Source organism: Synergistaceae bacterium, from assembly GCA_017443945.1.
In the GTDB taxonomy this organism is placed as follows: Bacteria; Synergistota; Synergistia; order Synergistales; family Aminobacteriaceae; genus JAFUXM01.
This window is the reverse complement of record JAFSXS010000001.1, coordinates 1-40,979: the sequence shown is the minus strand read 5'-3', so window position 1 is coordinate 40,979 and position 40,979 is coordinate 1. Positions and strand designations below refer to the sequence as shown.

37 protein-coding genes are annotated in these 40,979 nt (G+C 41.3%); 6 read left to right on the top strand and 31 right to left on the bottom strand.

Features of this window, described 5'->3' with window-relative positions:
- Positions 1-118: 118 nt before the first annotated feature.
- The 7 genes from IJT21_00185 to IJT21_00155 form a co-directional block, all read right to left on the bottom strand.
- Positions 119-937 (bottom strand): bifunctional 5,10-methylenetetrahydrofolate dehydrogenase/5,10-methenyltetrahydrofolate cyclohydrolase, encoded by an 819-nt coding sequence (locus IJT21_00185; protein ID MBQ7576666.1) that lies wholly within the window; start codon positions 935-937, stop codon positions 119-121.
- Complete coding sequence (locus tag IJT21_00180; GenBank protein MBQ7576665.1) at positions 925-1,515, bottom strand: cyclodeaminase/cyclohydrolase family protein; 591 nt, start codon at positions 1,513-1,515, stop codon at positions 925-927. Before IJT21_00180 ends, IJT21_00185 begins: the two co-directional genes overlap by 13 nt.
- Positions 1,516-3,183 (bottom strand): formate--tetrahydrofolate ligase, encoded by a 1,668-nt coding sequence (locus IJT21_00175; GenBank protein ID MBQ7576664.1) that lies wholly within the window; start codon positions 3,181-3,183, stop codon positions 1,516-1,518.
- A 75-nt stretch (positions 3,184-3,258) separates the two neighbouring features.
- Positions 3,259-4,191, bottom strand: coding sequence for a cobalamin biosynthesis protein CobD (cobD, locus tag IJT21_00170; GenBank protein MBQ7576663.1), 933 nt, complete (start codon positions 4,189-4,191; stop codon positions 3,259-3,261).
- Positions 4,192-4,194: 3 nt separating this feature from the next.
- A complete protein-coding gene (locus tag IJT21_00165) occupies positions 4,195-4,809 on the bottom strand; it encodes a hypothetical protein (protein ID MBQ7576662.1) in 615 nt (204 codons plus the stop codon).
- Between the two features lie 355 nt (positions 4,810-5,164).
- Positions 5,165-5,785 carry a hypothetical protein gene (locus tag IJT21_00160; protein MBQ7576661.1) on the bottom strand — a complete coding sequence of 207 codons (621 nt, stop codon included), beginning with the start codon at positions 5,783-5,785 and terminating at the stop codon, positions 5,165-5,167.
- A 21-nt stretch (positions 5,786-5,806) separates the two neighbouring features.
- Positions 5,807-6,247, bottom strand: a complete 441-nt coding sequence (locus tag IJT21_00155; protein MBQ7576660.1) for a DUF488 domain-containing protein — start codon at positions 6,245-6,247, stop codon at positions 5,807-5,809.
- Between the two features lie 469 nt (positions 6,248-6,716).
- Between IJT21_00155 and IJT21_00150 the strand changes: the two genes are divergently transcribed.
- Both IJT21_00150 and IJT21_00145 read left to right on the top strand, forming a co-directional pair.
- Positions 6,717-8,441: a tagaturonate reductase gene (locus IJT21_00150; GenBank protein MBQ7576659.1), complete on the top strand. Its 1,725-nt coding sequence runs from the start codon at positions 6,717-6,719 to the stop codon at positions 8,439-8,441.
- A gap of 51 nt (positions 8,442-8,492) precedes the next feature.
- Positions 8,493-9,638: a serpin family protein gene (locus IJT21_00145; GenBank protein ID MBQ7576658.1), complete on the top strand. Its 1,146-nt coding sequence runs from the start codon at positions 8,493-8,495 to the stop codon at positions 9,636-9,638.
- Positions 9,639-9,889: 251 nt separating this feature from the next.
- Here IJT21_00145 and IJT21_00140 read toward each other — a convergent pair whose 3' ends face one another.
- The 6 genes from IJT21_00140 to IJT21_00115 all read right to left on the bottom strand — a co-directional run bounded on the left by IJT21_00140 (position 9,890) and on the right by IJT21_00115 (position 16,401).
- Entirely contained in the window at positions 9,890-10,861 is a 972-nt protein-coding gene (locus IJT21_00140) for a class I SAM-dependent methyltransferase (GenBank protein MBQ7576657.1), read from the bottom strand.
- Between the two features lie 44 nt (positions 10,862-10,905).
- Positions 10,906-11,349 carry a hypothetical protein gene (locus tag IJT21_00135; GenBank protein ID MBQ7576656.1) on the bottom strand — a complete coding sequence of 148 codons (444 nt, stop codon included), beginning with the start codon at positions 11,347-11,349 and terminating at the stop codon, positions 10,906-10,908.
- 100 nt (positions 11,350-11,449) lie between these two features.
- Positions 11,450-13,690, bottom strand: a complete 2,241-nt coding sequence (locus IJT21_00130; GenBank protein ID MBQ7576655.1) for a copper-translocating P-type ATPase — start codon at positions 13,688-13,690, stop codon at positions 11,450-11,452.
- A 98-nt stretch (positions 13,691-13,788) separates the two neighbouring features.
- Positions 13,789-14,964 (bottom strand): amidohydrolase, encoded by a 1,176-nt coding sequence (locus IJT21_00125; protein MBQ7576654.1) that lies wholly within the window; start codon positions 14,962-14,964, stop codon positions 13,789-13,791.
- Between the two features lie 15 nt (positions 14,965-14,979).
- Positions 14,980-15,645, bottom strand: a complete 666-nt coding sequence (locus IJT21_00120) for a hypothetical protein (GenBank protein MBQ7576653.1) — start codon at positions 15,643-15,645, stop codon at positions 14,980-14,982.
- Positions 15,646-15,681: 36 nt separating this feature from the next.
- A complete protein-coding gene (locus IJT21_00115; protein ID MBQ7576652.1) occupies positions 15,682-16,401 on the bottom strand; it encodes a DUF5058 family protein in 720 nt (239 codons plus the stop codon).
- 182 nt (positions 16,402-16,583) lie between these two features.
- Here IJT21_00115 and mtnA point away from each other — a divergent pair, with 182 nt between their 5' ends.
- Entirely contained in the window at positions 16,584-17,651 is a 1,068-nt protein-coding gene (mtnA, locus tag IJT21_00110) for an S-methyl-5-thioribose-1-phosphate isomerase (protein ID MBQ7576651.1), read from the top strand.
- Positions 17,652-17,730: 79 nt separating this feature from the next.
- On the opposite strand, the gene IJT21_00105 is transcribed toward mtnA, so the two are convergent.
- From IJT21_00105 to IJT21_00095, 3 genes are all read right to left on the bottom strand, one after another.
- Positions 17,731-19,107, bottom strand: coding sequence for a TrpB-like pyridoxal phosphate-dependent enzyme (locus IJT21_00105; GenBank protein MBQ7576650.1), 1,377 nt, complete (start codon positions 19,105-19,107; stop codon positions 17,731-17,733).
- Positions 19,108-19,249: 142 nt separating this feature from the next.
- A complete protein-coding gene (locus IJT21_00100) occupies positions 19,250-19,570 on the bottom strand; it encodes a DUF1311 domain-containing protein (protein ID MBQ7576649.1) in 321 nt (106 codons plus the stop codon).
- A 6-nt stretch (positions 19,571-19,576) separates the two neighbouring features.
- Positions 19,577-20,743, bottom strand: coding sequence for a TMEM43 family protein (locus IJT21_00095; protein MBQ7576648.1), 1,167 nt, complete (start codon positions 20,741-20,743; stop codon positions 19,577-19,579).
- A gap of 94 nt (positions 20,744-20,837) precedes the next feature.
- On the opposite strand from IJT21_00095, the gene IJT21_00090 reads away from it, so the two are divergent.
- Positions 20,838-21,572, top strand: a complete 735-nt coding sequence (locus IJT21_00090; protein ID MBQ7576647.1) for a hypothetical protein — start codon at positions 20,838-20,840, stop codon at positions 21,570-21,572.
- 2 nt (positions 21,573-21,574) lie between these two features.
- On the opposite strand, the gene IJT21_00085 is transcribed toward IJT21_00090, so the two are convergent.
- From IJT21_00085 to IJT21_00070, 4 genes are read right to left on the bottom strand one after another with little or no spacing between them, the layout of a single operon-like run.
- Positions 21,575-21,871 (bottom strand): AzlD domain-containing protein, encoded by a 297-nt coding sequence (locus tag IJT21_00085; GenBank protein MBQ7576646.1) that lies wholly within the window; start codon positions 21,869-21,871, stop codon positions 21,575-21,577.
- Complete coding sequence (locus tag IJT21_00080) at positions 21,861-22,532, bottom strand: AzlC family ABC transporter permease (protein ID MBQ7576645.1); 672 nt, start codon at positions 22,530-22,532, stop codon at positions 21,861-21,863. The genes IJT21_00085 and IJT21_00080 overlap by 11 nt, the downstream gene beginning before the upstream one ends.
- Positions 22,514-24,982, bottom strand: coding sequence for an ATP-dependent Clp protease ATP-binding subunit (locus tag IJT21_00075; GenBank protein ID MBQ7576644.1), 2,469 nt, complete (start codon positions 24,980-24,982; stop codon positions 22,514-22,516). Before IJT21_00075 ends, IJT21_00080 begins: the two co-directional genes overlap by 19 nt.
- A gap of 25 nt (positions 24,983-25,007) precedes the next feature.
- On the bottom strand, positions 25,008-25,481 hold the full coding sequence (locus IJT21_00070; GenBank protein ID MBQ7576643.1) for a CtsR family transcriptional regulator: 474 nt from the start codon (positions 25,479-25,481) through the stop codon (positions 25,008-25,010).
- A gap of 244 nt (positions 25,482-25,725) precedes the next feature.
- Here IJT21_00070 and IJT21_00065 point away from each other — a divergent pair, with 244 nt between their 5' ends.
- Entirely contained in the window at positions 25,726-26,778 is a 1,053-nt protein-coding gene (locus tag IJT21_00065) for a sugar kinase (GenBank protein MBQ7576642.1), read from the top strand.
- Positions 26,779-26,931: 153 nt separating this feature from the next.
- Here IJT21_00065 and IJT21_00060 read toward each other — a convergent pair whose 3' ends face one another.
- The 10 genes from IJT21_00060 to IJT21_00015 form a co-directional block, all read right to left on the bottom strand.
- The gene (locus tag IJT21_00060; GenBank protein ID MBQ7576641.1) at positions 26,932-28,221 is read right to left on the bottom strand and encodes a TRAP transporter large permease; all 1,290 of its coding nucleotides are present in this window, start codon (positions 28,219-28,221) and stop codon (positions 26,932-26,934) included.
- Positions 28,221-28,706 carry a TRAP transporter small permease gene (locus IJT21_00055; protein ID MBQ7576640.1) on the bottom strand — a complete coding sequence of 162 codons (486 nt, stop codon included), beginning with the start codon at positions 28,704-28,706 and terminating at the stop codon, positions 28,221-28,223. Before IJT21_00055 ends, IJT21_00060 begins: the two co-directional genes overlap by 1 nt.
- A 78-nt stretch (positions 28,707-28,784) precedes the next feature.
- A complete protein-coding gene (locus IJT21_00050) occupies positions 28,785-29,789 on the bottom strand; it encodes a TRAP transporter substrate-binding protein (protein ID MBQ7576639.1) in 1,005 nt (334 codons plus the stop codon).
- 99 nt (positions 29,790-29,888) lie between these two features.
- Positions 29,889-30,305, bottom strand: coding sequence for a DUF3574 domain-containing protein (locus IJT21_00045; protein MBQ7576638.1), 417 nt, complete (start codon positions 30,303-30,305; stop codon positions 29,889-29,891).
- Positions 30,306-30,563: 258 nt separating this feature from the next.
- On the bottom strand, positions 30,564-32,033 hold the full coding sequence (locus tag IJT21_00040) for a hypothetical protein (protein MBQ7576637.1): 1,470 nt from the start codon (positions 32,031-32,033) through the stop codon (positions 30,564-30,566).
- Positions 32,034-32,049: 16 nt separating this feature from the next.
- Positions 32,050-32,883, bottom strand: coding sequence for an aldo/keto reductase (locus tag IJT21_00035; GenBank protein ID MBQ7576636.1), 834 nt, complete (start codon positions 32,881-32,883; stop codon positions 32,050-32,052).
- A 257-nt stretch (positions 32,884-33,140) separates the two neighbouring features.
- Positions 33,141-33,593 (bottom strand): GatB/YqeY domain-containing protein, encoded by a 453-nt coding sequence (locus IJT21_00030; protein ID MBQ7576635.1) that lies wholly within the window; start codon positions 33,591-33,593, stop codon positions 33,141-33,143.
- 2 nt (positions 33,594-33,595) lie between these two features.
- Entirely contained in the window at positions 33,596-34,459 is an 864-nt protein-coding gene (locus tag IJT21_00025) for an SEL1-like repeat protein (protein MBQ7576634.1), read from the bottom strand.
- Between the two features lie 70 nt (positions 34,460-34,529).
- Positions 34,530-34,727, bottom strand: a complete 198-nt coding sequence (locus IJT21_00020; protein MBQ7576633.1) for a 30S ribosomal protein S21 — start codon at positions 34,725-34,727, stop codon at positions 34,530-34,532.
- Positions 34,728-34,769: 42 nt separating this feature from the next.
- Positions 34,770-35,111, bottom strand: coding sequence for a histidine triad nucleotide-binding protein (locus IJT21_00015; GenBank protein MBQ7576632.1), 342 nt, complete (start codon positions 35,109-35,111; stop codon positions 34,770-34,772).
- 1,138 nt (positions 35,112-36,249) lie between these two features.
- On the opposite strand from IJT21_00015, the gene glmS reads away from it, so the two are divergent.
- On the top strand, positions 36,250-38,079 hold the full coding sequence (gene glmS / locus IJT21_00010) for a glutamine--fructose-6-phosphate transaminase (isomerizing) (GenBank protein MBQ7576631.1): 1,830 nt from the start codon (positions 36,250-36,252) through the stop codon (positions 38,077-38,079).
- Positions 38,080-38,144: 65 nt separating this feature from the next.
- Here the strand turns inward: glmS and IJT21_00005 are convergent, their stop codons facing one another.
- A complete protein-coding gene (locus tag IJT21_00005; GenBank protein ID MBQ7576630.1) occupies positions 38,145-40,910 on the bottom strand; it encodes a hypothetical protein in 2,766 nt (921 codons plus the stop codon).
- Between the last annotated feature and the right edge of the window lie 69 nt (positions 40,911-40,979).

The following is a 40,979-nucleotide window of genomic DNA, read 5'->3' as shown; positions in this document are numbered from 1 at the left end:
GCTGTGCTGTGCTGTGCTGTCGCCGAGTCTACAAGTGTCATAATTATTTGTCAAGCTCCTTTGCTCCCTTCATTGTAAATTATTATAACACCCCCATTGCGTGAACGGGGGCGAATGATTATAACTTTGCTGCTTGAATTAAATTTTTCGCGAGAACTGAAGTAGTAACAGCTCCCACTCCTCCCGGCACTGGGCTTATCGCGTGAACTAAAGGCGCGACTCTCTCATAATCTACATCACCACATAATTTCCCGTCGGGATTTATATTTATTCCTACGTCAACTATAATGCTTGACTCGTTCACAAATTCGGGCGTGATGATTCCTGCTTTACCTGCTGCAGCGACAATTATATCTGCACGTCTGCAAGTTTCAGCTAAATTTTGAGTCTTAGTGTGGCAAATCGTAACTGTAGCATTATCACCGAGCATTAACATAGCTAAAGGACGGCCAAGAACGAGACTACGGCCAACTATCACGACATTTTTTCCCGTCAATGAAAATTTATAGTGCTTCAACATTTCCATAACAGCTAATGCAGTACACGGCGCGAAAGAATTTTTTTGACCGGCAAAGACTCCAGCGAGATTAATGGGACTCATGCAGTCAATATCTTTTGCGGGATTTATTGTATCACAGGCGTATTTATCGCTTAAATTCTTAGGCAACGGACGAAATAATAATATTCCTTGATTGCTTGAGTCTTCATTTATGCGCGCAAACTCCGAGTCAAATCCATTTTGCGTGATATTTTCGTCAAGCTCATAGACTTTAACGGACAGGCCAAGAGACTCGAATCGCTTCATTATTCCGCGCTGATAAGATAAATCGTCAGGACGTGCGCCGACTCTTATTATTGCGAGAGTTGCCGATTTTCCCAACAAAGACTCTTTAATTGCTGCTGCGACTTCTGAACCCTTCATTATTATTTCTGCCATGACAAAAGCTCCTTGCTCTCACGTTCTGAATTAGCTGCCCATTCAGAAATTTTTGCGTTGTATTGCTCGTCCTTGATGAAAGCTAAATTTATTCTCACGTTTTCGAGCGCTATATTTATTGCTGCGTTGCACTGTGATAAAGCCGCCGTTAAATCACATTCAGCAGTAATATTTGACTTCCCGATTAAATTTCTTGCGAGCTTCATTACTTCGAGACAATTATTAACTATTTCAAACGGTGCAGAGACCGCGATTTTATAAGCCTCCTGCAATGCTTGTGAACGCGCTAATTTCTCACTGTCTGTAGATTTCGGGAGCTTGAGAGCACTTATTACGCCGTCAAATGAAGTCATGTCCTTATTTATGCATTCAGTCAAATTTTGCATTAACTCATTTGCACGCTTGGCCGAATCTTTTGCTAACTCCTGAAATTGTGCGTACTTTTCGCGATTGATTGTAAGATTCGCGACCATTGAGACGAGAGCCGCGCCCATTGCTCCGGAAAGTGCAGAAGTTGCCCCGCCTCCCGGTGCCGGTAAATCAGACGCAAGATCTGCTAAAAATTTCGTTATCTCCATTTAGAACAACCCCGTAATTTTGCCGTTCTCGTCAACGTCGATATTTAACGCAGCAGGTTTCTTCGGGAGTCCCGGCATTGTCATAATTGTTCCTGTTATCGCAACTAAGAAGCCCGCACCCGCAGAGAGTCTCACTTCGCGCACAGTGATTCTAAAATGTTCAGGACGGCCGAGTTTAGCTGGATCATCTGACAAAGAATATTGAGTCTTGGCCATGCACACGAGTAAATTATCTTTGCCGAGATCGTGAATCCTTTGTAAATCTTTCTCTGCCTGTGGTGTGAAGTCGACTCCGTCAGCTCCGTAAATTTCACGTGCGATTGCATTCATTTTTTCTTTCGGGGTCATGTCGGACTCATAAATGAATCTGAAATTAGACTCTTTCCCGCAGGCCTCTACAACTTTTTGAGCTAATAATTTGCCGCCCTCGCCGCCTTTCGCCCATACGTCAGCAAGAGCAAATGACGCGCCTAACTCCTCACACTTTTTCGAGAGTAAATTAATTTCTGATTCTGTATCACTTGCAAATTTATTAATCGCTACAACAACGGGAAGGCCGTATTTCTGTATATTCTCGATATGCTTTAAAAGATTCGGGATACCTTTTTCGAGAGCGTTTAAATTTTCGTGAGTCAGCTCGTTTTTGCTTAGTCCTCCATGCATTTTGAGCGCGCGAATCGTGGCAACAACAACTACTGCATCAGGCTTTAATCCTGCTGTCCTGCACTTGATGTCTAAAAATTTTTCTGCTCCTAAGTCCGCGCCGAATCCTGCTTCTGTAACGAGATAATCTGCACATTTGAGTCCGAGTCTCGTTGCCTGCACTGAGTTACAACCGTGAGCTATATTTGCAAATGGGCCTCCGTGAATAAATGCCGGGTTACCTTCAAGAGTCTGCGCTAAATTGGGCTTGATTGCGTCTTTGAGTAATGCAGCCATAGAGCCAGCCGCTTGAATGTCATTGACTGTAACGGGCTCATTATCGTAAGTGTAAGCTAAAACAATCCGGCCAAGTCGTGATTTGAGATCCATTAAATCAGACGCAAGACACAAGACCGCCATAACTTCAGACGCTACTGTAATGTCAAAACCTGACTCGCGCGGGACTCCGTTTGCTGTGCCTCCTAGACCGATAATTATATTTCGTAAAGCTCGCTCGTTTAAGTCCATTGCACGCCGGAAAACTATTTTTCGCGGATCAATATTTAATTCGTTGCCCTGTTGAATGTGATTATCAAGCATTGCAGCGCACAAATTATGTGCAGTAGTAATCGCGTGTAAATCGCCGGTGAAATGCAAATTTATATCTTCCATCGGTATAACTTGAGCATAACCTCCGCCGGCTGCACCCCCCTTGAGTCCGAAACTCGGCCCCAACGAAGGCTCACGAAGAGCAGCACAAGCCCTCTTGCCGATTTTGTTTAATCCATCAGTGAGTCCTACTGTTGTAGTAGTCTTTCCCTCACCTGCAGGAGTCGGAGTAATGGCAGTAACGAGAATTAATTTTCCGTCGGGCTTATCTGCAAGACGCTTTAACACGGCGGGAGAAATTTTTGCTTTGTATTTGCCGTAACATTCTAAGTCATCATCAGAGATTCCTAATTTTGCTGCTATATTTGTTATTAATTCAGGCTTGGCGGCCTGGGCAATTTCGATATCGCTTAACATGTAAAATATTTCCTCCTTTAGTGATACAGGATAAAACGATATTTTACATAATTGAACGCATAATAATCAATCCAGCTAGCAAAAAATTATACACGCAAGAAATATTACAATAAACGCAAATAACGCACTCGAAGCATCTAGCAAATTCCACGCCCTTATAACGTCAAAAATTTCAGGGTCTCGCGCTGACTCGTTAATAAATGGCCGGGAAATAAATTTATCCTGATAAAATGCTCCTCCGCCGAGTTTCACATCAAGAACGCCAGCAAATGAGCTCTCACCGTGCGCACTGTTTGGACTCGAATGCTTCAATCTGTCGCGAATAAAAATTTTTAACGCCCTAATCTTGAGTCCTCCTGCAATAATAATAATCAAGCCTCCTACTCTGGCCGGGAAAAAATTTAATGTGTCATCAAGTTTTGCGCCCGCCTTCCCGAACTCATGAAAAGTTTTATAGCCTATCATTGAATCAAGTGTGCTTGCTGCCTTGAATATCCATACGAAAATATAAGCTCCGTAAGAATCATTTACGCAATATCCCAGCACCGCAAAGAACATCACAGAAAAAATGCCGTCAATAGAATTTTCTGAGATTGTCTCGATTAAAGCTCGGATAATTTCGACTTCTGATAAATTTTTTGTGTCTCGTCCTACAACCCGCGATAAAAATTTTCGTGCGCCCTCTAAATCATTATTCATCAGACAAAATAAAACGGGTCTGGTCTCGTCCTTCAAGTCCCGCCACGATAAAGCAGCATACAGCAAATAAATTTGTATCACGCAATTACAGCCGGAAAAATAAAGCACTAAGCAAACAGCAAGCCCCGCAGCAAAAATCGTAATCACACACACTGCGAGGCCGCAAATAAATGAATGAAGGTCAAATAATTTCTCCTGCAAAAAGTTTATCAGCTTCCCGATTATTTTGACAGGATGAGGAAAAAAATTTATCTCGCCGGCTGCCAAATCAAGAATGACTGCAAGAGCAAATATTATCGGAAACTGCAATTATTAATCAGGGACTCCCGCGCTGCCTCTGTAAATTGAGACTGACTCGACTTTGCCGTCAATGTCGCCATAATCACGCACTAAAGTTATAGAAACAGTGATATTTTTTCCGGCTGCTTCATAAGAAAGCGTGCTCATGTCTGCATTATCATACGGGGACTCGCGGAGGGTAGGCGTTCCCATTTTTTTGCGCAAATCTGTCATACTCATATTTATTACGTTAAATCCGAAAATTTTTGCGCATAATTTAGAGTCAGTCGAGCTGAACGGCATATCGAGATCCATTTTTGCGAAACGCTTATAAATTGACTCTGCCCGTTTGCTTTTACCGCCCATTTTGAGTCTTATTCCCTCTTGAGGAAGCCAACCGCTTACACGTCCGATTTTGACTCGATACCATAAATAATTATCTTTGTCTCTTACTGCACTTGGAACGCTAATCCAGTCATCGGGCATTTCTATTTCTTGATAGCTTGAGTCTCTGTCTGCCTTAGTGTAAATCGCAAGAGTCGACTCTAACGCATAACCCCATTGACCTTTTGCGGGAGGTTCTGGAATTGCAAAAGCTATCGAGGCCGAGAAAATTATTAAAGCTAACGATAAAGCAAATTTTTTCATGATTTAACACTCCTAAAATATAATTTATTTCGTCAATGTTCTGACAAAATTATTTTTTCTGAAAGCGCCGGCAATAACTTTTATATGAGTCCTTCTGTTGTCCTGCATCAGAAAATAACGCCGGAGATTCAATTTTTCTTGAGTCTCTTGCCGATTTCAGAAATAACAGTAATATTATAGTCTCGATTCATTTTTGCTGCTGAATCCGAATGATACGTGTGCTGAGATAACTAAGAACTCCGTATTAGTTGACGCAAAGATCATTACAATTAACAAAGCGCACAAAAGTTTTCTTAATTCTCATGCTAAAAAATGTACCTCCACAAATAACTAAAAATTTACTCGTTTATTATAGTCATGACACAAAAATTTTTGCGATTAACTTATAAAATCTCCCGTTTTCCCTGAGAGGCTTTGCGGGCATACTCATAACTAAATAGGCGTGAGGGATTAATAAATTTTTTCCGTTGTCAAAATCCGGATCCGTTACTCGAATGTGCGTGTATAAATCGCCGTTATAGTCAAAGTCTGCGCGCGTCTTTAGTTCGTTGTTATAGTTGAGTTCATGATAAATTTTCAGGTCTTCCGCTTCTATTAATATAAGGGAATAATTTATTTTGCAGCTGCTCATTTCGTCGAGGGTCAAATATTCGCGTGAATTTCCGAATAAATAATCATAATTTTCGGGCGGATGAAATTTTATAACGTCTTGCAAGTTCATTTGTCCGAGTTTAAGCCATGCTTCATATTTAATCATGAAGTCTTCGCTATGATTTTGCCGTGAGTGGCCTATTTTGCGCGCTATTGGGATTCTTGCGGTGTCTAAAACTTTGCAGCTTCCGGGAGAGTTTATAAATATTAACTGGAAGTCTTCGAGTGGTTCGCCGTCCTCGAAAGATACGAATCTGACCCATTTTCCGGAATATAAATCAATTCCGGCGACGCAGAATTTACCGAACATATTAGATTTTGCCATTATTACGGAGTCGATTTTCATTTATATGTGAGTGAGTATTAAATCATCAAGTGTCTTGCTTATCATTTCGGCTAATAATCTTCTGTGGCAGTGAGTCGGCTCAGGTTCGGCGCATAATAAGCAAAGAGTCTCGTAATAGCTAAATCTCGTAATGAAGTCATTTATAGATTTTCGCTCGTTCATGAGATTTGTATATTGAGTCTCGTATTCCGGCCAAGAAATTTTTTTCTTCTTGTAAGCTGTTAATAAATCTTTAGTCGGTGCATATTCCGGGCAGTGTTCATAATCGCAGCTGCAAATTTTGGCGAGAAAATATTTTAGGTCATTTTTCTTTGTGAAGCCTGCGAAGACGTTATTATTTATGAGTCTTACGTCAATTAATTTTTTGATTCTATAATATTTTATGCGCTCGAAAAATTGTTCTGCTGATTTTTTCGTGAATCCGATTGTGTACAGAAACACTTTTATAAATTCCTCCGTTCGTTGTATGCAGCTAAAAAATAATTATATGGCAGATTGTCAAGTGAGTGCAAGAAAATATTTGTGCATAGGAAATTTTTATAACGTCCTCTTTTCGTTGTGTAGCAGCTGATTTCGCAAAATAATTATAGGGCACTGCAAGAAAATATTTGTGTACAGAAAATTTTATAACGTCCTTATTTCGTTGTATGCAGCTGATTTCGCAAAATAATTATAGGGCAGCGCAACACTTTTAGAGTAAAAAATTTTACATGTCCGCACAATGAACAGAACGAAATTAAATTATAGTCATATCATGTCGCAATTTACGCCGGAATCTTACGAGCATTATAACAGCAATAAAATTCGAGTATAATAGCTATGTAATAAATTTTATAACACTCATATAACTATCAAGACAGATAAAGGAATCAAACACGAATCTCACGCTATTAGTTCGGCAATATATCACGTGCCCGAGACAACTATAAACGCTAAGAATAAAAACTTTGATGAAGAATTTAATTTTACGCCTTCTCAGAACAGGGACTCACAGCAATTTATTTTGGCTGGTCAGTCTGCAAGAGCTTATATTTTGCGTAAATTATTAAATATTCGTCAAGACGCAATTTCACTTAATCATTCATGTAAAATCTATGCTAATATTATTCAATCAATCCATAATAAACGAAGGGAGAAATTTTTTATGGCACTCTTAAATTATGATGTGCTGGCCAAGTCAGGCTATAAGGGCTATATTTTACGCGATGCCCCCGAAAAAATTATGCAGTTCGGCGAGGGAAATTTTTTGCGCGCGTTCGTTGATTACTTCTTTGATGTCGCAAACGAGAAAGCAAATTTCAACGGTAAGGCCGTATTAGTTCAGCCTATCGCACCCGGACTCTCTGACATGATTAATCAGCAGGAAGGACTCTACACTCTTTATCTGCGCGGCAGTGAAAAAGGTCAGAAAATTGACTATAAGCGCGTAATTTCGTCTTGCAGCAGAGCAATTAACCCCTATGCGCCAGACGGTTGGACAAAAGTTTTGGAGCTCGCAAAGAGTCCTGATCTTGAAATCGTAGTAAGCAACACAACAGAAGCCGGAATCGTTTATGATGAGTCATGCAAATTTGATGATGTACCGCCTTCAAGTTTTCCCGCAAAATTAACAAAAGTCTTGTTCGAGCGTTACAAAGCCGGCTTAGATGGTCTTGTGATTCTAAGCTGTGAGTTAATCGACAACAACGGCAAAGAGTTATTATCATGCGTGAATAAATATATTGACTCATGGAAATTAGAATCAGCGTTTAAAGACTGGGTCAACAACAAAAATATTTTCTGCTCGACTCTCGTTGATAGAATCGTCCCCGGCAGAATCCGTAACCCTCAAGAACTTGCAGAACTCAACAAAGCAAACGGCTACGAAGATAATTTACTTGATGTCGGTGAAGTTTTCGGAGTCTGGGTAATCGAAGGCCCCGCAGAACTTGAGGATAAATTACCCTTCAAGAAAGCAGGAGTCCCCGTTCATGTTGTACCTGATGTAACGCCTTACAAGAAACGCAAAGTCAGAATATTAAACGGTGCTCATACAGGTTTTGTGCCGGGAGCTTACCTCGCAGGCTTTGACATTGTTCGCGACTGTATGCACAACGAGACAATTAAATCATTCATGAACAAAATGTTATATGATGAAATTATCCCGACATTGCCGCTCGATAAGAAAGATTTAACCGATTTCGCCGAGGCAGTGCAGGACAGATTCAATAATCCGTTTGTGAATCATGAATTAATGAGCATTACCCTTAATTCGACATCAAAGTGGCGCGCGCGTAATTTGCCGAGTCTGCTTGAGTACGTCGAGGAGAAAAAATCTTTGCCCCCGTGCTTAACTATGAGTCTTGCGGCCTATATCGCGTTTTATTCGAGCAATATTCAGGAGCTTAACGATAAGGGACTCGTTTGCAAGCGCGAGAAAAATTCTTACACAATCAGCGATGACAGATGGGCATTAGAGTTTTTCTTTGCACACAAGGACGACTCGCCTGAAAAATTAGTAAACGCCGTATTAACGAACGAGTCAATGTGGGGTCAGGACTTAACGAAAATTGCAGGTCTCGAACAGGCAGTAATTAATGACCTCAAGAAAATTCGCGCTGATGGAGCCGAAGCAGCATTTAAAAGTGTGCTGTAATTCATAAAATTTTCACGCGGCAATATATAATAATTCGCAGGAGGTGTAAACATGAAAAAATTAGCAGTTATTTTAGCTTTTATTCTCGCGTTTGAGTCTGTTGCACTTGCTGCGGATTCTGCTGCTGTGATAAATAATTTCGCGTTCAATGCCGCAAAGTTAATCGCTGAGTCGTCGCCTGAAGGTAATTTTTTCTTTTCGCCGTATAGCATTATTACAGCGTTTGGGATGGTCTACGCGGGCGCAAAGGGTTTGACGGCAAACGAAATCGAGCGCGCATTAAATTTTTCGCCGGAAATTCACAAAAATTTGGGTCTCCTCGCGAAAGAAATTAATCACGAAATTTTTAAATCAGCAAATAGAGTCTGGCTTCAGAAGGGTTTGACTCTCAATGACGATTACAAAACTTTATTAGCTGATAATTATTTAAGTTCGGCATATGAACTCGATTTCACAAATAGTCTTGACTCGTCGCGCAGATTTATTAATAACTGGGTCAGCAGACAGACTCAAGGCCGGATCAAAGATTTATTAAGCACTTTAACGCGGGGGACTCTCATGATATTAACGAATGCAGTATATTTCAATGCTGAATGGCTTGACCCGTTCGATAATAATTTAACGAGTCTAAAACCTTTCAATTATTCCGGCAAAAAGTTTATTGATGTTCCTACAATGCAGAAGCGCGAGAATTTGCAGTATGGCGAGCTTGACGGAATGAAATTTGTCAGACTCCCTTACAAAAATTGCGATATGTCAATGATTGTGCTTTTACCTGAAGACGGCAAAACGGGCTTGGAGGGCTTGAATCATTTAATTTTTGCGAATATTGCAAAGTCGATGAAAGATTTTCGCGTTGATTTATGGCTGCCGAAGTTCAAGACGGAGAGTAAATTTAATCTCAATGATTTATTTATGACTCTGGGAGTGAAGACAGCTTTTAGTGATGATGCAGATTTTTCCGGAATTACAAGTGATGAAGGACTCAAAATTGATGCTATTATTCACAAAACTTTTATAGAAGTCGACGAGAAGAAAACCGAAGCCGCCGCTGCAACTGCTATAACAATGGTAAAAGTTACGTCTTTGCAGCCACTTGACGTTAAAGAATTTCATGCGGACAGACCGTTTTTATATTTTGTGATTGATGATAAGACGGGAATTATTTTATTTGTTGGCAGACAGACATTCAAATAGATTATAATTCTTTCATTCTTTCATTACTTTTTTCTCCTACTCTCTTGGATGAGTGATTCATTCGAGAGAGTTTTTTTGCGCGCGCGAATAAAATTTTTTGCATGATTATAAAATTTTTTTGTCTCGTGAAGTCTTGCATATAAACGCGTGAAATAACTTTTTTGTAGTTGTAAATGTAGTTGTAAAAAATAGACAGCCCCGCGAATTTGTGAGACTGTCTGAATGAATGCAAATATTTTAGCAGAAAACTTCTAACTTGATAATTTATTCTTGCGTTCAATTTTTTTCCTGTGAAGCCAGCCGTAGAAATTTGGTGCATATCTGCGCAAAAAAGCTCGTGCTATAGGTACTGGTTCATAAACAGGGTGCTCAAAGAGAAAATCATGAAATTTTAGAGCTTCGCAAAATCTTTGATAGTTCTCGACTGAATAATATTTCTTGATTATATTTCGCATGTCATTAATATCACGTATCAGAGGTTCATGTTTCCAAGGAATAAATAAGCTCTGAAATAAATTATCGGCATATTTCATTGTTACGTCAGAAATTTTGAAAGCTCCGATATTGGCCGGTCTACCTTGATCATAATCTGAAACGGGAAGAATTTTTTCATCAGATACAACATGACCGAATAAATAACGGGTTGCAAGCGCATTTCTGAAAGCGTGATTCAATATTACCCCGCATATATTAATATCATGTAGAACACACCAAGAGTCACGCTTCATAAACGGCAGTACGCACAAAAAATTTAACATCTCGCACGGATGAAAATGTTCCGTATCAAGCACAAGCAAATCAATATCTCCGCCGATTTCTTCAATAAAGTACGATATATCCCTTCCACGAAAAATTTGCCATTTATCATTATTTGCAAGCTCGGAAAATTTTTCATTCACGAGAAAGCCTGATAATTTTTCAGGATATCCATATGCTTTTTCTAAATAATCGACGGAATATAATTTTGCGCCTTCAATATCTGATATTGCATTAAGAATTATTGCGCTGCCTCCGCCGGAAGAGACTCCGACTTCCAGAATCTTGCGCGGCTTTAATGCTCTTATTATGCCGTTGAGAAAATAACGCTCATTTTTCTTCATTTCTGAATATGGGTCAATGATGTCATAGATCGGAGTCAATCTTTCACGCTCAAAATTTTCGTAAATGATAGGCTCGTTGCTCGTTGCTCGTTGCTCGTTGCTCAATGGTAGCGGCTCAAACATTTTTTGTCTACGTCCTTTCTACGTATTTTGCTGAGATATTTTACTTATTTTAATTCCATAGAGTCAAGAATATCAAGCAATATTTTATTAGTCTCGCTTTCTTCGTCAGTTGCGGTTATTGCCGTGAACATGTAAAAATTTTCGTCTCCGTCTATTAATGCGAAACTTTTTCCTTCGTTGAACTCAAATATATAAATTCCATCTTCGCCGCTTTCTGGTGTAGTGCCGTTAAAATTTTTCGAGTAATTCTCGGCGATTTCCTTTATTGTGAGATTTCCCGGACTCCCTGACGTTATAGCAATTGCACCGGGTATATTATCATCGTCAGGAAGTACAGCGACCATAGATGAACCATTTTCTAAAATTTTTTCTGATGCCGACCAGCCTTCAGGAATATTCAGCGAGAAATATTTAAATTCGCAAATTTCAGCACATGCACTCGAACTTATTAACGCAATTATCAGCACACAAATTATAAATCGTCTCATTTTCTGACCTCCGTTATTATTACGCAAAAATTTTTTATCGTCAGGAAGTATTACAGCTGTTGTCTAAAATTTTCACTATTTCAGCACATGCACTCGAATTTTATTTATTCGCCTCCTTTGCATTTTTTCTGTGAATGTCAATAAAATTTAGGCGCAAAGCATTTGTTACAACACAGAAACTCGAAAGACTCATTGCAGCAGCTCCGAACATAGGATCTAATTTCAATCCCCAGAGTCCAGCAGCTAACGGAATCCCTATCACGTTATAAATAAATGCCCAGAACAAATTTTGATGAATATTTCTTAATGTAGCGCGACTCAATCTTACAGCAGCAGGAACATCAAGCAAATTACTCTTCATTAATACAACATCAGCAGCATCAATCGCTATATCTGTGCCGGCTCCTATTGCTATTCCTATATCAGCGCGGGTCAATGCTGGTGCGTCGTTAATTCCGTCTCCTGTCATTGCGACATTTCCTGAACCTTGAAGCTCTCTAATGACGCTCTCTTTACCATCGGGCATTACTCCTGCAATTACTTCGTTGACTCCTGCTTGAATGCCTATTGCCTGCGCTGTCTTCTCATTATCGCCGGTTAACATGACGACTCTAATTCCCATTGACTGTAAATCTTTTATTGCTTCCGGACTGTCGGGTTTAATTGTGTCGGCAACTGCGATAATTCCCAACAATTTTTTATCCTGCACGAACATTAAAGGAGTCTTGCCGTTTTGCGCGAGTTCTTCAGCCTTCTTGATATATTTCACGGGAATATCAAATTTTGCAGTAATAAATCTCACGCTCCCGCCGGTTAATTCAGATCCCCCCGGTAATGTCGCAATTAAACCATTGCCCGGCAAAGCATGAAAATTTTCGACCTCATAAGGCACTAAATCTCTTGTGCGCGCAAAATCTGTAATGGCCTTTGCTAATGGGTGCTCGCTCTTGTTCTCAAGTGAATAAGCAATCATCAATAAATATTTCTCGTTCTCGATCGGTATTATGTCTGTTACTTTGGGTTCACCGCTGGTAATTGTTCCGGTTTTGTCGAACACAGCAATTTTCATTTTTCCGGTCTGTTCGAGAGATTCGGCGGTCTTGAATAATATTCCGTTTTTCGCGCCGATTCCATTTCCGACCATTATAGCAACAGGAGTCGCAAGTCCAAGCGCACAAGGACAGCTGATAACTAATACTGCAATCCCGTACGATAAAGCATCGCCGAAAGTTTTTCCCGCAATGAGCCATGATATAACAGTTATAACCGCAATTAATATTACAGCAGGGACAAATATTCCGCAGACTTTATCAGCGATTTTTGCGACGGGTGCTTTAGTTGCGGACGCGTCAGAGACCATTTTTATAATTTGCGATAAAGTTGTATCTTGGCCGACTCGAGTCGCTTCACACTTCATAAAACCTGATTGATTGACAGTTCCGGCAGATACAGAGTCTCCGGCTGCTTTGTCAACTGGTATGCTTTCACCGGTGAGGGCTGACTCATTTACTGCGCTGACTCCTTCAATTATAATGCCGTCGACGGGGATATTTTCGCCGGGTCTGATAACAAAAATTGTTCCTCGCTGTACTTGTTCGATCGGGACTGTAATTTCTTGATTGTTACGTAAAATATTTGCGGTTTTCGGAGCTAGCTTCATTAAACTTTTCAGCGCGTCAGTTGTGCGTCCCTTAGATTTAGCTTCGAGCATTTTTCCGACGGTTATAAGAGTGAGAATCATTCCGGCAGACTCAAAATAGAAATCGTGAGCAGTATAATAATTTAAACGAGTCATAGTGAACAATACAAAAACGCTCCACGCAAACGACGCAAACGATCCCATTGCAACAAGTGTATCCATGTTAGGCGCAAAATGAAATAACGACGTGAAGCCCGACACAAAAAATTTCTGGTTTATTATCATGATTATTGCAGCTAATAATAATTGAGTCAGACCTATTGCGATATTATTTCCTGCAAAAAATTCCGGCAAAGGCAATTTTATCATTTGTCCCATCGAGAAATACATTAAGACAGCAAGAAATATCAGCGAAAAAATTAATCTGCGCTTCAAAATCGGAGTCTCTTTGTCGGTCAATGAGTCATTTGATTCAGAATTAATTTGTGCGTTGACTTCCGGAGCATTAAGACTCGCACCATAGCCGGCCTTCTCGACTGCTGCAATAATTTCTGAAGGTTTTGCACTGCCTTCGACGATCATAGAATTTGTTAATAAGCTGACAGAACATGAAGTAATGCCGGGCAATTTTTTAACGACTCTTTCGACTCTTGCAGAACAAGCCGCGCAAGACATTCCAGTTATATTATAGTGTTCAGACATGGGAATTATTCACACCTTTTTTGCTTTATTATATACGTTTGTGCAAGAGTGATAAATAAAAATGGGGGACTCATTCATCCCCCGTGAAAAATTAATTGCTACTTCAAGAACTCTGATGCGATCTTAACGAAAATTGCTGTGCCTTCCCATAAAACGTCCTCGTCAATATTGAATACTGGGTTATGGTGCGGGAAATCTGCTTTCTTATCTGGATTCGCCGAACTCAGGAACATAAACGCACCCGGAGCTTTTCCGAGATAAAACGCGAAATCTTCACCGCCCATATTAGGAGCATTAACGCGAGTAATTACTTTTTCTGTGCCGAGTACTTCAATTGCACATTTTCCGGCAAAATCTGCCATTTCTTTATCATTCACTACAGGAGGCGCACCCCAGTCCATAAAGAAATCTACATTGCCCCCAAACGCTTGAGCAGTAAATTTCGAGACTTCTTCTATACGCTTGGCCATTTTCTGGCGGTTTTCTTCTTTGAAAGCTCGTGTTGTGCCCTCGATTACGACAGTTCCGGGAATGATGTTATATTGCGCTCCTCCTTGAATCTTGCCGATCGTAATAACAACTGGTTCATTTGCGTTAAATTCGCGCGCGACAATTCCTTCAAGCCCTAATACAACATGAGCAGCTATATTAATCGGGTCGACTCCTTTTTCTGGTGTTGAACCGTGGCAGCCTGTGCCGTTAATTGTAATAACAAATCTATCAAATGAAGCCATAACAGCACCGGGGCAGACGATAAATTTTCCTGCTGGGATTGTGCGGTCTAAAATTGTCCCGATATGAGTCCCGAACACAGCATTTACGCCTTCCATAGCGTTATTCTTTATCATTATGGGTGCACCTTTTGCAATTTCCTCGCCGGTCTGGAAGAGTAAGCGCACTTCACCATTAAGTTTGTCTTTGTTAGCGTTGAGAATCTTTGCTGTACCTAACAACATTGACGTGTGAGCATCATGACCGCATGCGTGCATTTTTCCGTCATGAGTCGAGCAATATTCTACGCCGGTTTCTTCTTTTATGGGTAATGCGTCCATGTCAGCGCGGAGGGCGATAACTTTTCCGGGCTTGCCTTTGTTGATGTATGCAATGATTCCCGAGTCGCCTTCATTTAATTTATATTCAACGCCGTACTCATTTAATTTGTCAGTTACATATTTTTGCGTGAGAGGTAAATCAAATCCAAGTTCCGGAATCTTGTGTAAATCTCTGCGCATTCTGACAAGTTCGTCTTGAATTTCTTTGCACTGATTAAACATTTTCGCGCCTCCTTCCTAATTTGCAGCTGCTTTTGACTCAGCTTTATAGAACAAACGCGCAATAAATACCGTTCCGAACACTGACAGAACAATAATTAACCACGCTTGAATGCCTATATAACTTTGCATGACCTTGCATATTAACGGGATTCCGAGACCAAATACAGCGAGTTTATGCTGCTTTAATGCGAAATTACCGAAAGTAGCTCCGAAAATTGCTGCTGAAGCGTAACTCTGCAAGCCCGTTTTTATCATTGCAGGTAATACAGCAACAATGCCGGCTCCGATAAAAGCTGCTAGAGTCGTCGCGATTAAATTCGTTACGATAGATCCGCAAATTGCCATAGTTGACACAACTTCAGCTTGTATAGTTCCCGGCTGGCTGTCTGTTACATCAAGAGCAAGTGCAGCACAAGGGACTCTCATATTTCCTATGTTGCCGGAAAGAAAACTTAAATACGTTCCCGACATTCCTAATGACGCATAATAAGAAAGCGGCTCAACAATATAGAACGCTCCGAAACTTATAACCGTAAGCAGCCACGCAGAAAATATAAGTGAAGCACTCGGCCAGCAGTCATAAGTTACACAAAGATAAATAACAGGTATAAATGCCGTCGCAGCAGCTAATAAATTTGTGGGCGTGCCGATTCTGATACAAGATTTTTTCCATGCATTCATTGCTTGTTTCTCGTCCATAGTCAAGACCTCCTTATTTTACACGATAGAGTCATGAATTATTCCCGCGAGAATCCCTATAATCATAGCGATCCCAAGTGAATATTCTGCTAAACGGGGATATTTAGGCACGACAAATTTTCCTAGTAACATCATTCCGATTGCACCGCCTAAAACAGCGCTTGTTACTCCCATATTAATTTTCGGGCCGATTGCTATCATTGAATTTGCGTTCAAGTAACCGAATATACCTATTGAACACGCAGCAGACATAACACCGAGCCACTTAATATCACCGCCGGAAACTTTTGCGCGCAGATCTTCAAGCAAAGGAGTAAATAAACCCGTCGACACAAGCCAGCCCGCACCGTTTAAGGCCATTGCAAACCATGAGACAGCAAGAATCGTGAGTGTATATCCTTCACCGCCGAACGTAACGCCCGCAGCCGTTGCACCGTTTGTAGCCGCAGCTAATTCAGTTGCAGCAGCCCCGATTATTGACAAACGCAGCCAGCTCATTGGACCTCCGATTGCTGCCATTAATCCCACCATTACTATAAATACACCTAACGCAGGACCTATTGCGGTAATCAAGCCGATTCGAAACGCCTTTTTCGGTATAGCGGGGTCAAGATTGACAGAGGCCGAAGTCCTTCGAGCTAAACGAATGAAAAAATACGCCTGCCATGCCGCAATTAAAACTGTTATTCCGCAAAGCAGCCATATTATAGGTTGGTTAGAAATCTGTAGATAATCCATAATAGTCCTCCTTGTAATATGAGATAATTAAAATAGTAATACGCACAAATTATACAAATTGCGATACTATTTCAAATTTTATGTATTATATATTATGAATTGTTATTGCGCCTCGTTATAAATCCTTATATTATAATAGTGTTAAATGCTATAATTAATTTATTGACGGAGAAAATTTAATCATGAACGAAAATATTTTAAGTTATAATACTGTCTCGCTTGATGATAATGATAATTCGCTCGTTATCCTCGATCAAACGCGACTCCCGAATGAAATAAAAATTTTGCGCCTGAAGACTCAACACGAAATTTGGGAGGCAATTTATAAATTACAAGTCAGGGGCGCACCTGCAATCGGTGTAGCAGCAGGATTCGGACTCTATCTCGCCGCAAAAAATATTGACACGGATAATTATGACTCATTCATCAAGCAGCTTAATGACGCAAAAAATTATCTCAACTCTTCACGACCTACAGCTGTTAATTTGTCATGGGCATTAAATCGAGTCGAACAAGCTGCAGTTAATAATCACGATAAAAGCGTTCAGGAAATAAAAAATTTATTGCTGAGTGAAGCTATATCTATTCAACGTGAAGACATAGAAACTTGCAAGAAAATCGGCGAATATGGACTCTCACTCCTGAAAGACGGCGACGGGATATTAACTCACTGCAACGCCGGACAATTAGCAACTTCCAAATACGGCACTGCATTAGCTCCCATTCATTTAGGGCGTGAAAGAGGTTTAAATTTTCGCGTTTATTGCGACGAGACAAGACCGTTATTACAGGGCGCGAGACTCTCAACTTTTGAATTACTTGCTGACGGAGTCGACACAACACTAATTTGCGATAATATGGCCTCTCAAGTCATGAAAAGCGGGAAAATAAATTTTGTCTTCACGGGTTGTGATAGAGTCGCGGCAAACGGGGACTCATGCAATAAAATCGGGACTTCAGGACTCGCAATTCTCGCAAAATATTACGGAATACCATTTTATATTCTCGGCCCGACTTCTACTATAGACATGAGCATAAAAACGGGTGAAGATATTATTATTGAAGAACGACCGCAGACAGAAATTACTGATTTATGGTACAAAAAACGCATGGCACCTGAAGGCGTGAAAGTTTATAATCCCGCGTTTGATGTTACAGATAATGAGCTTATAACGGGAATAATTACAGAATTTGGAATCGCTCGGCCTCCTTATATTGAAAGTCTGCAAAAAATTTTCGCGAAAAAGTGATAGTGCGCTGATACTGGGTGGGGAGGGGGGCAAGGGGGACGGGCTTTAGGGGGTCCCCCTCACACACGAATAAATTTTTTTACAGATTAACGTTCGGAATCGTCGCAAAGCCCTTCGCTAAATCATCATCAGTCGGAATATAATCCGTCATTGTGTGATTATTATATTGTTCGTACGCCTTCATGTCGAAATAGCCTGTGCCGGTGAGTCCAAGAATTATAGTTTTCTCCTCGCCGGTTTCCTTGCACTTGAGAGCTTCATCAATACCGACTCTAATTGCATGACTCGACTCTGGGGCGGGCAAGATTCCTTCAACGCGCGCGAACATCTCTGCAGCCTCAAAAACGCTGGTCTGTTCAACTGCTCTAGCTTCCATTAGTCCGTCGTGATAAAGCTGTGATAAAATGCTGCTCATTCCGTGATAACGCAATCCGCCGGCATGGTTTGCACTCGGTATGAAGTCATGTCCGAGAGTGTACATTTTCGCCATCGGGCAAACTTTTCCGGTGTCGCAGAAATCATACGCAAATTTTCCGCGAGTAAAGCTCGGACAGCTCGCAGGTTCGACAGCAATAAATTTATAGTCAGCTTCACCGCGCAATTTTTCGCCCATGAACGGAGAAATTAACCCGCCTAAATTCGAGCCTCCTCCAGCACAGCCAATTATAATATCAGGTTTAATCCCGTATTTATCGCACGCTGCTTTTGTTTCGAGTCCTATTATAGATTGATGCAATAGAACTTGATTTAACACGCTGCCGAGTACATAGCGATAACCTTCTGTAGATACTGCGACTTCTACAGCTTCAGAAATTGCACAGCCGAGAGATCCTGTAGTGCCTGGGTGGTCTGCGTTAATTTTACGGCCGATTTCAGTTTCCATTGATGGCGAAGGCGTTACATCTGCCCCATAAGTGCGCATTACTTCACGTCTAAAAGGTTTCTGCTCGTAAGATACTTTCACCATGAAAACTTTGCAGTCAAGCTCAAAAAATGAACACGCCATAGCTAAGGCCGTACCCCATTGACCTGCGCCCGTTTCAGTTGTTACGCCTTTGAGTCCCTGTTTCTTTGCGTAATATGCTTGAGCGATTGCAGAATTTAATTTGTGAGAACCTGATGTGTTATTGCCCTCGAATTTGTAAAAAATGTGCGCGGGAGTATTTAACACTTTCTCAAGAAATACAGCATGTGTGAGCGGTGAAGGTCTGTACATCTTGTAAAAATTATAAATTTCTTCCGGAATCTTTATATATGCTGTGTCGTTGTCTAGTTCCTGTCTTATAAGCTCGTCACAGAAAATCGGGCGCATATCCTCAAACGTTAACGGCTTCAATGTTCCAGGATGAATCAAAGGCGCGGGCTTAGTCTTCATATCTGCTCTGACATTGTACCACGATGACGGAATTTCTTTCTCGTCGAGATAAATTTTATAAGGCACATCTAGTTTGCTCATTTAAATCACTCCTTGTTAAAACTTGCAGCTATTATAATGCACATGAAAAAATATATTGCTAGCATAATTGATTTATTACTGGTTAGGAAATGTCTAATAAAACAGGAAAGCGGGAGAAAACAGCTCCTCCCGTTTTTAGTGTTTAATAGTAAGCCTTTAGAGCCTCGATTCTATCTCTTGTTGCTTCTGTGTAGGCCTCCACGCGCGAATATCCGTCACGCATATAACGTCTTGCAGCTTTGTCGCGTCCGTTTGATATCCATTGACGCTGCTCTCTTTTCACACGCTCAAGGTCGCGCCCTGATAGAACGTCCTTCAAGCCTTCCCATGTAGTATTTAACTCTCTGTCAGCGCGTGCAAATTCCGGGTTGCTCATTAATCTGCCGTACTCTTTATTAGTAAGCGCAAAAGATGAGCCGACAAGCACCAATACCAACGCTAAAGCACAAAATAAACGCTTCATGATAAATTAATTTCCTCCTTTACGAGATTTCATGAATGATAATAGCACAAGTCCCGCAGCAATAGCTATTAGAATCCCAGCGATTAACGGTCTAAATCTCACCCACGCGACTGCAATTACTATTAATGACCACGCAAGACCGAGCATCCATGCAACAAAGCCAGTCCCCGCGCCTATGATTGTCCCGACTATCGGAATAATATCGCCCGCAACTGATAACGGAGCAAATACCATTTTTAAGCCTGTAACAACGAGCAGAACTCCAACGACTCGAAGAACCCAAGCCATAATTTTATTTCCTGAGCGCGCACCCTCGAACATGTCAGACATTGATACACGACCCATTGACAGACGGCTGAATGTATAACCGTTTGTAGCTTTATATTGCGTGAAAGTATTTCCGGAGATTTGTGCAATTAATGATATTTCCGACGGCAAAATTTGAGTGAATGAGACTCTAACGTCGCCAATTTCGGGTGAATTTGGATTCGAGCCTAAATAAATAGTGCTTCCCGACGCATGAATTAAACCGCGTTTGTTATTGACTGTTAAAAGATTTTGTACGGATCTAGCGTCAAAGCTCACGATATTTAACGAGACTGCACCGCTTATAGAATGTGCGAGAAAGTCAGGCAGTTTATAAGCTCCAAAATTTATATCACGCGCCCAAATTGAAGAGTCTTCGATGTTTGCAAGAGTTTTATTTAATCCGCGATATTCAGGATCCTTGAAAGAATTTGAGTCTACCGGTCTTGATGTCCACTCTTTAGAATATGTGTATGTTGTTATAGTTTCTTCGCCGCCGCCTAATTTTTTGCGTGTTTCGCTGCGTGAATGCTCTTCCCATTGATAAAATTCTACGTCGCGTTTGAGATTCAAAGCGTTTGCAGTGATTCCAAATATGTTATCGCGCAAAATTTCTTGAGTGTCTGCCCGTCCTGAAGCGTGAATAACTTGACCATCAAGGCTTGAGTCAATTTTTGTGATGTCGCTTAATTCCTGAGTCAATAATTCCGCCTCACCGATTGCGCCCGCCGTCTTGAATGTTCGTTCTTCGTTCCACCATAAAAGCCACGTAGCCGCGCAGATAATTACAATCCCGACAAGAATCCCGCTGAAGGACTCGCCCATTCGTTGAAACCAGTTTTTGCTGGTTGTCTCTGTGTATGCCATGATTATAATATTCCTCCTCACAAAATTTATATGATTATATTTTATAATAAGCGCAAAATTTTTTATTGATGTAATAAATAGGAGGTAATTATAAATGTCTCTAAGCGATTTTATGGCGATGGCAGCTCTAGCAATGACGATGGCCTCAGCAAATCCCGGAAATTCTCCCGCTGCTGATGTTCAAGTGTGGCAGGATCCTAATTACGATTTCAGCCAGTTACGAAAAGTTTTGATTATGCCAGTTGAGACTCAGCTTGAAGCCGGACAAACTTTAATCCCTGAACAGCAATTAGCAAAAAATCTTGAAACATGGACAATTGCCGGCATTAGGTCAGCTGCCAAGAGAAGCACAATGATTATCAAAAATTTTGAAGATGTCATGCAGGATATGAATTTCATTTACGGCGAATACAATCAGGATTTATTTTACAAGCGCGCGTCAGAAATGGGCTATAAGGCTTTCATAATGGTAACTGTAAATCAAGCCTTCCAAACTGAACACGTGCCGGAGTCCTATCAGACTTATACAACTTACCGCGAAATTGAACACAGAGACCGCTGGGGAAGATTAATCGAGGTTGAGCGAATCCCCGAAGAACACACGGAAATTATACCTGCTCACGACGTTACTTATTTGCACACAGTCTGCCAGCCGCAATTATATTTGACAGATGACCCTAACGGCGAATACAAAGCAGCAGTTGTTTATACTATTTTCGAAGAATATCGGGGAGGCCAAGTAATTAACGCTGTAGAAAATATCTTGAAGTCATCACTAAAAAGTTTGTTCACGTTCAAGAATGCACCAGCCAAGCCACGCAGAAGATGAAGTTATAAATATTGAACCATCAGCATATAAATAACAGTCCCGGCCGTGATGCTCAAGAGTGTATTACGCTTCCAAATGTGCAGGAAAATTACAATCAAGCACGCGGCCAATTCTCTTAATCCATGAGAGTCACGCAGGCAATAAATAACTAGCATTGCCATAACTGAATAAGGCAGCACACGGCCAAGATATATAATAAATTTCGGGCAGCTCTTATTAAACGCTATGAACGGCAAAAATCGCAATAAAATCGTAATAAAGCCTGAAATAAGAATTATCGACAACGCATTAAGAGTCATGCTCAATCCTCCCGCGCAAAATAAATAAACCTGCAATTATTAACATCATCGAGGGAATCAAAAAATTTCCGGCTCCAAATAACGCAAGACATAACATACTCGCAATAAAGCCCGTCAACGCTGCATAATGATTATCAGAATTAAGCCATTGTTCAACGCAGATACTCACAAATAAAGCCGTCAATGCAAAGTCAATACCGCGCGAGTCAAATTTCAGAACTTGGCCGATTAAACCTCCCGCAAAACTTCCCGCAACCCAGTAAATTTGATCAAGCATTGAGACCAACAAGCAATAATCTTGATCTTCTGACTCGCATACAAGTGAAAATGTCTCGTCGGTCAAAGCGTAAATCAAGTAAAATTTTTTGAGGCCGGAAATATTTTTATAGCGTTCAATCATTGAGAGTCCATAAAATAAATGTCTTGCGCTTATCATTAAAGCAGTGAGTCCCGCCCCCGCGAGCGAGACCCCTGACGTAAATAAATCTATTGCTGCAAATTGCATCGTTCCTGAATAAATTGCTACTCCCATAAACAACGCCCAGAAAGCATTATAGCCCTTCGCCGATAAAAGTATCCCGAAACCGAGACCCAGCACAATATAACCTGTCATCACCGGCAAAGTATCTTTTACTGCACGTTTTATGACTGTAATGCGCATTTAAGCTCCTCGCCGTCAAGATTCACGTTAATGACTGACTCGCCCTCCGGTAAATGCTCACTCAAGATAAAATCTGCGAGTCTATCTTCTAACATTGATTGTATTGCACGTCTTAACGGTCTCGCGCCGTACTTAGGTTTGTAGCCCTTCTCTAAAATTTTCGCTTTAACGTCGTCGGGAACAGAAATTTTCACTCCCTTAGTGTCGAGCCTCACTGACAAATCATCAAGCATTGTATCAATAATCTTTAATAGACTCTCGCGTGAAAGAGGCTTAAACACTGCCATTTCATCAATACGATTCAGAAACTCAGGACGAAACATTTTATTTGCTTCGTCAAGAATAATTTTTTTCGTGCGTTCCCAGTCGCGTTGTGATTGAGACTCTTCACTGATTCCAAATCCTAAAGAGTTACCCTGTTGAGCTTCTTTCGCGCCGACATTGCTTGTCATGATTATAACGGTGTTGCGGAAATCGACTTTACGTCCCTGACCGTCTGTCAATCTTCCGTCATCGAGAATTTGCAGCAAAATATTAAAAATTTCAGGGTGAGCTTTCTCTATCTCGTCAAATAAAATAACGCTATAGGGTTTGCGCCTTACCATTTCAGTTAATTTTCCGCCGTTCTCATGTCCGACATAACCGGGAGGAGAGCCGACTAATTTAGAGACTTCATGACGTTCCATATACTCGCTCATATCGATTCTAATCATTGCGTCATCTTTGCCGAACATAAATTTTGCAAGACAGCGGGCGAGCTCAGTTTTTCCGACTCCGGTGGGTCCCATAAATAAAAAACTTCCGATCGGGCGGCGTTCATCTCTGAGTCCTGTTCTTGCGCGTCTGATTGCCCGTGCTACTGCGCTTACTGCTTCTGACTGGCCGATTAAGCGTTTAGAAATTTCTTCCTCCATTTTCAGCAAGCGTGTAGTCTCTGCCTCTGTTAATTGCTTGACTGGGACTCCGGTTTGTTCTGCAACTATTGAAGCTATGTCTTCAGCTGTAATTTTCTGCTTGATGTTCTTGCGGTTAGTCTTCCATTCTTTGAGGGCGTTATCGAGTTCTTCAGAAATTTTGCGTTCTGAATCCCTTAAATTTGTAGCCTGCTCGTATTTTTCTGCTAAGACGGCTTCTTCTTTCTGTTTCTTGACGGCGTCTAACTTTTTCTCGATTTCACGAATATAATCGGGCGGTTCAAGAGACATTAAACGCGTTCTAGCTCCGGCCTCGTCGATTAAATCAATGCCCTTATCCGGCAAAAATCGATCTTGAATGTATCTCGATGACAATTTTGCGGCTGCGTCGATTGCTTCATCAGTAAAGATTACATTGTGATGATTCTCGTATCTGTCCTTGAGTCCCTGAAGAATCAAAACAGAGTCTTTTACGTCGGGCTCGTCGACTTGGATGGGCTGAAATCTTCTTTCAAGTGCTGCATCTTTCTCGACATATTTTATGTACTCGTCTTGAGTTGTTGCGCCTATAACCTGAAAAGTTCCGCGCGATAGTTCAGGCTTCAAGATATTTGCTGCGTCCGTTGATCCTTCTGCGTTACCTGCACCGATAATCGTATGAATCTCATCGACAAATAAAATTATATCGCCTTTGCTGTCGGTTAATTCTTTGACGATTCTGCGCAGACGTTCTTCAAATTCACCGCGATATTTTGTGCCTGCTACGAGAGTCCCCATATTTAATTGCACGATTCTTTTATTCTGCAAAGGTTCGGGGGCTGTACCTGACGCAATGAAACGCGCGAGTCCTTCAACTACGGCAGTTTTTCCGACTCCTGGTTCGCCGATTAAGACGGGATTCGATTTAGTCCGCCTGCATAAAACCTGCATGACTCGTTTAATTTCTTTCTCGCGTCCTATAACGGGATCTAGTTCGCCATTTTTCGCACGTGCCGTTAAGTCTGTGCCTAAATTATCAAGAGTGGGCGTTCTTAATTGAGTTTTTCTCTTAGCGTCGCTGCCTGATGCTGTAGGAATATTAGATTTTGACGGACTGCCGGACAAGACTTCATTTATCTGCTTAATTACTGCACTGGGAGTTATTCCCATTGTCTTGAACTGTTGCACAATAAGGCCGGAATCATCACTTAATAGACCTAGTAAAATATGTTCTGTATCGACGTAATTTACACCCATTTTGCGGGCTTCATGCATTGCGAGATCGAGTGCTTTATTTGCCTGAACACTTACAGGAAGATCAACGGGCTTTGTTAATACATCTTGAGTGTTGCCGCCGATTAGTTCGCGAATATGAGCAGCGAAATCTTCAGGGTTAACGCCTAAATTCTGTAATGCCTGACAAGCTACGCCACCGCCCTCTTGAAGTAAGCCCAATAATAAATGTTCCGGCTGTACCATTGGATGACCCATATTTAAAGCCTCGTGATGTGCTAATTGTATGACTCGTTTGCCTCGTTCTGTAAAGAATTGCCACATAAAAATTTTTTCTCTCCGTTCTGATTTATATTAAACTTGTCAGCATGTTTCTTAATAAATCGGCGTGCATTTCTCCGCGTTCTGACGGCTGAATATTATTTTGCTGTGTCTGAGAGTCTGACTCTTTTAGTGCTATCTCAATTAAAAGTCTCTCGCGTGCTGTGATTAATTCGCGGTTTTGCAGGTACTCTAATAATCTTTTTGCTTCATTGATTGATATAGAATCGCCGATTATGCTGCTTAAGTGCTCGTTTTTTTCTTCGGAGGTCGAACAACTTATCTTGAGAATCTTTATATAACCGCTGCCGCCTCGCCTGCTTTCGATTAAGTAACCTTGTTCGGGGCTGAATCTGCTTCTAAGGACGTAATTAATTTGACTCGGTACACAGTCAAAAGTTTCTGCTAATTCTTTGCGTCTTAGTTGTATAAAGTCTTCGTTTTCGGCCTCGTCTAGTAAAGCTAATAAATATTTCTCAATTTCACGTGTTAAATTATTCATGATTGATTCACCCTTTCTGAGTATGTAATTATATTTGCTAGGTCAGTGATAATCAAGATTAAAATTTTAATTTTTTGTTATCTGTGCGGACAATGTGTAACGAGTAATAAACCCTCATGCTGAAATTGTAATAACGGCCATAAATTTTTATTAAAGTCTTTCGGAAACGTGCATTACTGAATATCAAACGCAATAATTTATAATTCGACAGTATAATTTAATATAACAAAGGAGGCAAATTATTATGAAGCAAAAATTTATAACGTTCGGTGAAGTAATGCTCAGACTCACTCCCCCAAATTATCAGAAAATCCGCATGGCCAGTTTCTTCGAGGCGACTTACGGCGGGAGCGAAGCAAATATCGCTATTGCACTTGCAAATTTAGGGATCGACAGTACATTTTTTAGCGTCGTACCAAATAACTCACTCGGAAAAAGCGCAATAAGAATGTTACGAAGCAACGACGTACACTGCAGCCCGGTAATATTAAGCACTCCGGAAGAGACTCCGACTCACAGGTTAGGGACTTATTATCTTGAGACAGGCTACGGGATCAGGCCAAGCAAAGTAACTTACGACAGAAAACACAGCGCAATAACTGAATATGATTTTAGCAGCGTTGATCTTGATAAATTGCTTGACGGCTTTCAATGGCTGCACTTAAGCGGTATTACTCCGGCACTATCACAAAATTGCGCAGATTTTATTTTGTCATTCTTAGAGAAGGCGAAGGAGAAAAATTTAACTGTCAGCTTTGACGGTAATTTCAGAAGCACCCTTTGGACATGGAATGAAGCGCGCGATTTCTGCACACAATGCCTGCCGTTTGTTGATGTCCTGCTTGGAATTGAACCCTATCACTTATACAGAGACGAAAACGATCACAGCAAGGGTGATTACAAGGACAATATACCGTTACAGCCAAATTATGAGCAGCAGGACGAAATTTTTTCGCGCTTTGTTGAGAAATATCCGAATCTAAAATGTATTGCCAGGCACGTGAGATACGCTCATTCAGGCAGCGAAAATAGTTTAATGGCCTACATGTGGTATCAGGGACATACTTTCGAGAGCAGGACATTTACATTTAACATTCTTGATCGTGTAGGCGGGGGCGATGCATTTGCCAGCGGGCTTATTTATGCAATGATGAATAATTATAAGCCTATGGACATGGTAAATTTTGCGGTTGCAAGCAGCGTTATAAAGCACACTATACACGGCGACGGAAATATCACGGACGACGTAGAGAGCATTCAAAGTCTCATGAATATGTCATACGATATTAAACGGTAAAAGCAAAGTCAAGGGCGAAAACATTTTTTTGCATACGGTGCCGTCTGCGGGGCGTTGGCTGCTCCCGTTGGTCGCAGCAGAAAATATGTCGCGAACTTGCAAAATTAACGGCCGTTAGAATAAATCATTTACTCCAGCGGCCAAAATTTTTTGCTAGAATAATGCAGGGAATAACGCTTTAGGAATCGCAAGCCAGAAATCAGGGAAAATTATTAACAATAACAGCACTACTAATGACGAAATAAAATAAGGCAATGTCCCCTTGAAACCTTCTTCTATAGTTGTACCGCTTATCGATGAAGCAAGCAGCAAGCATAACCCATATGGAGGCGTTACGAGTCCTAGTGCTAACGTTACAATAATTATTAATCCTAAAATTATCGGGCTTATCTCAAGTGCTACAGCTGACGGCAATATTATCGGCACAAATAAAATCATCGCAGGTACAGCATCCATAAACGTCCCTATGAACAAGAAAAATAATACTGTTACAAGCAAAAATATTCCTTTACCGCCGGGCAGCGCTAAAAATAAATTTCTCGCTAAAATATTCAACTGGTAATAGCTCAATAATTCACCTAAAGCATTCGCAGTCGCCAGCGCAAATAATGACAGTGAAGCCATTTTCATTGTGTCAATTAAAATATGCGGGAGTCTGCTAATCTTGATTGAACCGTAAAAGAATATCCCGACTAATAATGCGTAAATGCAGGCAAATGCAGCTGACTCAGTCGGAGTAAAGAATCCTGACACAATACCGCCAATTAAAATTATAGGTGTCAATAATGCCGGCATTGATATTAATGTGTGCTTAAGAGCTACAGCAAACGGAACTTTTTCACTCTGCGGGAAATTTTTAGAGTTAGCATACATTTTTACAACGATCATCTGCGCAATTCCGAGCAAAATTCCCGGAACAATTCCAGTCATAAATAACGCACCCGTCGAACAGCTCGCTATACCTGAATACACGACCATTGTTATACTCGGCGGAATTATAGATCCCAGAGTCGACGACGCTGCAGTAACTCCTACTGAAGTGCCCTTGTCATAGCCCTGTTTCTCCATTGCAGGAATAAAAATTTTTCCTACTCCCGACGTATCAGCCTGCGAGGATCCGGAAATTCCAGCAAACACCATCGAGACTAATACATTTGCATATGCGAGACCGCCTTTTTTGTGTCCGACCAAATCACAAATGCACTCAATTAATTTTTCTGTTATTCCGCCCTCGTTCATCAAGTTTGCTGCTAAAATAAATAACGGCACGGCTAAAAGTGTAAAGCTGTTGAGGCCATTAAACATTTTCGTAAATACTACTGTGTTCGGAATAGCAGGAAGGCACGCAATACCCGTGAATGATACGATTCCAAGCGCAAAGGCGATAGGCACTCCGATAGCTATAAATCCTACGAACATAATTATTAATACAGTACCGAGCATTATTTATTTTCTCCCTTCATGAGCTTCCCGATTTTGTCAAATATCCCGTAAATTAAATAAATAGCTCCTGTCGCTCCGCAAATGGGAATACATAACCAAGTGGGCCCGCGCTTCATTGCCGGAATATTAACCCAGCGGAAATTCCAAAATTGTTTTGCTGCAATATATCCGTAATAGACCATTAAGACACAGAACGTAAGCACAATTAAATCTATAATAATTTGCAGGAATAATTTAGCTTTCTCGCTCTTCATTGAGTCTATAAGGCTGCTGAATGCAAAATGTGCGTTCGAATGCACCATCGCACCCGCTCCCATGAAAACCGCCCATATAAATGAATACATGCTGACATCTTCTGTCCACATCGCAGCGACTCCCATGTAACGGCATATAATTTGATAGACAACTACAACAAGGAAAATCAGCAAAAATAATCCGCCTATAGCAATTTGTATTTTCTGTAAGCCGTCATCTAATTTTTTCATGAAATTTTTTCACCTCTCATAAATAAAGAAAGACGGACATAACGCCCATCTTTCATAATTGAGTCTCGAAATATTTTATTACTCTGCTGCACGAACCATGTTTAATTGTTCCTGCATGTCGTTGGCCTTTGCAAATGCGTCTTGAATCGGCATTGCTATTGCTTTGAATGCTGCTATGTCAATATCGGCAAATTCTGTAACGATTGCTCCGTCCTTGATTGCGCGCTGCTTGGACTCTTCAAACATTCTGTAAGTTACTGCGCGTTCTTCTGCGGTGCTTGCCTCAACAGCTGCATTAATCCAATTTTTCTGCTCGTCAGTGAGTCTGTCGTAACGTTCGCCGTTCATCATGAATAAACGAGTCGTAAAATCGTGATGAGTCTCAGAAATATATTTTCCGTTCGCTGTCTTATGATGTTCTTTCTGAGTTAAATTTGTGTAGTCATTCTCTGCGCCGTCGACAACTCCCTGCTGTAACGCCTGATAGAGTTCGCCCCATGCAACGCTTGTAGGAATGGCCCCGCAATTTTTGAAAAATTCCTGCTGAACCTGTGATGACTGAGTACGAATGCTCAAGCCCTTAAGATCTGCCGGACTCTTTATTGCTTTCTTTGCGTAGACATCACGTACAGAAGAACTCCAGTAGCCCATGATTCTGAATTGATTATATGTCTTCTCAAGAACTATTTTACGCATTGCCGCGCCAAAATCGCCGTCAAGACATTTTTCCCAGTGAGCAAAACTGTTAAATAAATATTCGAGCGACAAAATATCAATTTCGGGGACTCCGATTGCTGTCATGAAACCGGGGGAAGCTACGATCAAATCAGCCGCACCCATTGTCAATTTTTCGACGAGCTCAGACTCATTTTCTCCGAGCGTGCCTTTGTGAACGGTAACTTGAATTTTTCCGCCGGAAATTTCCTCAAGGACTTCCTTAAATTTGTCCATGCCGAGACTATAAGGATTCGTAAAATCTGTCTGGTTGGACGCTACAATGAGCGTTAATTCAGGAGCCGCTAACGAAATAGAAGCCGACGCAAGCACTAAAGCAAGGGTGAAAGCAAATAAAACTTTCTTCATAATAGATAAAAGCCTTCTTTCTTGTGTGAAATATTTTGTTTTATAAACGATTATGCAAATTATATATTATTTCTCTACTCTAGCAACCAGTTGAAATTATTAATTTTCTCCCGCGTAAAATTCCGTGATTGTGTTGTTAGTCTGAATCAGCACTGAGCTTTGATTAAATTCGCGTAATAAATCATCTGCTGCCGAATGAACATTTTTTATATTTGTGTCGCTCAAATAAATTACAAGCGTGTACTCGTGCGAAATTTTGCCGTTATCGTCCGTCCAGCCTCCGAGAGCTTCTGTTACAGTAAAACCGCTGAAATGTTTTGCTAGAATCTCATCGAGCTTTATTTTGGCTTCATCATGATTGAAAACGGGATTATTTGAGTCTTTGTCATTAGTGCCGAGATACATAACAAATTGAACGTCTTTACGCATTTGCATTAACTCATAATAATTTAGTCCGGCAATACAGCAGGCAATAACCGCAATTATAAACGTTAAGACAGAAAACTTTTTTGACATAACAAATACACCTCACATAAAAATTTTTATAAGAATTATAATGCGCGAAAAATTATCTAACAAAAAATTTTTTCTTCGTGAAAATTTGTGAGTGCTTGAATGAGTCAACATTTTTGTATTAGTAAATGTATTAGTAATAATTGTTCGCTTGTGAAAATGGGAAAAATTTATTATGAAACGTTCGGAAAATATTTTATCACATTTAACATGTACGAGTAAAACGCGGCCCCGATGAATCATGAAGCCGCAATTTTTATATCATATCAGACCTTGAGCAATTCGCGTGAAAAATTTTATCAACGGTTCAGCATATAACCCGTAAACAAAAGCTCCCACTGCAAGAACTCCCAACGGCGCGAGCATTTGCAGACCAGGATCTTTTACGCCTTGATTCGCTGTCTTGAAGTCGAAATTTTTTCCCGGCATTATAAATATACTGAATATCGAGAAAATATATAAAACTGTAAGCACCGCAGAAATCATTAACATCGCAATCCCTGCATGACCCAAATTACTAGCTGCTGAAGCCGTGCCGAGCTGCCATTTTCCCATAAATCCCGCTGAAGGAGGAAGCCCGCACAATGCAAGTCCGGAAAATAATAAAGCTATTGAAGTTTTCGGCATTCCCACAACAAGCCCGCGCATGTCAAATAAATATTCCCGTTCAGTCTGGCACAAAATCGCACCCGCACAGAAAAATAAATTTATCTTCATGATTGCATGTCCGCCCATGTGAGTCAACGCTCCTACAAGCCCGTCAGGAGTCAATAATAATACGCCGATTAATATATATGAAAGCTGACTTATTGTCGAATATGCAAATCTGCGCTTTAAATGCTGTGTCGCTAGTGCCATTGATGACCCGTATACAATCGTGATACACGCAAGAGCAAATGCCGCCCATTGTGCCCACGTTCCTGCGAGTACTTCAGGCTCGAAAACGTACCATGTTAATCTAATTATCGCAAAGATTCCGGCCTTAACGACTGCTACAGCGTGCAACAATGCAGTAACAGGTGTCGGAGCTACTGACGCAGAAGGCAGCCACCCATGAAACGGAAAAATTGCAGCCTTCACACCAAATCCCAAGAATCCGAGAAACCATGCACACAAAAGCATATTGCTTGGCTCATTTGGCCAGACTCCGAGAGTACCTCCCAGCGTGAAAAATTCTCCGCCCCCTTGAGACATTGTGTAAGTCAACGCAATAAAAGCACTTGCAGCACCACCGACCGAATAAATTAAATATTTTCTGCCGGCATATCTCGCGCGCCCGTCCATTTCGTGCATCACAAGGGGAAGAGTCGTCAATGTCATAAGCTCATAGAATAAATAAAGAGTCAATAAATCCGACGCAAATGCAATCCCCGCGACTACTCCATATGTGAGAATAAACCACGCAAAAAAAGTTGTCTCCCTGTGTTCGTGAGTCATGTATTCAAACGCGTATAAACTCGTGAGAGGCCATAAAATCGCAATCAACACAGAAAACACCATTCCAAGACCGTCGAGTCTCAATGCAAAGCCGGCTTTCTCTGAGAGTCTAAACAGTGTCAAAGTGTTTGCGGGCGGATAAATCACAAGCAGTAAAATAATTGCAGTGTTAAGCAAAATTGACGCTTCAATGAAAAAATTTCTGTATCTGCGTTCTTGAAAGTTTAGAGTCGGCAATAATATAGCAGCTACGGCAGGAATTAATATCGGCAGCAATAAAAATTTTTCGTTCATGTTGTGAAGCCTCCTTCTAAATTTTGATTCTGACTCTGTCGGGATGTTCACCGCTCCAGCCTAAAGGGGGCATATTTTCAAGCTGTAAAATGTCTTCATGATCGAGCGTTATATTTTGTGAGTCGAGATTTTCGCGCATTCGTTCAAGACTCGAAGCCTTCGGAATCGGCATAACATTTTCTGACAGGTCAAAGCACAAACAAATTTGAACGGGGCTGACGTTGTATTTTTTCGCGAGCTTGATAATTAATTCGTCATTGAGGACTCTTCCCCGCCCGATCGGACTCCATGCCTGAACAAGAATATTTTGCGATCTATAATAATTCAGAGTAAATGTCTGAGTGTGTCCCGGATGAAATTCTATTTGAGCTATTGAAGGCGTAATTTTGCAGTGATTCAAGATATTTTCTGCGTGAATGGGCAAAAAGTTGCTGAGTCCGAGTGCTTTAATTTTCCCATGAGTAAATAAATCTTCCATAGCGCGCCAAGTTTGCAAGTCTAAATTTTTCCAGTCAGAAAGCTCTAAATCAGGTCTAGGCCAGTGAATCATATAAATATCAAGATAATCAGTCTGCAAATTTTCGAGAGTTTTATTAAATGCGCTTATAGTCTCGTCATAGCCCATGCTAGTTTTCCAGACTTTGGAGGCGATTATAATTTTTTCGCGTGATAAATTGCTCTGCTTGAGTGCCTGCGGGATAAATGACTCGTTCCCGTAAAATTCCGCCGTGTCAAAATATGTGTAACCGGCCTTTATTGCGTCAAGAATAACATCACTTGAAGCGGCCTTATAAGTCCCGAAGCCTATTGCAGGAAGTTCAAGCCCGTTATTGAGAGTAAATTTTTTCATGAGATTAGCTCCTCCTGATTTAGAGTTTGTATACATATTATATTCATTAGCACAAAACAGCAAAAAATAGCAGGTAATTTTTCGGGAATTTATGACAGTAAATTTGACAGATTTTGAATCATGATATAAAATTTGCGCTCGAAATCAATTCACAGAAATATTGCATTGAAAAACGACAATATCTTTTCGCAAACCACTTTTCAGAATACAACAGCCGGAGTGCAGTACAGACCCCGGCTTGAATAATTTTGCGCTCGTTATTGATTCAAGAACGCGTTGACTTTGTCTTTGACTCTTGATCCGTCAGCCTGACCCGCAAGTTTCTTCATGACAGTTTTCATTAATTTTCCCATATCTTTGGGTGAGCTTGCGTTAATTTCGTGTGCTGACTCTGCGATAATTTTATCGAGTTCTGAGTCGTCTAATTGTTTTGGCAGATAAGGCTCTAAAAATTTCACGTCGGCGAGTTCTGACTCTGCGCGGTCGATTGCTCCTGCTGATTTATATTGTTCGGCTGCGTCTTTGCGTTGTTTAATGAGCCGCTTTATAATCGTGTGAACGTCATCATCAGTAATTTCCGCTGATTTACCTTTGTCGGCCTGCAATTTTTGTAACTCGGCTTTGAGCATTCTAAGAGCTGATAATTTTTGCTCCTCGTGTGCTTTCATTGCCTGTAATAAATCTTTTGCTATATCTTGAGCTAATGACATTTTTATTCTGGTCTCCTATGTTCGGGATTATCGGGGATTCTGGGCTTCTCCGGTGCGCGTGGTGAATGATGTTCTACAGTTGATGAAGGATTATGCATACTCGGTTTGGGCGGTTCAGGTTTATTAACGGGAGCAGGAGTTGGCGCATTGTGAGTCGGTTTAGAAATTTCCGGCTTTGCAACAGGAGCGGGCGCAGGTTTCGGCGGTTCTGGTCTTGCAACAGGTGCGGGCTTGTTCTCAACTTTTGGCGACTCAGGTTTATTAACGGGAGCAGGAGTCGGCGCATTGTGAGTCGGTCTAGAAATTTCCGGCTTTGCAACAGGTGCGGGCGCGGGCTTTGGTGTAGGTCTAGGAGCTGCGGGAGCGGGTTTTGCTGCTGGTCTGCTCCATGCTGCTTTGAATAAATCTGCGGCGCGCTTGTAATTCTTTGCTTTAAATTCGTCCATACCTCTTTGGAAGGCGGAATCTTTTACGCTGTCGTTGCGGTGATTCGATATGCAGGCTTTTCTGAACCAGTAAGCGGCGTTGTAATAATTTTGCTTTGTGCCGTGTCCTGAATAGAATAATTCTGCGAGTCTATACTGTGCGTTTGCGTCGCCTTTGTTCGCTGCTTTGTCGTACCAGTAATAAGCCTGTTTGTAGTCGCGTTTGACTCCGTCGCCGTTGTAATAGATTCTGCCGAGTTCAAATTGTGAACCTACATGGCCTCGATCTGCTTCACGTCTTAACTGCTCGATTTTGTGAGAATTTTGCATACGGGGCTTGACGGGGACTCTTCGCCGTGCTGCTGCAAAAAGTGTATTTGCCGAGAAAGTTACAGCAAGAATAACGAGTAATAATATCGCGCGCTTATAGTGCTTTGACATAAATAAAACCTCCTGAAAATGTGTAAATTATTAGGGAGTCCGTTAATTTAGACTCCCCAGCATTAATTGCTTAGATCGGATTCCTGTGCCGCATTGATTTGCGTTTGCGGGCTGCCTCGGCGCGTTTGATTTTCTTTGCGTCACTGGGCTTCTCGTAGTGCTCACGTCTGCGGGCTTCTCTCAATGTGCCTACTCTGGCGACTTCGCGTTTAAATCTTCGGAGCGTATCTTCCAGAGTCTCGCCGTCTTTACGGGTTACTGTAGTCAAGTTACATTCCCTCCCTTCAGGATTCTCTGTACAGTCAGAAAGCTAGCCGGGGGGCCAGCCGAGGTTACGTCCTGCCAATAAATGCAGGTGAAGATGAGGAACTGTCTGTCCGCCCTGTTCGCCTGTGTTGATTACCATTCTGAAACCTTTTTCATCGAGGCCGAATTGTTTTGCGACCTTTGTTGCAGCATCAAGAAGGCTGTTCCATACGGAAGAATCTTTTACTGCAACGGCGGAGTCAAAATGTTCTCTCGGTATCACGAGAATGTGAACAGGTGCCTGCGGATTTAAATCGCGGAATGCGACGACTTTATCATCACTGTAGACGAACTCTGTCGGGATTTCTTTATTTGCGATCTTGCAGAAAATACAATCACTCAAAATTTTATAGCCTCCTTGAATTAACGTGTAAATTTTATAACAGATTAAGCTACTTAACAAATCATAGACTACGTATTTTTTTCTGTGCTGAATGAATGAATGTTGTATAATTAAATCAATCCGGCCGGGAGAGGTCGGACGAATCGAAAAAATAAAGGCCTCCGAAGCGGGGACGCAAACCCCACCTCAGTAAGCCTTCAACGATGACAAACCTTAGTGGGCAAGCCACCAACGAACAATCCTTAAAATAATTTCTAAGGCTGTTGCGGATATCGAGATTATCTGTAACAGCTTTATCATGCCGTCAAGAAAATCTTTCATGGCTGTCACCTCCTTTCGGCCAAAATAGGCTTCAGGAGATGTCCCCTAGATAGCCTCGTCCAGTAAATAAAACCTGAACGCCCCTCCGGAAAATATTTTATCACGTGCTGAATGAATGAATGTTGTATAATTAAATCAATCCGGCCGGGAGAGGTCGGACGAACTGAAGAAAAAATCAAAATCAGGCCAGTTGAAGCGGGGTCTTGAGAATCCCCACTACAGCATAAAGCCTGAAAGTGAAGATTGCTAACGTTTGAAAGCTCGGATTAAATCCGTTAAAGCTCGTGCAAGGTCAGTAATGGCTTTGACGAGTTTTATTATATTTCTCACGTTATCACCTCCTTTCGGCCAAAATAGGCTTCAGGAGATGTCCCCTAGATAGCCTCGTCCAGTAAATAAACCTGAACGCCCCTCCGGAAAATATTTTATCACGTGCTGAATGAATGAATGTTGTATAATTAAATCAATCCGGCCGGGAGAGGTCGGACGAATTGAAGAAATAAAGGCCTCCGAAGCGGGGATTGGAGCCCCACCTCAGTAAGCCTTCATAAACGAAAACTTAAATGTTAGTGGGTAATCAAGTAACGAATCACCCGAAGTATTATTTCAAAAACTGTTGCGGATAAAGAAATTATCTGTAGCAGTTTTATCATACTGTCAAGAAATTCTTTCACTGTTACTCACCTCCTTTCGGCCAAAATAGGCTTCAGGAGATGTCCCCTAGATAGCCTCGTCCAGTAAATAAAACCTGAACGCCCCTCCGGAAAATATTTTATCACGTATAATTATTAGCATTAATCACGAAGGGAGAAATTTATTTATGTGCGGTATATTAGGTTACACGGGAGACAGGCAGGCAGACTCGATTCTATTATCAGGACTCGCAAAACTTGAATACAGAGGCTATGACTCGGCAGGAATAGCAATTCTTGACAATAACAACGTGAAAATCGCAAAGAATAAAGGCCGACTCAAAGTCTTAGAAGAAAAAATTTCTGGTCAGGACATGTCAGGCACTTGCGGCATAGGCCACACTCGATGGGCAACTCACGGCGAACCTTCTGACACAAACGCTCACCCTTTATGGAGTGATGATGCAGCAGTTGTCGCTGTTCATAATGGAATAGTCGAGAATTATCGCGAAATTAAAAATATGCTCGCTAATTACGGTTATGAATTTTATTCGCAGACAGATACAGAAGCAGCCGTTAAATTAATCGACTTCTATTATAAGCAGGAAAAGAGCCCCCTAAAAGCTATCACTCAGGCAATCAAGAAAATTGAAGGTTCTTACTGTTTCGTGCTGTTGTTCAAAGATTTTCCCGGCGAGGTCTGGGGAGCGCGTAAAGATTTGCCGTTAATAGCTGGTCAGGGCAAGGGCGAGTCATTCCTGGCCTCCGACGTATCAGCCATTTTGCAGGACACAAAGCAGGTTTATTATCTCGACAATATGGAAATCGTGCAGTTAAAAAAAGGTGTCGTCAGATTCTTTGATACTGAAGGTTACGCAAAACATAAAGAATTAAGCGAGGTTACTTGGGACGCTCAGGCAGCAGAAAAAGGCGGCTTTGAACACTTCATGATGAAGGAAATTCACGAGCAGGCGCGCGCAGTTAAAGACACTTTCGGATCAGTATTTCACTCGAACAAAATTGATTTGGGCGATATGGGACTCAATGACGGGCAAATAAAATCTATCTCACAAATTTATATAATTGCTTGCGGGTCAGCTTATCACGCCGGGGCAGTCGCTCAATACGTAATAGAGGATCTCGCAAAAATTCCCGTCAGAGTCGAATTAGCGTCAGAATTTCGTTATAGAAGAATGCCGCTCGATAAAAACGCACTCGCACTCATAATTTCGCAGTCAGGAGAAACAGCAGACACCCTCGCAGCAATGAGACTCGCAAAGGAAAATAAAATAAAGACTCTTGCAATAGTAAATGTCGTCGGAAGTACTATCGCACGTGAGGCAGACAGCGTTTTTTACACGATGGCCGGCCCTGAAATAGCAGTTGCAACGACAAAGGCATACAGCGCGCAGTTAATTGCGTGTTACGTTCTTGCTATACAGTTTGCAAAGATTCGCGGGACTCTTGATGATTTGAGCTGTGAAAATTTAATCAGTGAGATTCAGAAATTGCCCGAAAAAATTGATGAGATTCTTGACGAGAAAGGAAGACTCGCGGAAATTGCCGAGAGATTCATAAATGCCCGCAACGCCTTTTATCTTGGCCGAAATATTGATTATGCCGTCGCAATGGAAGGAAGCCTCAAGATGAAGGAAATTAGTTATTTGCACTCTGAAGCATGTGCCGCAGGAGAAATGAAGCACGGGCCTATCAGCTTAATCGAGAAAAATATGTTGGTTGCAGGAATTATGACCCAGAAAAATTTATATCAGAAAATAGCAAGCAACATGTTAGAAGCTAAGAGTCGGGGAGCGTTTTTGCTGGTAGTGTCGACTCGAGGCTGTGAGGCGTTGAAAGATGAAGCAGATTTTATATTTCATATCCCGGAAACTGATGAGCATTTAGCAGCAAGTCTCGCAGTTATTCCGTTGCAGTTACTCGGCTATTATGTTGCAGTTGCCAGAAAATTGGACGTTGACAAGCCCAGAAATCTCGCAAAGAGCGTTACTGTTGAGTGATATGTGAAGGGTTTTCCGCCGCCGAGCAGGGTGGGTGGGTGGGGCGAGGCGGCGGCTTGACTCGGTTATAAATATATTCGCGCTTCTAATGGCTGTAATTCGTTGGGGCGCGCGTTTTTCTCACTGCAAAATATAATTTTCCCGGCGATATTGTCAGGAATCTTAACGGGCTTCAGCGAGAAATTTACAATTGTAGTAATTTTTTCCCCGTTTAGTGAACGCTCGAACGCAAATATTTCTTCACTGTCAGCAAAAATTTCGTGATAATCGCCTTCAAGCAAAATATTATTATTATTTCTGAATGCCAGCAAATTTTTATACCAGTTAAACACTGAGTCAGAGTCTTTTATCTCGTTCTCTGCATTAATCCTCGTATAATTTTCATTGACCGGCAGCCACGTTTTAGAAGTGCTGAATCCTGCATTAATTCCTGCGTTCCATTGCATTGGGGTGCGTGCGTTGTCCCGGCTGAAACGCTGAACAAATTTTATTGCCTCATCAGGTGTAAAGCCCTCACTAATCGCTAAATTATATTGTCCGTGCGAAGAAATATCGTCATAAATATTTATGTCCTGCCAGTTAATATTTGTCATGCCTAATTCTTGACCCTGATAAATAAACGGTGTCCCGCGCAAAGTTAATAAAATTGCTGCGAGTGCCTTTGCTGCTTTGTTAGTGTCTGCTCCCTCAGGAAAGAAATAATTTACTGCTCTAGGTCTGTCGTGATTCTCGAAAAAAATCGGGTACCATCCGTTAAATCTTGTTGCCTCCTGACTCGCTGAAATGGCGCGCTTCAAATCCGTTAATTTCCAGTTTATCGGCCTGCACCATATTTCTGAATTATTGAACGCTAAATTTGTGTGGCTGAACTCGAACAACATATCAAAGACTCCATAATCGCCGACCCATTGAGAAAGTTCATCAGGTGCGACTCCATTTGCTTCTCCGACCGTGAAAATATCATGACCGTCAAAAACTTCACGCTTAAACTCTCTCAAGAAATCAAGAATCCCCGGCGTATTTGCTGTCATTAAGTGAATATTTACTGAACCGTCTTTAGCGTCGGGTTTGCCGTCAACAAATTTTGCAGGTTTCTTGATGTAAACTATCGCGTCAATTCTGAAGCCTCCGACACCCTTTTTTATCCAGAAATTAGCAGCGTCATATAATGCCTGTCTCACGTCTTTATTTTCCCAGTTTAAATCAGGCTGTTCTTTCGCGAAAGTGTGTAAATAATATTGTTGTCTCTCTTCGCACCACGTCCAAGCACTACCGCCGAAAATTGCGCGCCAGTTAGTTGGGGGAGTCCCGTCTGATTTTGCGTCGCGCCATATGTACCAGTCTGATTTTGGATTTGTCCGGCTCGATTTTGACTCAATGAACCATTTATGCTGGTCTGACGTGTGATTATATACGAGATCCATAACAATTTTTATGCCGCGTTTATTTGCTTCTGCGATTAAATTATCGAAATCTGCCATTGTTCCGAAAGATTTATCTATATTCACGTAATCTGCGACATCATAGCCGTTATCAATCATGGGAGAAGGGTAAACAGGAGTCAGCCATAAAGATTTTACGCCGAGACTTTGTAAATAATCTAATTTGCTTGTTATGCCGTTAATGTCGCCTGTACCGTTATTATCTGAATTAGCAAAACTTTTCGGGTAAATTTGATAGACAGCTGATTTCTGCCACCATTTTAAATTTTGTTGTATTCTTTCCTTCATGATTAAGATTCTCCTCACGCTTTGATTGATTCTTGACTCTGAAATTCTGCCCGATTTTACAGCATTAATTATACCGTTGAAAGCTGCTACATAATCATAAGGCATTAACAGAACATCACAGCCCGCCTCGATTGCTAAAATTGCTGCCTCTTCTGACGTGTAATTATCTCTGATTGCGCGCATCATAAGTGCGTCAGTAATTATTACTCCGTCATAGTGTAATTCTTCGCGTAATTTTCCGGTTATGAGCTCATGTGAAAGAGTTGCAGGCAAATTATCGCGCGTTACGTTCGGCAAATTTATATGAGCTGTCATCATTGAGTCTGACTTGTTTAAATTCGCTTTGAAGGGTATTATCTCATTTTTCAAGAGTTCCGGCCAAGTTTTATAAATTGTTACTTTTCCTGAATGAGTGTCATTTGTTGTGTCGCCGTGTCCGGGAAAATGTTTAATGCTTCCTGCGATATTATGTGCGTGAAGGCCGTCAAGATATTCACTCACATTTTTTGCTACAAATGCGGGATTATTTCCGAATGCTCTATCACCGATTATTATATTTTTCGGGTTAGTGTTGACATCAGCGACGGGAGCAAAATTCATGTTGAAGCCTAAATTTTTGAGATATTGCGCGATTTGTTCAGCTGCTTTACGGGTTTGACCGGTTTTAGCGATTTCTTGTGCACTCTTGAATCTTGGAACGCTGAAAGATTCATGATTAGCTATTCGTGCTATTCGTCCGCCTTCTTCGTCGATTGCAATAACCGGTAAAATTTGACTCGAGTCTTTCAATGCCTGATTGAAATTTTTTATTTGCGCCGGACTCTCTAAATTTTTGCGGAACATTACGAATCCTCCCGCCGGAAAATTTTTCAGGGTCTCGATCATTACAGGATTAAATTTTTTGACTCCATACGCGTTTTTCTTGTCATTGTGAATAGATTCGAGCGTTAAATTTGTGTCTAGCTGGTCAGGACGAATAAAGAATAACTGTCCGACTTTTTCATTTAGGGTCATTGAATGCAAAATTTTTTCAGGGTCAAAATCTGCGTCTGCTCTCACTGTAAATATAAGCAAAAACAAAGCAATAAATAATTTTTTCATGAGTTAATAGCCTCCAGTGTGATCATAAGCAATTAAATTTTTACCACGCTCATGCCGAGTAGTGGGGGG

What these genes read in the sequence shown, in the direction of transcription:
- IJT21_00185 (MBQ7576666.1), bottom strand. Translation starts at nt 937, where the DNA reads ATGGCAGAAATAATAATGAAGGGTTCAGAAGTCGCAGCAGCAATTAAA.
- IJT21_00180 (MBQ7576665.1), bottom strand. Translation starts at nt 1,515, where the DNA reads ATGGAGATAACGAAATTTTTAGCAGATCTTGCGTCTGATTTACCGGCA.
- IJT21_00175 (MBQ7576664.1), bottom strand. Translation starts at nt 3,183, where the DNA reads ATGTTAAGCGATATCGAAATTGCCCAGGCCGCCAAGCCTGAATTAATA.
- IJT21_00165 (MBQ7576662.1), bottom strand. Translation starts at nt 4,809, where the DNA reads ATGAAAAAATTTGCTTTATCGTTAGCTTTAATAATTTTCTCGGCCTCG.
- IJT21_00160 (MBQ7576661.1), bottom strand. Translation starts at nt 5,785, where the DNA reads ATGGCAAAATCTAATATGTTCGGTAAATTCTGCGTCGCCGGAATTGAT.
- IJT21_00145 (MBQ7576658.1), top strand. Translation starts at nt 8,493, where the DNA reads ATGAAAAAATTAGCAGTTATTTTAGCTTTTATTCTCGCGTTTGAGTCT.
- IJT21_00140 (MBQ7576657.1), bottom strand. Translation starts at nt 10,861, where the DNA reads ATGTTTGAGCCGCTACCATTGAGCAACGAGCAACGAGCAACGAGCAAC.
- IJT21_00135 (MBQ7576656.1), bottom strand. Translation starts at nt 11,349, where the DNA reads ATGAGACGATTTATAATTTGTGTGCTGATAATTGCGTTAATAAGTTCG.
- IJT21_00130 (MBQ7576655.1), bottom strand. Translation starts at nt 13,690, where the DNA reads ATGTCTGAACACTATAATATAACTGGAATGTCTTGCGCGGCTTGTTCT.
- IJT21_00125 (MBQ7576654.1), bottom strand. Translation starts at nt 14,964, where the DNA reads ATGTTTAATCAGTGCAAAGAAATTCAAGACGAACTTGTCAGAATGCGC.
- IJT21_00120 (MBQ7576653.1), bottom strand. Translation starts at nt 15,645, where the DNA reads ATGAATGCATGGAAAAAATCTTGTATCAGAATCGGCACGCCCACAAAT.
- IJT21_00115 (MBQ7576652.1), bottom strand. Translation starts at nt 16,401, where the DNA reads ATGGATTATCTACAGATTTCTAACCAACCTATAATATGGCTGCTTTGC.
- mtnA (MBQ7576651.1), top strand. Translation starts at nt 16,584, where the DNA reads ATGAACGAAAATATTTTAAGTTATAATACTGTCTCGCTTGATGATAAT.
- IJT21_00105 (MBQ7576650.1), bottom strand. Translation starts at nt 19,107, where the DNA reads ATGAGCAAACTAGATGTGCCTTATAAAATTTATCTCGACGAGAAAGAA.
- IJT21_00100 (MBQ7576649.1), bottom strand. Translation starts at nt 19,570, where the DNA reads ATGAAGCGTTTATTTTGTGCTTTAGCGTTGGTATTGGTGCTTGTCGGC.
- IJT21_00095 (MBQ7576648.1), bottom strand. Translation starts at nt 20,743, where the DNA reads ATGGCATACACAGAGACAACCAGCAAAAACTGGTTTCAACGAATGGGC.
- IJT21_00090 (MBQ7576647.1), top strand. Translation starts at nt 20,838, where the DNA reads ATGTCTCTAAGCGATTTTATGGCGATGGCAGCTCTAGCAATGACGATG.
- IJT21_00085 (MBQ7576646.1), bottom strand. Translation starts at nt 21,871, where the DNA reads ATGACTCTTAATGCGTTGTCGATAATTCTTATTTCAGGCTTTATTACG.
- IJT21_00080 (MBQ7576645.1), bottom strand. Translation starts at nt 22,532, where the DNA reads ATGCGCATTACAGTCATAAAACGTGCAGTAAAAGATACTTTGCCGGTG.
- IJT21_00075 (MBQ7576644.1), bottom strand. Translation starts at nt 24,982, where the DNA reads ATGTGGCAATTCTTTACAGAACGAGGCAAACGAGTCATACAATTAGCA.
- IJT21_00070 (MBQ7576643.1), bottom strand. Translation starts at nt 25,481, where the DNA reads ATGAATAATTTAACACGTGAAATTGAGAAATATTTATTAGCTTTACTA.
- IJT21_00065 (MBQ7576642.1), top strand. Translation starts at nt 25,726, where the DNA reads ATGAAGCAAAAATTTATAACGTTCGGTGAAGTAATGCTCAGACTCACT.
- IJT21_00060 (MBQ7576641.1), bottom strand. Translation starts at nt 28,221, where the DNA reads ATGCTCGGTACTGTATTAATAATTATGTTCGTAGGATTTATAGCTATC.
- IJT21_00055 (MBQ7576640.1), bottom strand. Translation starts at nt 28,706, where the DNA reads ATGAAAAAATTAGATGACGGCTTACAGAAAATACAAATTGCTATAGGC.
- IJT21_00050 (MBQ7576639.1), bottom strand. Translation starts at nt 29,789, where the DNA reads ATGAAGAAAGTTTTATTTGCTTTCACCCTTGCTTTAGTGCTTGCGTCG.
- IJT21_00045 (MBQ7576638.1), bottom strand. Translation starts at nt 30,305, where the DNA reads ATGTCAAAAAAGTTTTCTGTCTTAACGTTTATAATTGCGGTTATTGCC.
- IJT21_00040 (MBQ7576637.1), bottom strand. Translation starts at nt 32,033, where the DNA reads ATGAACGAAAAATTTTTATTGCTGCCGATATTAATTCCTGCCGTAGCT.
- IJT21_00035 (MBQ7576636.1), bottom strand. Translation starts at nt 32,883, where the DNA reads ATGAAAAAATTTACTCTCAATAACGGGCTTGAACTTCCTGCAATAGGC.
- IJT21_00030 (MBQ7576635.1), bottom strand. Translation starts at nt 33,593, where the DNA reads ATGTCATTAGCTCAAGATATAGCAAAAGATTTATTACAGGCAATGAAA.
- IJT21_00025 (MBQ7576634.1), bottom strand. Translation starts at nt 34,459, where the DNA reads ATGTCAAAGCACTATAAGCGCGCGATATTATTACTCGTTATTCTTGCT.
- glmS (MBQ7576631.1), top strand. Translation starts at nt 36,250, where the DNA reads ATGTGCGGTATATTAGGTTACACGGGAGACAGGCAGGCAGACTCGATT.
- IJT21_00005 (MBQ7576630.1), bottom strand. Translation starts at nt 40,910, where the DNA reads ATGAAAAAATTATTTATTGCTTTGTTTTTGCTTATATTTACAGTGAGA.